Below are 54,152 nucleotides of genomic sequence, written 5' to 3' on the forward strand. Positions count from 1 at the left end.
GTCCCGTCCCGTCCCGTCCCGTCCCAGGAGGACCGATGCCGTCCCGCTCCGCCCGCACCACCGGGATCGTCCTCGCCGCCCTCGGACTCGTCGCCGTCGTCCTCGCGATCGTGCTGCTCGTCCGGCCCGCCGGCGGGGGAGCGCCCGGCGCAGCCACGGCGTCCGCGGGCCCGTCCTCGGCGCCGTCCGGGACCGCTCCGGCGACGTCCGCCGCTCCCGGCTCCGCGGAGGCGGCCGACGGCGCCGCCGCCCCCGCACCGACGGTCTCCGCCGCTCCGTCCGGCACCGAGCCGGGCACCGGATCCGACGCTCCTCCCGCGATCGTCTCCTTCGCCTCCACCCCCGCCTCCGTCGACTGCGAGGGCGACCGCACCGCATCCGTCCCGCTCGCCCTGTCGTGGGAGACGAGCGGAGGCGCCACCGCCCGCCTGGCCGTCGGCACCACCGACGCGAGCGCGGGCGAGCCCGTCGACCTCGCGGCGTCCGGCTCCGCCGCCGTCACCGCCGACTGCCGCGACTCCGAGACCCTGATCACCCTCGCCGTCCTCGCTCCCGACGGCACCACCGCTCAGCGCACCCTCGTCGTCCCCGCCTCCTGAACCGCTCCGCCCGCGCGGAGGCGGTCCCGGAGGCGTCGAGCGGCCCCGGCACGGCAGAATGGGACACGATGACCTCCACACCCCCTCCGCTCGGCCTGCTCCTCGACGTCGACGGGCCCATCGCGAGCCCCGTCACGCGCACGATCTCGATCCCCGAGATCGCCGACGACCTCGTCACCCTGGCCAACGCCGGCATCCCGATCGTGTTCAACACGGGCCGCTCCGACGCGTTCCTGCGCGAGCGGGTCCTGCCCGCGCTCCTCGAGCGCGGCGTCTCGGCCGAGGCCCGCATCGTCTGCGTCTGCGAGAAGGGCGCCGTCTGGTTCACCGTCGACTACCGCGGCACCTCGGAGCCGATCGTCGACGAGTCGCTCGCGATCCCCGAGCCGGTGGCCCGCGACCTCGAGCGGATGATCCGCTCCGACTACGACGACCTGGTCTTCTTCGACGAGACCAAGCGCGCCATGGTCTCGGCCGAGCAGCTGGTCGACCTGCCGAGCGAGGACTACCTCGAGCGCCAGCTCGTCTTCGACGCCGACGCCCTGCAGATCATGACCGCCGCGGGCCTCGGAGTCGAGCGCCGCGGCATCCGGTACCCGAACGAGGAGGGGACGGTCGACTTCCGCATCGACCCGACCGTCATCTCGACCGACATCGAGTCGAACCGGCTCGGCAAGGACCTCGGCGCCCAGCGCGCCGTGGAGCTGCTCGGAGCGACCGGCGCGATCCCGCAGCGCTGGCGCACGGTCGGCGACTCCCGGAGCGACTACGCGATGGCCGACTGGCTGTTCGAGCACGCCTACGACGTCGCCCACGTCGACGTGCGGCCCGCAGAGGGCGTGCCCGAGAAGCCCTACCCGGTCCTCGTCGTCGACGGAGCCGTGAACGACGCGGCCGGCGCCGCCGTGCTCCGCCGCTGGACGGAGCTCGTCGCCGACGAGACGACGCCCGAGGTCGGCGGCGCGATCTCGCTCCATGCCCGGAGCTGATCCGCAACCCTCGTCCCTCGTCGCTCAGGCCCGTTAGCGTTCGAGCATGAGAATCGCAGTCACCGGTGGATCCGGCAAGCTCGGCCGCCACGTCGTCACCCGCCTCCGCGCCTCCGGGCACGAGGTCTTCAATCTGGACCGTGCGGGGGACCGCGGCGCGGGCTTCGTCCGCATCGACATCGCCGACTACGGCCAGGTCGTGGACGCGCTGCAGTCGGTGAACGACCAGTACGAGGGCATCGACGCGCTCGTGCACCTCGCCGCGATCCCCGCGCCGGGCCTCGTGCCCGACGTCGCCACGTTCCACAACAACATGATCGCGACGTTCAACGCGTTCCACGGAGCGATCCGTGCCGGCATCCGCAACGTCGTCTACGCCTCCAGCGAGACCGTGCTGGGCCTGCCCTTCGACGTCCCGCCGCCCTACATCCCGGTCGACGAGCAGTACCCGGCGCGCCCGGAGTCGGTCTACTCGCTCACCAAGCACCTCGAGGAGCAGATGGCGATCGAGCTGTGCCGCTGGCACCCGGACCTGAAGATCACGGGCCTGCGCTTCTCGAACGTCATGGACGAGGCCGACTACGCCGAGTTCCCGTCGTTCGACTCCGACGCGCTGCTGCGCAAGTGGAACCTCTGGGGCTACATCGACGGACGCGACGGAGCGCAGGCGGTCGAGAAGGCGCTGCTCGCCGAGACGACCGGGTTCGACCGCTTCATCATCGCCGCGGCCGACACCGTGATGACGCGCCCCAACGCCGAGCTGGTGGCCGAGGTGTTCCCCGGCGTCGAGCTGCGCGGCGACCTCGGGACCACCGGGACCCTGCTCTCGATCGACCACGCCCGCGAGGTCCTCGGCTACGCCCCCGAGCACTCCTGGCGCGACTCGCAGCAGGGCTGATCCGCGGGCCCGGCGCATCGGGGTCCGCGCTGTTCGTCGGTGGTGGACCTCGATGCGCGGGCTGCACCCGCTCCTCCGATCAGCAGGGGTGCGGTCGGCCCGTGACCGTGCCGGTCGAGGAGCGGCAGCGCGGCGTCTCGAGACCCGCCCTGTTCGTGCGCGGCTCGGCTCGCCGCCCCACGCACGAGCGCGCCCGGTCCGCAGGATGACTGCAGGCCGGGCGCGCTCCGTGGAGCCGAGGATCAGCTCGGGATGTAGTTGAAGGTGTCGGGGTCGGGGCCGGTGCGGTGGCCGCGGTCGAGCGCCGTGATGTCGGTCATCGCCTCGTCGTCGAGCTCGAAGTCGAAGAGGGCGAAGTTCTCCTCCACGCGCTTGCGGGTGACCGACTTCGGGAAGACGATGTCGCCGCGCTGGATGTGCCAGCGGAGCACGACCTGCGCCGGGCTGCGGTCGACGTTGCGCGCGATGCGGGTGATGGTGTCGTCGTCGAGGACGAGGCCCTGCGCGATCGGCGACCAGGCCTCGGTCGCGATGCCGTGCTCGGTGCCGTAGGCGCGGAGCTCCTGCTGCACGAGGTAGGGGTGCACCTCGATCTGGTTCACGGCCGGGACGATGGTCGCCTCGGCGCGGAGCCGGTTGAGGTGGTTGGTCTGGAAGTTGGAGACGCCGATCGCCTTCGCCTTGCCGCTGCGGTAGATCTCCTCCATCGCCTTCCAGGTCTCCAGGTAGTCGCCCACGTTCGGGAGCGGCCAGTGGATGAGGAAGAGGTCGACGTAGTCGAACTGCAGCTCGCCGAGGGTGACGTCGATCGCGGCGAGAGCGTCCTCGCGGGCGTGGAAGCCGTTGTTGAGCTTGCTGGTCACGAAGACCTCGGAGCGGTCGAGGCCGGAGGCGCGGACGGCCTCGCCGACGCCCGCCTCGTTGCCGTACATCTCGGCGGTGTCGATGTGGCGGTAGCCGACCTCGAGGGCCGCCAGGGTCGCGTCCTTGGTCTCGGCCGGGTCGATCTGGAACACGCCGAAGCCCAGCTGCGGGATCTCCACGCCGTTGTTCAGGGTGATCGTGGGGACCGTTGCGGTGTCGTCGCTCATGAGCGAGTACGTCCTTTCGTCGGGGCGAGGGCGCAGTGGAGCCGCGCCGTCGTGCCTCCAGTCCATCGCCTGCGGCTCTCAGCATCAACCCCTTGCGCGCTCGGCGGACATCCAGCTTCCCCCCGGAGGAGGAGTCGGATCCCCTGAGCAGAGGTGCGCCCGCTCCGGGAACGCCGAAGGCCCCCGGCACGGATGCCGGGGGCCTTCGGGGAGCGCGACTTACGCGCGGGACTTGCGGCCGACGATCGCGCCGTAGATGAGGAGGACGACGATCGCACCGACGACGGAGACGATGATGCTCACGATGTTGATGCCGTTGACGGCGTCCTGGATGCCGAACAGCGTGCTGAGGAAGCCGCCGAGCAGCGCGCCCACGATGCCGAGGACGATCGTGATGATCCATCCGCCGCCCTGCTTGCCCGGGAGGATGAGCTTGGCGAGCGCCCCGGCGATGAGGCCGAGGATGATCCAGCTGATGATGCCCATGAGGTTTCTCCTTCAGTTCGTGCTCGATCGGCCGTTCCGATGCGAGCGGAGACACCGGCGGGCCGGTGTCCTGTGAGTCGTGGAAGCGGGGGTCAGCGGAGGCGGCGCTGCACCTTGTCGCGGGCCGTGCTCGCGATGGCGGTGAGCTGCTTGGCCTCGCGCTTGGAGGTCTTCTTGAGCTTCTTGCGGGTCTTCTTCGTGGCCGGGTCGTTCCACACGCCGAGTGCGAGGTGGCGCAGCTCTTCGTAGCGGCCGCGGCCGGCGCGGGAGCCGAACACGTAGGCGGTGAAGGCGACCAGTGCCAGCAGGACGAGGCGGGGATTCATGCGGTGACCCTTCCATCGGAGAGCACCGGGTCGTGCTCGACACCCATTTGACTCTCCTGCGCAATCCATGACAAACCACGGCCCGACCATTGACAGGGACCCCTCGCATCGTGTTCCGCGTGCGCGTGTACCCGATTCAGCCGCAGGCCGGAGACGTCTCGGACGGGAAGCGAGCGTGGAGGTAGTGGCCGTAGCCGCCCTCGACCCGGTTGTCGCGGCGGCCGGAGGTGACCACCTCGCCGCGGTCCGTCGCTCCGACCCGGGCGCCGCTCGCGCGCAGCCGCTCGACGAGCAGGACGTCCTCGTGCAGCGGCTCCCGGCCGAAGCCGCCCGCCGCGAGGTATGCGCTCGCGCGGACGCCGAGGTTCGCGCCGTGGATGCTGCCGATCGACTCCTCCCGCGCGCGGACGTCTCGCCAGCGCGAGTAGGCACCGGGGGAGAGGTCGGCCGGGTCGGGCCGGACCGTGCCGAGCAGCGCGTCGTGCCGTCGGGAGTGCTCGACGTGGGCGGCCAGCCAGTCGCGGGGGACCACGGTGTCGGCGTCGGTGTTGGCGATCCACACCTGCTCGAGCGGAGCGGTGACGGAGGAGAGGGCGTGCGCGATCCCGGCGGAGCGGGCGACGCCGACTCCGCAGCGGGCGAGCTCCAGCACCTCGGCGCCGGCGGCGCGGGCCCGCTCACCGGTCGCGTCGGAGCAGCCGTCCGCGGCGACCACGAGGCGCATCCCGATTCCGGGCGCCCGATGGGCGAGGTGGGTCGCACTGGCCTGGACGGAGGCGATCAGGCCGCCGATCCGCTCCTCCTCGTCGCGCGCGGGCACGACGACCAGCACCTGCGCGAGCCGGCTCACACCAGCCCCGTCCGGCGGGCGACCGAGCGGGAGTCGCGGGCGTGGACCTCGAGCAGGACGTCCTCCTCCTCGTGGCGGGCGAGGCGGTGCAGGCCCAGCTCCGCCACGGCGGACTGCACGGCGTCGCCGTCCAGAGCGAGCCCCTCGATCGGATGCCGCCAGTGCACGGTGACGAGCTCCCCCGCGGGGGCGAGGGCGTCGCGGATGGTGCGCAGCACGCCGGGGAGGGCGTCGCCGAGGTAGTAGCCGACCTCCGAGAGCACGACCAGGTCGAACGGACCCTCCGGCACGCCGCGGGTGATGTCGTGGTGCTCGACCCGCACGTGCTCGAGCGGAGCGAGGCGGCGGGCGGCGCGCTCGACGGCGGCGCTCGACACGTCGATCGCCAGCAGGCGGTCGGCCCGGTCGGCCAGCGCCTCGGCCAGCACGCCGATCGAGGCGCCGATCTCCAGCACGGAGCCGTAGCGCTGCTCCGGCAGGCTCGCGAGGGTCAGGGCGCGCTTGCGCTGCTCGTACCAGCGGCTCGTGTACCCCCACGGGTCCTCGTGGCGGGCGTACAGCTCGTCGAAGTAGCTCATGCGATCCTCACCAGCCGGTCGTCCCCGGTGAAGGTGCGCAGGAAGAGCGGATGGAGCACCGGACCGGTCCCGTCGGGCCCGGGGCGGGTCTGGCTGGGATAGCGGGAGCGGGCACGGCGGGTGCGCTCGAGCAGCTCGTCGTCGAGCGGCAGGCGCACGAGGTCGCCCCACGGCACCTCGGGGTCCTCCGGGACCGCCCAGTGCCACAGCCAGATCGGCGCGGCGAGCAGCGGCTGCCCGAGCTCGCGCGCGACCTCCGCGCAGATCTCGCCGACCACGCGGTGGTCCCGGTGCCCGTCCCCGGTCCAGGTGGAGAGGAGCAGGACGGTCCCGGGGGCGCCGGCCGCCCGCTCGCGCACCTCGCGTGCGATGCGCTCGTGGTGCTCCGGGGTCGCCGAGTCCGGCACGTCGAGGAAGGCGAGCCCGATGCCGGGGCCGAGCTCCGCCAGTGCGTCCGAGGCCTCCCGCCGGCGCTCGGCAGCGAGGTCCGCGTCCCGCTCCCCATGGGCCGCGGCTCCGTCGGTCACGACGACGACGTCGACCGCGATCCCGCGCCGACGCGCGAGCGCGATGGTGCCGCCGCAGCCGAGGGTCTCGTCGTCGGCGTGCGCCACGACCACCAGGACGCGCCGGATCCCGTCGGGCAGGGTCAGCTCCGGGAGGCGGTCGCGGCGGCCGTCCGCGGTCCAGCGCTCGAGAGGAGTGCCCTCGAGGCGCCCGTCGAAGGGCCGGCTCACCAGGAGGCCGCCTCGCCCGAGGCGAGCACGGCGCGGCCGAGAGCGGCGTCGTCGCGCTCGGCGTGGTGCTGGCGGACGTAGAGCGCGAGGTCGGCGACGCGCTTGGCGTGCTCGGCGTCGAGGGCGAGCGGAGCCGGGCCGAGCGCGCGGCCGGCGCGGAGCAGGATCTCCTCGACCGCTCCGGCGACGCTCGCCCGCACGCGCTTGGCGAGCAGTGAGCCGCGGGGGCCGTCGGCCTCGCCCGCGTCGACCGCCGCGGCGGCCTCGTCCAGCGCCCGGCGCGACGCGGAGAGCGCCGTGTCGATCGCTCCGAGGTGGGCCAGGAGGTGCGGGTCCTCGCGTCGGGCTGCCGCTGCCGCGACGGCAGCCGCGACTCCGAGGGCTCCGCCGTGCCAGCAGGCGGCGACGCCGATGCCGCCCCAGGCGAAGCCGGGCCGCGAGAGGTACCAGCCGGCGTCCCCCACGGGGACGGCGCGGGTGCCGGAGAAGCGGACCGGTCCGCTGGGCACCTCCGTCAGGCCCCGCGCGTGCCAGGCGTCCTGCTCCGGCGTCGCCGACCCGTCGCGCAGCGCCACGGCGAAGAGGCGGCGCTCGCCGGAGGCGTCGCCGACGTGGGCGGTGACGAGGGCGGCGTCGAGGCGGTCGGCCAGCGAGCACCAGGGCTTCACTCCGTCGAGCAGCCAGTCGCCGTCGCTCTCGCGCGCGACCAGAGGATCCCCGCCGCCCTCGGCCGCGAAGACCCCCCAGGCGGCGTCGGCGGCGACTCCGAGTCCGGACGGGTCGAGCTCCGCCTCGCCGAGGATCGCGAGAGCGTCGAGGTGCGGCTCCACCGCGCGCGCGACGCCGAGGTCGTGCCGAGCCAGGCGCTCGAGGAGACCGTGCAGCTCGGCGGTGCGACCGGTGCCGGGCCGGGGCGCGTCGGCGCTCAGACCGCGCGCGAAGCCGAGCGCGCCGTCGACGTCGTGGGGGAGGAGAGAGGAGGAGTGCTGGTCCATCGCCTCCGAAACTACGCAGTCGAGCGGGCGGCGTCCGGCGATTGTCCCCGAACGGACGGGGTGCTAAGCGTCAGATGTCGAGGTCGTTGATCCTGTGCAGGAGAGAGGCGAAGAGCTCGACGTCGGCGAGCGCCCAGCTGCGCAGCTCCTCGTGCATCAGCGCCTGGTTCGAGCTGCGGATCTCGCGCAGCCGCGCGGCGGTCGCCGGAGTCACCGAGAGGATCGTGGCGCGGCCGTCCTGCGGGTCGGGGGTGCGCTCGAGGAAGCCGAGGCGGTCGAGCGCCGTGATCTGGCGGCTGAGCGCCGACTTGTCCATCTCGAGGAGCTCGGCCAGCACGCCCGAGTGCACGGGTCCGCGGCGCTCGAGCGCCGAGATCGTCTTGTAGCCCAGTGGCGTCAGCTCCGGGTGGAGACGCTCGGCGTAGGAGCGCATCGCCGCCCGCACACGGTTGAAGAGGGTGCTGAGCTCGCCCTCCACCGAGGCGATCGCGGAGTCGACGTCGCGGGCGGAGTCGGGGGTCGGGCCGGTCATGCCTCCAGCATCCCGCGCGAGGACCCTCCTCCTCGACTTGCGCCCGCGCGCCGCGATGACGTACGCTTCCCGAAGCCAAAGACCGCCGGTTTCCGGTGTGCGCACGAGCAGGGCCCCGGCCCCGCGGATCGCCACCGGACGAAGGATTCGCGAAGCGAATTGCCCGCGCAGGTGCACGAGTTCAGTTCCGCCTCACCGCGATCCCGAAGCTCCGCGCCCCTGTGCCGGAGCTTTTTTCTTTGCCTGCCTTCGGGCTACCGGCACGAGAATTCACAGGAGTAGCCATGGCGAACAAGGAAGCCTCGGTTGCCGAACTCACGGAGAAGTTCCAGAGCTCGACGGCCGTTCTGCTGACCGAGTACCGCGGTCTCACTGTTGCTCAGCTCAAGACGCTGCGCAAGGACATCAGTGAGCACGCAACCTACGCCGTGGTGAAGAACACGCTGACCAAGATCGCGGCGAACAACGCCGGTATCTCGTCCTTCGACGACGAGCTCGCTGGCCCCTCGGCCATCGCGTTCGTGCACGGCGACCCTGTCGCCGTCGCGAAGTCGCTGCGTGCCTTCGCCAAGGCAAACCCTCTCCTCGTGGTCAAGGGCGGTTACTTCGACGGTAACCCGCTGACCGCAGAAGAGGTGGGCAAGCTCGCCGACCTCGAGTCCCGCGAAGTTCTGCTCGGCAAGCTCGCCGGCGCCTTCAAGGCCTCGCTGTTCGGCGCCGCATATCTGTTCAACGCTCCGCTCTCGAAGGCCGTTCGCACGGTCGAGGCGCTGCGCGAGAAGCAGGAGTCCGCGAGCTGACGTCTTCCCCTTCCGGGAAGCAGTGCGCGCGCGGTTCGTAGACAAAGAAAAACAAGGAGAAAAATCATGGCAAAGCTCACGCAGGACGAGCTCATCGAGGCCTTCAAGGAGCTCACGCTCATCGAGCTCTCGGAGTTCGTCAAGAAGTTCGAAGAGGTCTTCGAGGTCACCGCTGCGGCGCCCGTCGCCGCCGCCGGTGTGGCCGGCCCGGCCGCCCCCGCCGAAGAGGTCGAGGAGCAGACCGAGTTCGACGTCGTGCTCGAGGCCGCCGGCGAGAAGAAGATCCAGGTCATCAAGGAGGTGCGCGCCCTCACCAGCCTCGGCCTCGGTGAGGCGAAGGCGCTCGTCGACGGTGCCCCCAAGGCGGTCCTCGAGGCCGTCAACAAGGAGACCGCCGAGAAGGCCAAGGCTCAGCTCGAGGGCGCCGGCGCGACCGTCACCGTCAAGTAATCCCCTTCACCCGTCGCGGGTGCCGGCTCCGGTCGGTCGCTCGTCAGGGTGACGCAGGCACGCCTGCAGACGCAGGGCGTCGTCTCCTCGGAGGCGGCGCCCTTCGTCGTTCCCGGCCGTTGGCGGCGCGCGCCCCTAGGATCGGAGCGTGACTGCTCACGATCTGCTCGCCGGGCTCCCCGCCCGCGACGTCCCGCCCAGCGAGGTCTCGCTCAGCGAGCTCCTGAGCGACTTCGTCTCGGTGACGCACCGGATCACCCGCCTTGCCGCCCAGGCGACCGGCAACCAGGAGTCGCAGGCCGTCTGGCGCACGCTCTCGGTGCTCCTCTCGATGGGCCCGATGCGCCTGGGGGAGCTCGCCTCCCAGAGCCGCGTCTCGCAGCCCACGATGACCAAGATCGTGAAGAACCTCGTCGAGACCGGCTGGCTCGACCGCATCGCCGATCCCCTCGACGCGCGCGCCTGGCAGATCCGCCTGGCTCCCGCCGGCGCGGACGCGCTGAACGCCTGGCGGACCGACCTCGGCGACGCGCTGACGCCGATCTTCGCCGATCTGACTCCGGAGGACCGCCGCGTCCTCGAGCGCGCCGTCGAGATCATGCACGAGCGCCTCGTCGTCGGCCCGCGCGACTGACCCCCTCCCGCACGGTTCCGCCGCGCGGCACACTGGTCGCGTGCAGATGCGACTCGAGCTCGTCCCCCTCCCCGTCAGCGACGTCGACCGCGCGGTCGCCTTCTACACGGAGGTGATGGGCTTCCACCTCGACCACGACGTGCGGCCCTCCGCCGCGATGCGCGTGGTCCAGCTCACCCCGCCCGGCTCGGCCTGCTCGATCGTGGTCGGCAGCGGGATGGGCCCCGGTCCGGAGGAGGGCGTCGTCCGCTCCCTCCACCTCGTCGTCAACGACATCGCCGCCGCTCGCGCGGAGCTCGTCGGCCGCTCGCTCGAGATCAGCGAGGTCCAGGACCTGGGCGGCGTGCAGTACGCGTACTTCGCCGATCCGGACGGCAACACCTGGGCGCTCCAGGAGATCGGGAGCAGGACGCCCCCGGAGTGAGTCAGTCCTCGGGCCAGCGGACCCGGGCGTCGACGTCCGGGTGCTTGCGCAGCCAGGCCGCGACGAAGGGGCAGCGCGGGACGACCGTGCCGCCCGCCTCCGTGATCGCGGTGACCGCGGCCAGCGCGAGGATGCTCCCGAGGCCGTGGCCCTCCCACGCGTCGTCGACGACGGTGTGGGTGAGCGTCACCTCGTCGCCCTGGCGGGTGTACGCGGCGAAGCCGGCCGGGGTGCCGCCGACCTCGATCACGAAGCGGGACCGCTCGGGGACGTCGCGGACGGTGGGGGTGTCGGAGTCGCTCATGCTCCGATTCTCGCTCCCCGCGGCGCCGAGGTGCTGGTGCGGATCACCAGCGAGGCGGGGATCAGCGTGTGGCGGGCCGGGGGAGGGGGCTCGCCGCGACCGAGGGCGGCCAGCGCGTCCAGCACCAGCGCGACCGCGAGCTCGCCCTGCTGACGCGGGTCCTGGCGGATCGAGCTGAGACCGAAGAGCTCGGCGAGGGGGTGGTCGTCGATCCCGATGACGGAGACGTCCTCGGGCACCGAGAGGCCGAGCTCGCGCGCCGCGAGGATGATCCCGATCGCGATCTCGTCGGAGGCGGCGAAGATCGCCGTCGGCCGGGTCCGCGGGTCGCCGAGGACCTGCCGTCCGGCGCTGTGCCCGCCGGGGATGTCGAAGGTGGTGGGCACGATGTCCTGCGCGCCCGGCTCGAGGCCGGCGGCCGCGAGCGCCTGGCGGAAGCCGTCGCGGCGCTGGGTATGGACGTGGAAGTCCATCTCCTCCTCCGCGAGCCCGCCGATGTGGACGACCCGCTCGTGGCCGAGGGAGAGCAGGTGCTCCGTGGCGAGGCGGGAGGCGGCGACGTCGTCGATGCTGAAGGTGGGGATGCCGGGGAGCTCGCCGCCGATGCCGACGATGGGCTTGCCCAGGGCGAGGAGCGCCTCCGTCTCGTGCGGCGATATCTCGAGGGTGACGGCGACGATCGCGTCGACGCGCTTGCGGACGAGGTAGTACTCGAACACGCTCCGGCGGGCGTCGAGGTGCTTGTCGATGTTGTAGAGGAGCAGGTCGTAGCCGGCGGCGAGCAGGGCGCGCTCGATGCCCTCGATGATCCCGGCGAAGAACCACTGGTTGATGATCGGGATGATCACGGCGATGTTGTTGCTGCGGCCGGTGACGAGGCTGGAGGCGTTGGCGGAGACGACGTAGCCCAGGCTCGTCGCGGCGCGCTCGACGCGCTGCTTCGTCCCCGCGGAGACGTAGCCCCGGCCGCTGAGCGCGCGCGAGACCGTCGCCTTCGACACTCCTGCGAGCTCGGCCACCTCTTCGATGCCTGGCACGGCGTTCCTCCCGACCGTCCGGCCTCGATGCTGGAAACGGTTCCAGGAAGTTATACCCCGCCCGGCGGCCGGGCGTCGCGCCGAGATCGACCTCCGCCCGGCCCGGCCGCCGCGATCGCTGTTCTGACGCCGAATCGTTATCTCAGAGAGCGCTCTATCACTGGCGTTGTGCTTTCATCGTTCTTGTGGAAAGGTTTCCCTCCGTGGGAGCCCACCCACACGAATCCGGTGATCCGCTCGGAGTTCCTCCTGGCATCGCCATCACCAGCATCCGAGTCGTCGCGGCACACGCTTCGAGCCGCCACAGCCTCCCGATCCCGATCGGCGAGGAGCGGCCTGCTCGGCTGGTTCCACCACTCAATGAGGAGGAAGAATGCGGTCATCCCTGCACCGCCGTATCACCGTCCCGGTCGCCGTTCTGGCAGCGGCCGGCATCGCACTCGCGGGCTGCTCCAGCAGCAGTGACCCCAACGACCCGAACGCCGGCGGCGGCAGCTCGGCCGGCACGGTCGGCACCGCCGACGGCGTCGTCAACGTCTACGGCACCATCAACGGCGACGAGGCCACCCTTCTCGAGCAGTCCTGGGCGGACTGGGAGAAGGAGAGCGGCATCGAGATCAAGTACACGGGCGACAAGGAGTTCGAGAAGCAGATCGGCATCAAGGTCCAGGGTGGCGACACCCCCGACCTCGCGATCTTCCCGCAGCCGGGTCTGCTCGCCGACACCGTCGCCTCCGGCAAGGTGCAGGAGCTCCCCGAGGGCGCCCTCGCCAACGTCAAGCAGAACTGGTCCGAGGACTGGCAGAAGTACGGCCAGGTCGACGGCACCCAGTACGGCGCGCCGCTGATGGCGTCCGTCAAGGGCTACATCTGGTACTCCCCGGCCAAGTTCAAGGAGTGGGGCGTCTCCGTTCCCACGACGTGGGACGAGATGGAGGCGCTCGGCAAGACGATCGCCGAGAAGACCGGCGGACCGTCCTGGTGCGCGGGCTTCAACTCCGGTGAGGCCTCCGGCTGGCCCGGAACCGACTGGATCGAGGACGCCGTCCTCCGCGAGGCCGGCCCCGACGTCTACGACTCCTGGGTCGCGGGCGACACCCCCTTCACCGACCCGGCCATCAAGTCCGCGTTCGACTCCGTCGGATCGATCCTCCTCGACCCGACCCTCGTCAACGCCGGCTACGGCGATGTGAAGTCGATCAACTCCACCGCCTTCGGCGACGTCGCCCAGAACATGGCGAACGGCACCTGCGCGCTGACCCACCAGGCCTCGTTCTTCGAGGGCTTCCTGACCTCGGCCGGCGCCAACGTGGCCGAGGACGGCGACGTGTGGGCCTTCCTCACCCCGCCGGTCAAGGCCGACGACGCCCAGGCCGTCACCGGTGGTGGCGAGATGGTCGCCGCGTTCTCGAACGACGAGGACACCGCGAAGGTCCAGGAGTACCTGGCCAGCGCCGACTGGGCCAACAGCCGCGTCTCCCTCGGCGGCGTCATCTCCGCGAACACCGGTCTCGACCCGGCCAACGCGGGCAGCGACGTCCTGAAGGACTCCATCGCGATCCTCCAGAACCCGGACACCACGTTCCGCTTCGACGCGTCCGACCTCATGCCGAAGGCAGTGGGCTCGGACAGCTTCTTCAAGGGCATGGTCGACTGGATCGACGGCACGAGCACCGACCAGGCGCTCGAGGAGATCCAGGCCGGCTACACCTCCTAGCAGCGGAGCAGAGCCGCCGCTCCCGAGTGGCGGCTCAGCTGTGACGGCCCGGCCCCCGGATCCACGGATCCCGGGGCCGGGCCCCTCCTGAGTCCAGAGTCGCACTCGAAAGGGCGTCCATGTCCCCCATCACCATCTCGGGGTTCTTCCAATGGCTGGCGGGAATCCCGCCGCTCGCGCAGATCCCGCTCATCCTCCTGGCCTTCGCGGCCGTGGTGGCGCTCATCCTCTTCTTCGTCGAGATCGCGCCCCGCCGCGGCACCGGCTACACGGTCCTCCGGCTCGCGGTGACGGTCGTCCTGCCGGTCGTCCTCCTGCTGGTCTTCGGCCTCTACAACTCCGTCCTCTGGGTCGCGGTGGTGGCCGCCGTCATCGGCGGCGCGCTGTTCCTGCTCGACTTCCGGTCCCGCAAAGGCGCGGGCTACGGACTCCAGCTCATCGCGTTCATGGCACCGGCCGCCTTCTTCATCCTCATCGGCCTGATCTACCCGACGATCACGACGGCCATCAACGCGTTCATGAAGAACGACGGCTCCGGATTCGCCGGCATCGACAACTTCGTCTGGGTCTTCACCAGCCCCGACGGCATCACCGCCTTCCTCAACACGGTGGTCTGGGTGCTCCTGGCCCCGATCACGGCGACCGCGATCGGTCTCGCCTACGCGGTCTTCATCGACAAGAGCCGCGGCGAGAAGTTCTTCAAGCTGCTGGTCTTCATGCCGATGGCGATCTCGTTCGTCGGCGCGTCGATCATCTTCAAGTTCTTCTACGACGTGCGCCAGGGCGAGCAGATCGGCCTCCTCAACGGCATCCTCACCGCCTTCGGCGCCCCGCCGGTCGACTGGCTGGGACTCGAGCCGTGGAACACGCTGTTCCTCGTCGTCGTCCTCATCTGGACCCAGGCCGGATTCGCCATGACGGTGCTCTCCGCCGCCATCAAGGGCGTCCCCTCCGAGCAGCTCGAAGCGGCCTCGCTCGACGGAACCAGCGCGTGGCAGTCCTTCTGGAACGTCACCGTCCCCGGCATCCGCTCCTCGATCGTGGTCGTCCTCACGACGATCTCGATCGCGTCGCTGAAGGTCTTCGACATCGTCTCGGCGATGACCGGTGGCCGCTCCGACACCACGGTCCTCGCGTTCGAGATGGTCCGCCAGTTCCAGCTCGGCGCCCGCAGCGGCTACAGCGCGGCCCTCGCGGTCATCCTGTTCCTGCTCGTGCTCCCGATCGTCGTCTACAACGCCCGCCAGCTCGCCAAGCAGAGGGAGATCCGATGAGCGTCACGCCCACTCCGATCCAGGTTCCGGTCGACCGCAGCACCGAGCGCGCGCTCGCCCGCGGCGAGTCCAGGATCGAGGCGGCCAGCGGCAAGGTCAAGAAGGCGACGACATCGCGCGGCGCCACTCTCGCCGCGCTGATCATCGCCGTCATCTGGACCGTCCCCACCCTCGGCCTGTTCATCTCGTCGTTCCGCCCCGCGAACGACATCAAGACGACCGGCTGGTGGACGATCTTCGCCAACCCCGGCTTCACCCTCGACAACTACGCGAACGCGCTCAACTCGGGCGACAGCCTGACCCTGGGCAAGGCGTTCGTGAACTCGCTGGTCATCACGCTGCCGGCGGCGCTGATCCCGATCACGATCGCCAGCCTCGCCGCCTACGCGTTCGCCTGGATCGACTTCAAGGGCCGCAACACGCTCTTCGTCCTCGTGTTCTCGCTCCAGATCGTCCCCATCCAGATGGCGCTCGTGCCGTTGCTGCAGCTGTTCTCGGACGGCCTGCGCATCGGAGGGCTCTACATCCTCCCCGGCCTCGGGGTGAACGGGTTGGACGGCTCCTACGCGAAGGTGTGGATCGCGCACACGATCTTCGCGCTCCCGCTCGCGATCTTCATGCTCCACAACTTCATCTCCGAGATCCCCGGCGAGGTCATCGAAGCGGCACGAGTGGACGGCGCCGGACACGGCCAGATCTTCTTCCGCATCGTGCTCCCGCTCTCGGTCCCCGCCATCGCCTCCTTCGGCATCTTCCAGTTCCTCTGGGTCTGGAACGACCTGCTGGTCGCGACGGTCTTCACCTCCGGACAGGGGCTGCCGATCACGAAGGCGCTGCAGGACCTCACCGGCTCCTACGGCCAGTCGTGGGAGCTGCTCACGGCCGGCGCGTTCATCTCGATCATCGTGCCGCTCATCGTGTTCTTCTCCCTCCAGAGGTTCTTCGTCCGCGGCCTCCTCGCCGGCGCCACCAAGGGCTGACGACCCGCGGGGGTGCCGTGGGCGGCGTTGTCGTCGTCGGCGGTAGCTCCGCTACAGCTCTCCTCCTCCGCCTTGCCCACGACACCCCCGCGGGCCGTCAGCACTGCTCGTCGGGGGGAATAGGGTGCACGAACGAAGGCCCGGGTCCTGCTGCGCAGGACCCGGGCCTTCGTCGTGCGGTGGCGCCGGGGGCGGCCACCAGGGGAGCACGGCGCCGGGGGCGGCCGACTGAGGCACGGCGCCGGGGGCGGGCGACGGGGAGCGGCGCCTGCGGCGGCCGTCTCGGGCCGGGGGCGGCTAGCGGCGGAGCGGCGTATCGAGACCTGCGGACCGCATGGTGGTCGAGTAGCGGTGGAGCGGCGTGTCGAGACCGGGCACCGGAGAGGTACCCGGCACGGGCATCGGGTGCGGGACGGCGCGTCGGCGCGGCGCGGGCTTGCACGACTTCGCCGTGGGCGGAAGGGCGGGGGTCCGGAGGCGGGCGGGGCTAGGGTCGAGCCGTGAGCAGGATGGGTGACGTCGCGGCAGGCGGCGGGATGCGCGGAGGGGCGCGCGGCGGGAGGATCTCGAGCAGCGATCCGGACAGCCAGCGGGAGATCAACGCGGCGGCTCCGAAGGTCGACGACCTGCTCCGGCGCATCGCGGGACTCTTCCGCGACCACCGCCCCAAGCTCACGCTCACCGTGATCCTCGTGCTCGTCGGCGCCGCCCTCACGGTGGTGCCGCCGCTCCTCACCCAGCTGGCCTTCGACCGCGGGCTCTTCCCGCCCGGCGGACGCCCGAACCTCCCCGTGCTGCTCGAGCTGGTCGGCGTCATGGTGCTGGTCTGGGCGTTCTCGGCGATCCTCGGCGTCTGGCAGACCTACCTCACCGCGACCGTCGGCAACACGGTCATGGGGGAGCTGCGCATCCGCCTCTTCCGCCACCTGCAGGCGATGGAGCTCGGCTTCTTCACCCGCACCCGCACCGGCGTCATCCAGTCGCGCCTCGCCAACGACGTGGGCGGCGTGGCCAACGTGCTCACGAACACCGTCTCGAGCGTGCTCGGCAACACCGTCACCGTGATCGCGGCCGTCGTCGCGATGCTCCTGCTCTCGTGGCAGATGACGATCGTCGCCCTCGTCCTCACTCCGGTGCTCGTCGTGGCCCAGCGCCGCGTCGGCCAGGTGAGGGCGCGCATCGCGACGAAGACGCAGGAGTCGCTGTCCGAGATGACCGCGATCACCCAGGAGACCCTGAGCGTCTCGGGCATCCTCCTGGCCAAGAGCTTCGGCCGCCAGGAGTCGGAGGTGACGCGCTACGCCGACGAGAACGGCCGCCAGATCGAGCTCCAGGTGCGGCAGCAGATGTCTGGCCAGTGGTTCTTCGCGATGGTGCAGATCTTTCTCTCCGTCATCCCCGTGATCGTGTACCTCGTGGCCGCCTGGCTGATCCTCGGCGGCACCACCGTCACCGCCGGGACCGTCGTGGCCTTCACCACCGTGCAGGCGCGCCTGATGTGGCCGCTCCTGGGCCTGATGCGCGTCGCGCTCGACCTGCAGACGGCCGGAGCGCTGTTCGCCCGCATCTTCGAGTACCTGGACCTGCGCCCGGCGATCACGGACAGGGCAGATGCACGCGAGGTCTCGGGCGAGCTCGGCCGGGTCGAGCTCGACGACGTCGTGTTCCGCTACCCCGACCAGGCGGAGGACGCGCGCCCGACGCTCGACCACGTCTCGGTCGCGATCGAGCCGGGCCAGTTCGTCGCCTTCGTCGGTCCCTCCGGCGCGGGCAAGACCACCATCTCGTACCTCGTCCCGCGCCTCTACGACGTGGCCGGGGGAGCGGTGCGCTTCGCCGGCACCGACGTGCGCGAGCTGCGGCAGGAGTCGCTCGTGGCGCACATCGGCATCGTCAGCCAGGAGACCTACCTCTTCCACGCGACGATCGGCGACAACCTCCGCTACGCCCGCCCGGACGCGACGCAGGAGGAGCTGGAGGCGGCCGCCCGCGCCGCGAACATCCACGCGACGATCACGTCGTTCCCCGACGGCTACGACACGCTGGTCGGCGAGCGTGGCTACCGGCTCTCCGGAGGCGAGAAGCAGCGGCTCGCGATCGCGCGCGTCCTGCTGAAGGACCCGGCGGTCCTCATCCTCGACGAGGCGACCAGCGCCCTCGACACCGTCTCGGAGCGGATCGTCCAGACCGCGCTCGACGACGCCGCCCGCGGCCGCACCACCATCGCGATCGCCCACCGGCTCTCGACCATCGTGTCGGCCGACGTCATCCACGTCGTCGAGGGCGGCCGGATCGTCGAATCGGGCACCCACCGCGAGCTGCTCGGCCTCGGCGGCCTCTACGCCTCGCTCTACGCGCAGCAGACGGAGTCGGCCCTCCAGGGCTGAGCCGCGGATCGGCGGCCGGACTCCGCGGGGCTACTCGCAGCCGACGCCGTCTGAGTCGCCGGGCTCCGTGCACGGCGTCGGCGGAGAGCACGTGCCACTCCCCGGTGAGGGAGGCGCACCAGTCTCAGCCGATGTCGTGCGCGCCGGAGGCGGTCACTCCACCGGCCGGTCCTCGAGCATCTGCTCCATCAGCGAGATCTCGGCCTCCTGGGCCTTCACGACGGAGGAGGCGAAGTCGGTGGCGACCGTCACGCGGCTCCGGGCGAGCAGCGCCTCGGCCATGTCGATCGCGCCGCGGTGGTGGGCGATCATCAGCTCGAGGAACATCCGGTCGAAGTCTCGGCCCGACGCGCTGCTGAGGGCGGTGATCTGGTCCGGTGTCGCGAGACCGGGCATGCTCGCCGGCACGACGCCGTCCTCGGTCCCCATCCCCATCGACGAGTGCTCGTCGGCGGCTCCGGCCAGGGTCGGCCGGCCCATCCAGGTCATCGAGGGCTCCGGAGCAGCCTGCGGCAGGCCCCACGAGTTCAGCCAGCCGAAGAGCTGCCCGGCCTGCTGCTGCTGGGTGAGCAGGATGTCCTTCGAGACGGTGAGGACCTCGTCGTCGGCGCTGCGCTCGCGGGCGATCATCGCCAGCTCGGCGCCCTGCAGGTGGTGCACCTGCATGTCGCGCGCGAAGCCCGCTTCGGCGCTGGCGCTCGAGGGCGTCGCGGCGGAGGCGAACGGAGCGAGCGCGCCGAAGAGGTAGCCGCCGGCCGCCCCGAGGAGGAGCGCGACCACGGCGACCGCGGCGACGAGGATCCGGCCCCTACTGCTTGCCGGGCGCATCGATCCCTCCGGTGCAGGGGGCGCCGGGCTCCGGAGCGCTCGAGGACTGCCAGAAGCGCTCGACGAAGGCGTCGATGCGGGGGTCCTCGGGCGAGTCGATCGCGACCTGGGCGTCCCAGGCGCTCAGCACGATGGGCGACTCGAGGCCCTCGTAGGGCGAGACGACGGAGTAGGTGTCGGGCATCGCGGCGATCAGCGCGTCGACCTCGCTCTGCGGGAGCTCGGGGTCGTACGTGGCCCAGACGGCGCCGTGCTCGAGGTCGTGCACCGCGTTCTCGTTCGGGACGGGCTCGTCGTAGACGCCGCAGTTCATCCACACGGCGTTGTGCGGGCCGCCCGCCGGCGGGGTCTGCGGGTAGTCGACGGCGCCGGCGACGTGGGTGGCGTCGTTGTCGAAGGTCTGCAGGCCGTCGATCTCGCGCGCCTCGACGATCTGCTGGTTCCCGAAGACGGTGACCGCGACGATCCCGCCGACCGCGAGGACGGCCAGGGCCGACAGCGACCAGATCCAGATGCGGGAGCCGCGCTTGCGGCGGTCCTGCTCGCGCTTGTAGGCCTCGAGCTTCTCCTGTCGGGCGCGGTTCTTGGCGGACATCGTGTCTTTGGGCACGGCGGCGTCTCTCGTTCTGAGGGCGGAAGGCGCCTGGGGCGGGCGCAGGCGCCTGAGAGGCGCTCTCAGAGGATAACGAGCGAGGCTTCGGATCGGATCAATGCGGCGTCAGGGGGATCTCGATGCGCCCGAGGAGCGGGCCGCTCGATCAGCGGGAGAGGAGGCCGCGGAGGAGTGGGACGGTGCGCCGCCGCTCCGCTCAGGGGGCGAAGGTGAGCCAGAGCAGCAGGCCGTTCAGGACGATGAGGAAGACGGCGGCCAGGGCGGCGGCGAGGGTGGTGAACCAGCGGTTCGTCTGGTCGCCCATCAGGCGGCGGTCGCGGGTCAGGATCACGAGCGGCACGAGCGCGAAGGGGATGCCGAACGACAGGACCACCTGGCTGAGCACCAGCGCGCGCGTCGGGTCGAAGCCGATCGCGAGCACCAGGAGCGCCGGGATCAGCGTGACCAGACGACGGGCGACGAGCGGCACCCGCACCTGGAGCAGACCGTGCATGATCTCGGCCCCCGCGTACGCGCCGACCGAGGTCGAGGCGAGGCCGGAGGCGAGCAGGCCGACGGCGAACAGGGTCGCGACCACCGGTCCGAGTGCCGCCCCGATGGCCGCATGGGCGCCCTCGAGGCTGTCGGTCCCGGCGACTCCCGCGAGGGAGTGCGCGGCGAGGAGCAGGATCGCGAGGTTCACGGTGCCGGCGATGGCGAGCGCGATCGTCACGTCGATCCGGGTGGCGACCAGGATCCTCCGGCGCGCGCCGACGCCCTCGACGTGGCCGAAGCGGTCGCGGGCGAGCGCGGAGTGGGCGTAGATCGCGTGGGGCATGACGGTCGCGCCGAGGATCGAGGCGGCGAGCAGCACCGACTCCGAGCCCTCGAAGCGCGGCACGAGACCGGCGACGGTCGCGCCCGCGTCCGGCGGATCGACGACCACGCCGACCGTGAAGCCGACGGCGATCAGCACCATCAGCGCCGTGATCACCCGCTCGAACGGCTGCGCCCCGCCCCGCGTCTGCACGAGCAGCAGCACCAGCGAGACCGCGCCGGTGACCACGCCGCCGGCCAGCAGCGGCAGTCCGAAGAGCAGGTTCAGCGCGATCGCGCCGCCGATCACCTCGGCCAGGTCGGTCGCCATCGCGACCGTCTCGGCCTGCAGCCAGTAGGCCCGGCGGCCCCAGCGGCCGCGCAGGCGGTCGCCGAGCAGCTCGGGGAGGCTGCGGCCGGTCATCAGGCCGAGCTTCGCCGAGAGGTACTGGATGAGCCAGGCCATCAGGTTGCCGAGCACCACCACCCAGACCAGGAGGTAGCCGAACCGGGCGCCGGCCGTCATGTTGCTGGCGACGTTGCCCGGGTCGAGGTAGGCGACTCCGGCGACCAGCGCCGGGCCGAGCAGGCGGAGGAGGTGGATGTCGGCCGGACGCCGCGGCGGTGCGGCGATCGGTGAGGTCATTCGGGGTCCGTTCCGGGTCGACCGCGGCGCTCGCGGACCCCCACGATAGGGCACCGGCGCGACCGGCGGCACTCCCCTCCCGAGACCGCTCCCTGTGTCTCCGCCCACCCCCGTCACACGCCCGCAGCCGGTTGCTACGCTGGCGGGATGAGCCTGGATCGCGCCCTTCCCGCACGCCCGGAGACCGGGATGGCCTACGCCGATTCGGTGCTCGACCTCATCGGCGACACCCCGCTGGTGAAGCTGGGTCCGGTCGCGGCGGGCGTGCAGGCGACCGTGCTGGTCAAGGTCGAGTACCTGAACCCCGGCGGCTCGTCGAAGGACCGCATCGCGACCCGCATCATCGACGCCGCCGAGCGCGACGGGCTGCTGAAGCCCGGCGGCACCATCGTGGAGCCGACCAGCGGCAACACCGGCATCGGCCTCGCCCTCGTCGCGCAGCAGCGCGGCTACCGCTGCGTGTTCGTGCTGCCGGACAAGGTGGGGGAGGACAAGCGCAACGTCCTCACCGCCTACGGGGCCGAGATCGTCGTGACGCCGACGGCCGTCGCTCCGGAGGACCCCGCCTCCTACTACTCCGTCTCGGACCGCCTCGCCCGCGAGATCCCCGGCGCCTTCAAGCCCAACCAGTACGCGAACCTCAACGGACCGCTCAGCCACTACGAGACCACGGGCCCCGAGATCTGGCGCGACACCGCCGGCCGGCTCACCCACTTCGTCGCGGGAGTCGGCACGGGCGGCACCATCAGCGGCGTCGGCCGCTACCTCAAGGAGGTGTCGGAGGGCCGCGTGCAGATCGTCGGCGCCGACCCCGAGGGCTCCGTCTACTCGGGCGGCGGCGGTCGCCCGTACCTGACCGAGGGCGTCGGCGAGGACTTCTGGCCGAGCGCGTACGACCCGAGCGTGGTCGACCGGATCATCGCCTCCAGCGACGCCGAGTCGTTCGCGATGACCCGCCGCCTCGCCCGCGAGGAGGGGCTGCTCGTCGGCGGATCGAGCGGGCTCGCCGTCTCCGTCGCGCTCAAGGCCGCCGCCGGTCTCGGGCCGGACGACGTGGTCGTCGTGCTCCTGCCGGACGGCGGGCGCGGCTACCTCGGCAAGATCTTCAACGACCGCTGGATGCGCTCCTACGGCTTCCTCGAGATGCGCGACGAGGGTACCGTCCGCGACGTGCTCCGCGCGCGGGCGGCGAGCGGGCAGGCCGACCTCCCGGCGCTCGTGCACGCGCACCCGACCGACACGATCCGCGACGCGATCGGCATCATGACCGAGTACGGCGTCTCGCAGCTCCCGGTGCTGACTGCCGAGCCGCCCGTCGTGATGGGCGAGGTCGTCGGAGCCGTCGACGAGCGAGAGCTGCTCGACCGCGTCTTCGCCGGATCCGCCTCGATGAACGACCCGCTCGGCGACTGCGTGGGCGACGCGCTCGCGCTGATCGGGCTCGGCGAGAGCATCACCGCCGCCCGCGCCGCGCTCACCGAGCACAGCGCCCTCCTCGTCACCGACGAGGGCAAGCCCGTCGCGGTGATCACCCGACAGGACCTCCTCACCTACGCCACGGCCTGACGGCCGCCGCCTCCGCACCTCCGACCCAGGGAGCCCGCACCATGCCCAAGAAGCAGCACTTCGACACCCGCGCCATCCACGCCGGCCAGGAGTTCGATCCGACCACCGGGGCGGTCGTGCCGCCCGTCTACATGACCTCCACGTTCGTCCAGGACGGCATCGGCGGTCTCCGGGGCGGCTACGAGTACGCCCGCTCGGCGAACCCGACGCGCGACTCGCTCCAGGAGCTCATCGCCTCGCTCGAGGGCGCCGACGTCGCCTACTCCTTCTCCTCCGGCCTCGCCGCCGAGGACACCCTGCTGCGCGCCGCCCTCGCGCCCGGCGACCACGTCGTCCTGGGCAACGACGCGTACGGCGGCAGCCACCGCCTGATCGACCGGGTGCACAGCGCCTGGGGCGTGCGCAACACGGCCGTCGACATGTCGAACCTCCGCGAGGTGCAGCGGGCGATCGTCCCCGGCGAGACGAAGATGCTCTGGGTCGAGACCCCGTCGAACCCGCTGATGACCATCAGCGACATCGCCGAGCTCGCCGACCTGGCCCACGCGCACGACCTGATCGTCGTCGTCGACAACACCTTCGCCTCCTCCGCCCTGCAGCAGCCGCTGGCCCTCGGTGCCGACGTGGTCGTGCACTCGACCACGAAGTACCTCGGCGGCCACTCGGACGTCGTCGGCGGCGCGCTCGCCCTGCGCTCGGGGCCGCTGGCCGAGAAGATCGCGTTCCTGCAGTTCGCGGTCGGAGCGATCTCGGGCCCGATGGACGCATGGCTCACGGTCCGCGGCATCAAGACCCTCGGGGTGCGGATGGAGCGCCACTCCGTCAACGCGCAGGCGGTCGCCGAGTTCCTCGTCGAGCACCCGGCGGTGACGGCCGTGCACTACCCGGGCCTGCCCTCGCACCCTGGCCACGAGCTGGCGAAGCGCCAGATGTCGCGGTTCGGCGGGATGCTCTCGCTCGAGCTCGCGACGCCGCGCGCCGCCCGGAAGTTCGCCGAGTCGACCGAGCTGTTCCAGCTCGCGGAGTCGCTGGGCGGCGTCGAGTCGTTGATCGGCTACCCGAGCGAGATGACGCACGCGTCGGTGAAGGGCACGCCGCTGGAGGTCTCGGAGTCGCTGGTGCGCCTCTCGGTGGGCCTCGAGGACTCGTCCGACCTGATCGCGGACCTGTCGGCGGCGCTGCCGAAGAAGTAGAGGCGGGAACGCCGCCCCGCGGGGCGGCATCTCGATGGTGCGCCCGATCCGGCCCCTGCCAGGATCGGGCGCATGACCTCCTCGCGCCGCTTCGTCGATCTCAGCCACACCGTCGCGGACGGGCTGGTGACCTACCCGGGCCTGCCCGCTCCGCGCATCCGGCCGCACCTCACGCGTGAGGCGTCCCGCGCCTCCTACGCGCCCGGCACCGAGTTCGCGATGGACGTCATCGAGATGATCGGGAACACGGGCACCTACCTCGACAGCCCGTTCCACCGCTACGAGGGCGGAGCCGATCTCGCCGCTCTCCGCCTCGAGACGCTGGTCGATCTGCCTGCCGTCGTGGTCGACGCGACCGGAGCCACCGGACGGGGCATCAGTGCGGACGCGGTCGCGGGACTCGACGTCCGCGGCGCCGCCGTCCTTCTCCGCACCGGCTGGGACCCGCACTTCGCCACGCCCGGGTACGGCAGGGGCGCTCCCTTCCTCAGCGGCGAGGCGGCGGAGGCGCTCGTCGCCGCCGGCGCGGTGCTGGTCGGCATCGACTCGGTGAACATCGACGACACGGAGTCGGGCGGATCGCGGCCCGCGCACTCGGCCCTCCTCGCCGCGGGAGTGCACGTCGTCGAGCACCTCACCGGCCTCGGCGGGCTGCCGGCGACAGGGGCGCGCTTCACCGCCGTGCCGCCGAAGGTGCGGGGCTTCGGGACCTTCCCGGTGCGGGCCTTCGCGGTCGTCGACGAGCCCTGACCGGCGCAGGGCCCCCGGGCGCCTCCGGCTAACCTGGACCGATGCATCCCGCTCTCGCCGCCGTCGGCCGGCGCGTCCGGCCCCGCACGCGCCTCGCGGCGCTGGGCCGTCGTGTCCGCCCCCGCACGCGGCTGCGCTCCGCGGCCCGGGTCGTCCGCTCCGCCCCTCAGCGCCTCTCGGAGCGCCGCGCCGCCGTGATCGCCGCCCGGCCGATCGACCACCCCTCGCCCGCGCTCCGGCGCGAGCTGCTGCTGCTCGACCTGGCCAACCGCTTCTCCCGCCGCTCCGCGGTCGATCCGGCGGGCGAGGTCGTGGTGACGATGACCACGCACGGCGAGCGGCTGCAGCGGGTCCACGTGGCGCTCGAGTCGATCGCCCGCGGCGATGCCCGGCCCGCGCGCCTGGTGCTCTGGCTCGACGACCCGGCCCTGCACGCCGACCTGCCCGCGCCGCTGCGCCGCCTCCGCCGCCGCGGCGTCGAGATCCGCCTGGTCGACGGATACCGCGTGCACACGAAGTACTACCCGCACCTGCTCTCGGGCCGGGCGGGGGAGCGCGACCTCGTCACCTCCGACGACGACATCGTGTACCCGCGCACCTGGCTGAGGGGCCTGCTCGACGCCCGCTCGCGCTACCCCCGCGAGACCGTGCTCTGCTACCGCGCCCACCGGGTGGGGATCGTCGACGGCGCCGTCGCTCCGTACACGAGCTGGATGCCGGTCACCGACACGCGCGCGTCGACCGATGTCTTCGGCACCTCCGTCTCCGGGCAGCTGCTGCCCGCCCCGCTCCTCGGCGAGATCGCCGCGCACGGGGACGCGTTCCGCGAGATCGCCCCGGACGCCGACGACATCTGGCTGCACGTGCGCGCGGTCGACGCCGGTTACCGGATCGCGCAGATCGAGCCCCGGGCCCAGCTGTTCCCGTTCGTGCCGCGCACGCAGCAGTCCGGGCTCTACCTCGTCAACTACTGGGACGGCGGCAACGACCGCCAGGCCCGCGCGGCCTACACGCCCGAGGTGACGGCGCGGATCGCGGCGGACGCCTCCGCGAGAGGGGAGGTGCGCTGATGCGCCTGCTGTTCGTGAGCAACCTCTATCCGCCCCAGGTGCTCGGCGGATACGAGATGACCTGTGCGCGCGTCGCGGAGGCGATGGCGGCCCGCGGCCACACCGTGCGCGTGCTGACCACGCCGACCTACCTGCCGCCGGAGCCCTCGGGCGTCGAGGTGCACCGCACGTTGAGCCTGCGCACCTACTTCCCGCTGCCGCAGACGGGCGGCGAGATCGCTCAGCTGCTGCACCACGAGAGCGCCGTCTCGCGGTTCGAGAACACCCGCATCCTGCTCGAGGAGCTGCGCGACTTCGCGCCGACCCACGTGGTGGCCTTCAACCTGCTCGGGATCGGCGGCCTCGCGATGATCGACCTGCTGCGGGCGGTGGAGGCGCCGTGGATGTGGAACCTCGGCGACCGCATCCCGAACGCCCTGGTCGACGGGCTGCCCGAGCGCGTGCTCCGCGTCTACGGCGCCCAGGCCCCCGACCACTTCGACCGCGGCGAGATCGTCGCGGTCAGCCGCTCCCTCGTCGACGCGATCGAGGCCGGCGGGCTGAGCCTGGGCGAGGTCGAGGTGATCGGGCGCGGAGTGTCCGTTCCCCCCGACACCGCGGAGCCGCGGCGCTACCGCGAGGGCGGGACCACCCGGTTCACGTTCGCCGCGTCGCTCGGCGAGCACAAGGGCGTCGGGCTGGTGCTGGAGGCGGCGGCGTCTCTCGCCGAGGAGACCCGCGACTTCCGCGTGGACCTCTACGGCGACGGAGACGTGGACGGCTGGCGCGCCCGGGCGGACGAGGCGGGCCTGGCCGGCCTGGTCGAGTTCCACGGAGCGACGCCGCACGCCGAGGTGCTCGCCGCGCACGGCCGCGCCGACGCGTTCCTCTTCCCGACCTGGGCCGGAGAGGCGTTCGGCGTCGCGCCGGTCGAGGCGGCCGCGGCGGGCGCCGTGCCGATCGTGACGGCGGCCAGCGGAGTAGCGGAGTTCCTCATCGACGGCGTCGACTGCATCAAGATCACCCGCTCCGCCCCGGCGCTCCTCGAGGCGATGCGGGACGTGGCGAGCGGGGCGGTGGACCTTGAGGCGCTCGGTCGGCGGGGCCGGGCCGCGGCGCGCGGACCGCTCTCGTTCGAGCGCTCCGTCGAGCTGATCGAGGCCTCGCTCGAGCGCCGCTCCCGGCCGGGCCTCGCCGACCGCCTCGCCGACACCACCCTCGAGGCCGACATCATGGACAAGGATCTGCGGGCGATGGATGTGCTCCACCGCCGCTTCTCCGGACGGGACCACGACGATGACCACTGACCACGACTTCCTCCAGGACCCCGGCTCCGCGCCCACCCGGCTCGGCCGCGGCGGCGTCGTGCTCCGCGACGCGGTGCACCGGCTGGTCGCCCCCTGGTTCGAGCAGGCGCGGCTGCGCACGGAGGAGCTGCGCGCCGAGACGGCGGCCCTGCGCGACGAGGTGGCCGGGCTCCGCGGCGAGCTGAGCGCGGTGCAGGGCGACGTCTCCGTGCTGCGCGACGAGTCGGCGGGCCTCCGGGAGGCGCTGGACGAGCTCAGCGCGTCGGTCGCGGCCGACCGAGCCTCGTCCGAGGCGGCGGGTGCGGCGGCCGCCGAGCAGGCCGCCGACACCGCGGCGGCTCTCGACGAGCGCGTCCGCGGGGCCGAGCTCGAACTGCGGGCGGTCACCCGGCGCCTCGCGGAGGCGCTCGACCGCTGAGGCGGCGAGGCCCGGTCCTCGCGGCGATCAGGCGGGGACCGCCGTCCGCGCGAGCAGCTCGGCGATACGACCGGTGCAGCCGCCGCAGCCCGTGCCGGCGCGGGTCGCCCGCCCGACGCAGGCGACCGTCCCGTGTCCCGCCGCAGCCGCATCGGTGATCACCGCCGCCGTCACGCCGTTGCACCAGCAGACCGTGGCATCGGGGGCGAACGGATCGCCGGTCGCCGCGGCGCCCGCATCCGGGGCGTCCAGACGCAGGAGGCTCGACCGGTCCGCCGGCAGCTCCGAGCCCCGCTCGAAGAGGAGGCTGAGCTCGGCGCCGACCCGGGGCAGACCCACCGAGACGAACCCGCGCAGCACTCCTCCTGCGGTCACGAGCTTGGCGTAGCCGCCGCGGGCGGGGTCAGCCCACAGCGTCACCTCGAGGTGCTCCTCGCCCGGGCGGTGCGGGTCCCACGGCTCCGGGGCCACGTCGCCTCCTGCCACGAGGTCGACGCCCTCGGCCTTCAGCATCACGACCGCCGGTCGGGCGTCGGGGACGCGCTCCTCGCCGCAGCGGCCCTCCGCCTCCGCCCGGATCCGTGCTGCGAGCCGGTCCGCCTGCTCCCATCCCGGACCGATCAGTCCGCTCGGTCCGCCGGGCACGCGGCCGTCGGGCAGGGCCGAGCCGCGGGGGGCGACGTGCGCGCAGTCGCCGATCGCGAAGACGTCCGGGTCGCTCCAGCTGCGCAGCTGCTCATCGACCAGGATCCCGGTCGAGACGGCGAGCTCCGCGCCCGCGGCCAGCTCGACCCGCGCACCGACACCGCACGAGAGCACCAGCAGATCCCCCTCGATCTGCTTGCCGTCAGCGCAGACGAGCGCCTGGAAGTGCGCACGGCCGCGGTCGTCGTGCGCGAGCAGGACGCTCTCGGACCGGGCGTGCGCCACCATCTCGACGCCGGCCGCGCGGGCGGCCGCGGCCAGCATCCGGCCCCCGCCCGTGTCGAGATTGCGGGCCATCGGGATGTCGCCGTGGAAGACCACCACCACCTGCGCGCCCTGCTCGGCGGCCGCGAGGGCGAACTCGATCCCGAGCACTCCCGCCCCGAGCACGACGAGGCGCGCGCCGGAGCGCACGGACTCGCGGACCACCCGGGCGTCGGCCAGGTCGCGCAGCGCCACCACCCGCTCCGGGAGGGGCCGGGAGCCCGCGTCGAGCGACTCCGGATCGGCGGCGCGCACCGTCCGCTCGCGTCGGGACCGCTCCATCCCGGCGAGGGTCGGCACGTTCGCCCGGGCGCCGGTGGCCAGGACGAGGCGGTCGTAGGGCAGCCGCTCGCCGTCGTGCAGCCGCACGACGTTCCGCGCGCGGTCGATCCCCACGACGGCCGCTCCCAGGCGCAGGACGACGCCCGCCGCCTCCGCCGCCGTCCGGTCGCCGAGGTCGAGGCGCTCGCGGGTCGCCCGGCCGACGGCGTACTCCGCGAGCAGGACACGGTTGTACGGGTCGTCGCTCTCGGCGCCGACCACCGTCAGCGCGACCAGACCGGCCCGCACGGCCGGCAGCAGCTCCTCGACGAAGCGCGAGCCGACGGGGCCATAGCCGATCAGGACGATCCGCTCGGGAGGTGTCTCAGGCATGTGCCGTCCCTTCCGCGCGGACCCAGACCCGCGTGCGCTTGAACTCGGGCATCGACGACACCGGGTCCACGACGGCCTCGGTGAGGAGGTTCGCGCACTGCTCACCCGCGTAGTGGAAGGGCAGGAACACCGTGTCGTGGCGGATGTCCGCGGTGACGCTCGCGCGGGCGCGGACCACGCCGCGCGCGTTCCCGATCGCCACAGGTGCTCCGTCGCGGACGCCGAGCCGGGAGGCGGTCGCCGGGTGGATCTCGAGCCGAGCCTCGGGGCGGGCCGCATCGAGCTCCGCGACCCGCCGGGTCTGGGTGCCCGACTGGTACTGCTGGAGGTAGCGGCCGGTCACGAGGGTCAGCTCCTCGCCGCGGTCCACGACGACGGGGACGGCGGGGATGACGGCGACCAGGCGCGCCCGGCCGTCGGGGTGCCCGAAGCGCTCAGCGAAGAGGCGCGGCGTCCCCGTGCCGCCCGCGGGGTAGGGCCAGTGGGCGGCGATCCCGGTGTCGAGCAGGGCGTGCGAGAGGCCGGAGTAGTCGGCCACGCCTCCCGCGGACGCGCGGGCCAGCTCGTCGAACACCTCCGAGGGGACCGCCGACCAGCTCGAGGGGGCGTCGAGACGGCGCGCCAGCTCGCTCATGATCCAGAGCTCGCTGCGCACTCCTGCCGGCGGGTCGATCGCCCGGCGGCGGCGGAGCACCCGGCCCTCGAGCGAGGTCATCGTGCCCTCCTCCTCCGCCCACTGCGGCACCGGGAGCACCACATCGGCCAGCGCGGCGGTCTCGGAGAGGAAGAAGTCGCAGACGACCAGCGTGTCCAGGGCCTCGAGCCCGGCGCGGACGGCGTCGGCGTCCGGAGCCGAGACGACCACGTTGGAGCCGTGCACCAGCAGGCAGTGCACGGAGCGTCCGAGCTCGGCGAGCAGGGCGGTGGCGGGCAGGCCCGGGCCGGGGATCGATTCGGGCGTCACGCCCCAGACGGCGGCGACGTGGCGCCGCGCCTCCGGATCGCGGATGGAGCGGTACCCCGGGAGCTGATCGGCCTTCTGGCCGTGCTCGCGTCCGCCCTGGCCGTTGCCCTGACCGGTGAGCGTGCCGTACCCCGACCCCTCGCGACCCACCAGGCCGAGCACGAGAGCGAGGTTGATCGCGGCGGTCGCGGTGTCGGTGCCGTCGACGTGCTGCTCGACCCCGCGGCCGGTCAGCACGAACGACCGCCCCGCGGCGAGCCGGCGCGCGAGGGAGCGGAGGAGCGTGGTCGGCACGCCTGTGACCGCGGATGTGCGCTCCGGCCACCACGCCGAGACGCTGCGGCGCACCGCCTCGGCGCCGGTCGTGCGCGCGGCGAGGTAGGCGGTGTCGGCGAGGCCCTCGGCGAAGACCAGGTGGATCAGCCCGAGCAGGAGCGGCAGATCCGTCCCGGGAGCGGGCTGCAGATGCGTGCCGGCGCCGTCCTCCGTCAGCCGCGCGGTGGCCGAGCGGCGCGGGTCGACGACCACCAGGCCGCCCCGCGAGCGGGCACCGGCGAAGTGGGCGAGCAGCGGCGGCATCGTCGCGGCGACGTTCGAGCCCAGGAGCAGGATCGTGTCGGCGTCGTCGAGGTCGGACACCGGGAACGGCAGTCCGCGATCGACGCCGAAGGCGCGGTTGCCGGCCGCCGCGGCCGAGGACATGCAGAAGCGGCCGTTGTAGTCGATCCGGGAGGTGCCGAGAGCGATCCGAGCGAACTTCCCGAGCTGGTAGGCCTTCTCGTTGGTGAGGCCCCCGCCGCCGAAGACGGCCACCGCGTCGGCGCCGTGCCGCTCCCGGACGCCGCGCACCGCCCCGGCGACCGCGTCGAGCGCCTCCTCCCACGACGCCTCCGCGAGGACGCCGTCGGCGCCGCGCAGCAGCGGGGAGACCAGGCGCTGTCCGCTCGCCAGCAGCTCGACGGAGGTCCAGCCCTTGGCGCAGAGCCCGCCCCGGTTCGTCGGGAACTCCCTCCCCTCGACCGCCAGGGGCACGGGGCCCGCCGCGGGTGTCAGCGTCATCGCGCACTGCAGGGCGCAGTACGGGCAGTGGGAGTCGGTCGGGGCGGGTGCGCTCATCGTCAGATCCGGGTCCCCGTCTTCGCGGCGAGGCGGAGGTAGACGCCGGCCGTGATCGCGAGCATCACCGCATAGGCGCCGACGAACCAGCCCAGCGCCGTGGTGTAGTCGCCGAACTCGGTCTTGGAGAAGCCGAGCAGCTGGGGGATCACGAAGCCGCCGTAGGCGCCGATCGCCGAGATCAGGCCGAGCGCCGCGGCGGACGTGCGCTGGGCGCCGATGCCGTCGTCACCGCGCTGGCGGGCGCGGAGGGCGAACACCGTGGGGATCATGCGGTAGGTCGCGCCGTTGCCGATGCCGGCCGCCGAGAAGAGCACGAGGAAGCAGGCGAGGAAGAGCCAGAAGCTGCCGAGCGGCAGTGTCGCGATCACGCCGAGGATCCCGGCGCCCATGGCGACGAAGGCGAGGACCGTGACAGGCGCTCCGCCGAAGCGGTCGGCCAGACGGCCGCCGGAGGGGCGGGACAGCGAGCCCACCAGGGAGCCGAGGAACGCGAGGCCGACCGTCGCCGAGCCGACGGCGAAGCCGGAGAACTCGGGGAAGGTGTCGGCGATGAGCTTCGGGAACACGCCGGCGAATCCGATGAAGGACCCGAAGGTGCCGATGTAGAGCACGGCCAGCAGCCAGAGGTGCGGCTCGCGGAGCGCGGCGAGGGAGGCGGCGACGTCGGACTTCGCGGTCGAGAGGTTGTCCATGCGCTTGGCGGCGCCGATCATCGCCACGACGATCAGGGGGACCCAGAGGAAGCCGGCGATCGGCAGGTTCAGCGTGGCCGCGGCGCCGACGGTGATCGCGATCGGCACGACGAGCTGCGCGACGGAGGCGCCCAGGTTGCCGCCCGCGGCGTTGAGCCCCAGAGCCCAGCCCTTCTGCGCGTGCGGGTAGAAGAAGGTGATGTTCGCCATCGAGCTGGCGAAGTTGCCGCCGCCGAAGCCGGCGAGCGCGGCCACCAGGAGCATGACGCCGAACGGGGTCTCCGGATTCGAGACCGCGATGCCGAGTCCGACGCTCGGGATCAGCAGGAGGCCCGCCGACACGATCGTCCAGTTGCGGCCGCCGAAGCGGGGGACCATGAACGTGTACGGGATCCGCAGGGTGGCGCCGACGAGGCTCGGCATCGAGATGAGCCAGAAGATCTGCCCGGTGTCGAAGGCGAACCCGGCCGCCGGCAGCGAGACGACGACGACCGACCAGAGCTGCCAGACGACGAAGCCGAGGAACTCGGCGAAGATCGACCACCTCAGATTGCGAGCGGCGACGGAGCGTCCCTCCGCCTCCCACTGGGCGGGGTCCTCGGGGTTCCAGCCGTCGATCCAGCGGCCCGGCCGTCGGATGATGCCGGTGGATGTGGCGGCGGTCGTGGGGACGGTGGTCGGGGGTGCAGCAGTCATCGTGGTCCTCCGGAGGGTGGGCGGCGCGCGCGAGGGCGCGCTCGGGACGGGGAGGTGGAGCGGTGGTGGTGCGGGGAGGAGGCGTCAGGCGTTGCGCCCGAACAGCTCCGAGACGATGTCGACCAGCTCGCGGGCGGGCGGATCGACGGCGGTGAGGAGGGGAGCGGAGGCGAGGTCGGCCCCCGCGGAGGCGGCCAGGCCGGCGAAGTAGCCGGGCGCGAGCAGGTAGGTGGCGACCACGACGCGCGCGCCGGGGTGGGCGGCGCGCTCGGCGGCGACCGCCTCCGCGATCCGCGGCTCGGCGGCCGAGATGAACGAGGTGCTCACCTCGCGGCCGAGCTCGGCGGCGAGGAGGCGGCCGGTGGTCCAGCAGTCCGCGACGGCACCGGCGTCGCTCGAGCCGGCAGCGGCGAGCACGACGCGGTCGCCGTCGTCGAGCCCTGCCTCGTGGAGCCGGCGGGCGAGCACGCGCGCCAGGCGGGGATCGGGTCCGAGCGCGCCCGAGACCCGCACCGGCCGCTCCGCCTCCGCCGCGGCCTCGGCGAGGTCGACGTGCACGTGGTAGCCGGCCGAGAGCAGCAGCGGCACGACCACCGCCGGCCGGCCCGGCTCGAGAGAACCCAGGGTCGCGGGGACGTCGGGCTGCTGCACGTCGACGAAGGAGTCGAGCACGTCCAGCGCCGGGTTGGCCCGGCGGACCGCCTCGACCAGCGCGGCGACGGCACGCCTCCCGTCGTCGTCGGAGGTCCCGTGGGACGCGGCGACCAGAGCGGTCCGCTGGGCGACCTCGATCGTGCCGTCGCTCTCGCGCACCTGCCAGGTGGCGAGGTGCAGCTCCGCTCGTGTGAAGCAGGCGCCGGTCTCGAGGTCGAAGACGTCCTTGTGCAGGGGGGAGGCGATCGTGGGCCGCTGCACCCCGTCGACCAGACGCGAGCCGACGATGCCGCGTGAGAGCACGGCGGCGCCGGTCGCGGGGTCGAGGTTCGAGACGGCCCGCACCCGCCCGTCGGGCAGGAGGAACAGGGCGAGCTGCACACCGCCGACCAGGGCGGCCTCGCCCCAGAGCGGCTCGAGGTCGCCGACGGCGCAGACCGGCACCCAGGTGGTGGCGGTCGCGGGGGCGAGCCGATCGAGGAGGGTCATCGCTGCGCCTTCTTCCTGCGGGTGGGCCACCGCATCCGGTCGGACGCGATGAGGCAACGGTAGGGATCGCGCGTTTCGTGCGAGCACGCCTCCGGTGTCACGGGCGTAACGAAGCCCTCACGGCCTGCGGCGCTCGCCGAGAGGCGCGCGTCACACGCTGTTACACAGGGGCAACGGCGGGGAAACGGGCCGTCCCTACGGTGGACGTCATGACTCCTGGAGCGAACCCCGCCGCCCGGCCCCGACGCGTGCTCGTCGTCGGAGCGGGACCCGCCGCGCACCGCCTGGTCGACGCGCTCGTCGCCCGGGCCGGCGACCAGGCGCTGGAGATCACCGTCCTCGGCGAGGAGGTGCACCGTCCCTACGACCGCGTCGCACTCTCGAAGCGCCTCGACGGCGAGCACGACCTGACTCTGGGCGACGGCGCTCTGTGGGAGTCGGCGCGGCTGATCACCTCCTCCCGTGTCGTCGCGATCGATCCCGACCGCCTGCGCGTCGAGCTCGCGGACGGCCGCTCCCTCGAGGGCGACGAGATCGTCCTGGCGACGGGCTCCTCCGCCACGGTCCCGCCGATCGAGGGCGCCGAGCACGGCCGCGTCTACCGCACGCTCGAGGACGTGGACGGGCTCGTCGCCGAGCTCGCCGCGTTCCGCGCCCGGCGCGGACGCCCCGCGATCGTGGTCGTGGTCGGCGGCGGTCTGCTCGGCCTCGAGGCGGCGGGAGGCGCGCACCGGCTCGGTGCGCGCACCGCCCTCGTCCACTCCGGCCGCTGGCTGATGAGCGCGCAGCTCGACGAGGGCGCCGGGCAGGCCCTCGGCCGCATCATCTCGGCGCAGGGGATCGCGCTGCACCTCGGCAACCGGCCCACCGCGATCCTCACCTCGCCGACGGGGACGGTGCTCGGCGTCGCGCTGACCGACGGCAGCAGCATCAGCGCCGATCTCGTGGTCTTCTCCATCGGGATCACGGCGCGCGACGAGCTCGCCCGAGCGGTCGGGATCGAGGTCGCACCGCGCGGAGGCGTGGTCGTCGACGAGGCCTGCCGCACCAGCAGGGCGGGAGTCTGGGCCATCGGCGAGGTCGCCGCGATCGCCGGCCGCACGGTCGGGCTCGTCGCACCCGCCAACGCGATGGCGGAGGTGGTCGCCGACCGGATCCTCGGCGGCGACGCGACCTTCCCGGGGGTCGACGACGCCACCAAGCTCAAGCTCTCGGGCGTGGAGGTCGCCAGCTTCGGCGACGCCCTCGGCACCACGGAGGGAGCGCTCGAGGTCGTCTACGCCGATCCGGCCCGCGGTCTCTACCAGAAGGTCGTCGTCTCGGACGATGCGCGCACGCTGCTCGGCGGGATGTTCGTCGGCGACGCGGGCCCCTACTCCTCCCTCCGCCCGCTGCTGGGGCGCGAGCTGCCGGCCGAGCCCGGCGCCTACCTCGCGGCGGCGGGGGCGGAGGCGCCCTCGGGCGACCTTCCGGACGACGCCCAGGTCTGCTCGTGCAACAACGTCTCGGTCGGCGAGGTCCGCCACGCGATCGGCGAGGGGTGCACCGAGCTGGGGCCGCTCAAGGCCTGCACCCGCGCGGGCACCCAGTGCGGATCGTGCGTGCCCCTGGTGAAGAAGCTGCTCGACACGGAGCTGATCCGTGCGGGCGTCGAGGTCTCCCGCGCCCTCTGCGAGCACGTGGCGCTCAGCCGCAGCGAGCTGTTCGAGTCGGTCCGCATCCTCGGGCTGCACTCGGCCGAGCAGGTGATGGAGCGCTTCGGCTCCGGGCTGGGCTGCGACGTCTGCAAGCCGGTGATCGCCTCCGTCCTCGCCACCCAGACGAACGCCTACATCCTCGACGGCGGCCAGGCGCCGCTGCAGGACACCAACGACCGCGCCCTGGCCAACATGCAGAAGGACGGCACCTACTCCGTCGTCCCGCGGATCCCCGGGGGCGAGATCACGCCGGCGAAGCTCAAGGTGATCGCCGAGGTCGCCGAGCAGTACGGCCTCTACACGAAGATCACCGGCGGGCAGCGGATCGACATGTTCGGCGCCCGCCTCGAGCAGCTGCCCGAGATCTGGCGCCTCCTCGTCGACGCCGGCTTCGAGTCGGGTCAGGCGTACGGCAAGTCGCTGCGCACGGTCAAGTCGTGCGTCGGATCGACCTGGTGCCGCTTCGGAGTCCAGGACGCGGTCGGGATGGCGGTCTTCCTCGAGGAGCGGTACCGGGGTCTCCGCTCGCCGCACAAGTTCAAGCTCGGGGTCAGCGGCTGCGCCCGCGAGTGCGCCGAGGCGCGGGGGAAGGACATCGGCGTCATCGCGAGCGACCTCGGCTGGAACCTCTACGTCGGCGGCAACGGCGGCTACCAGCCGGCGCACGCCCAGTTGCTCGCGCAGGACCTCGACGACGAGACCCTGGTGCGCTACATCGACCGCTACGTCATGTACTACGTGCGCACGGCCGAGCGGCTCCAGCGCACCGCCCGCTGGCAGGAGGAGCTCCCCGGCGGACTCGAGCACGTGCGCGAGGTGGTCTGCGAGGACTCGCTCGGCATCGCCGCCGAGCTGGAGGCCGCCATGGCCACGCACGTCGACACCTACGTCGACGAGTGGGCGGCGACCCTCGCCGATCCCGACCGGCTCCGCCGCTTCCGCTCCTTCGTGAACGCCCCGGACACCGCGGATCCGCGCGTCGCGACCGTGCGCGAGCGCGGGCAGGTCCGGCCCGCCGGCCGGGACGAGAGACCGGACGGACCCGTGCTGGTCGCGGGGCCGAGGATCCCCGTCGGTCCGGCCGGGATCGGATCGGACTCGTGATGCAGCTCTCCCTCGACCTCGCCGGACGCCGTGTGCTCGTGATCGGCACCGCCTCCGGGACCCGCCGCGTGCTCGCCCGCTACCGAGCCGCCGGCGCACTCGTCGAGCGGCACGAGGCGGAGGACGCGCTCACCCCGGCGCCCCCGGCCCTGATCGTGTGGGTGGAGGGGCCGGCGCCGCTCCGAGCAGCGGCGGCCGAGCTCTGCCCCTGGATCGTCGACGAGGCCCCCGCGCCGACCCGGCCGGTCGGGCACGTCAGCATCGTCGGCGGCGGCCCCGGCGATCCGGATCTGATGACCCTCGCCGCCCGCCGCGCCCTCCGCGACGCGGACGTGGTGCTCTACGACCGGCTCGGTCCGCACGAGGGCCTGGCCGAGTGGGCGCCCGGCGCCGAGCTGATCGACGTCGGCAAGACGCCGGGTCATCATGCGGTGCCGCAGCACGAGATCGAGCGGCTGATGATCGAGCGGGCCCTCGCGGGTCTGGACGTCGTGCGCCTGAAGGGCGGCGATCCGTTCGTGTTCGGCCGCGGGTCGGAGGAGGTGCGCGCGTGCCGGCTGGCCGGCGTCGGCTCCACGGTCGTCCCCGGAGTGACCAGCGCGATCTCGGTGCCCGCCGCCGCCGGGATCCCGGTCACCCATCGCGAGGTCAGCAGGGCCTTCACCGTGGTCTCGGGCCATGCGCCGTTCAGCGAGCAGGAGCTCGGCCATCTGGCCGGGCTGGGCGGGACGATCGTGGTGCTGATGGGCGTGAACACCCTCCCGCACCTCGTCGCCGGGCTGCAGCGCGCGGGGATGCGCGCCGACACGCCCCTCGCGATCGTCGAGCGGGGCTGGTCGCGCGACCAGCGCACGACGGTCTCGTCGGTCGGCGGAGTGCTCGGCCTGCTCGCCGAGCTGGCACCGCGCTCGCCCGCCGTGATCGTCATCGGCGAGGTGGTCCGGCAGGCCGCGTGCCATGATGCGGGGGACCCCGAGAGCATCGCCCGAGCGGTCGATGCACTGACCGCGTGAGATCTCGAGGGGGCCGAGCATGACCGGCACCGATCCCGACGCCGCCGTGGGGTTCCGACCCGACCAGCTGGACGGCTTCCGCATCGGGGTCACCTCCGACCGCCGCTCCGAGGACCTGATCGCCGCGTTCGAGCGCCGCGGTGCCGCCGTGACGCACGCCCCCACCATCCGCATGCGCGGCGTCGACACCGAGGGCGCGCTCGAGGAGGAGACCCGCGCCATCGTCGCCGCCCGTCCCGACGTGCTCCTCGCCACCACCTCCTACGGCCTGCGGCGCTGGCTCGAGGCCGCGGACGCCGCGGGGATCGAGTTGGCCGACGCGCTGTCCTCCGCGCGGATCCTCGTCCGAGGACCCAAGGCGCGCGGAGCGATCCGTGCGGCGGGTCTCGACGACCACGGGATGAGCGAGCGCGAGACGACCACCTCCCTCGTCGACCTGGCTCTGCGCGAGGGCGTCGCCGGCCGCACGATCGCGGTGCAGCTGCACGGATTCACCGACCCGGCTCAGCTGCAGCGTCTCCGCGACGCCGGCGCCCGGGTGCTCACGGCCGCGCCCTACCGCTGGAGCGTGCACGAGGACTCCGCCCGGGTGCTGCGGCTGATCGACGCGGTCTGCGGAGGGGGCATCGACGCCGTCACCTTCACCAGCGCGCCGGCGGTGGAGGCGCTCTTCACGGTCGCGGAGGCCGCGGGCCGCCTCGACGACCTCCAGGCGGCCTTCCGCGAGACGGTGGTCGCCGCCGCCGTCGGCCCGGTGACCGCAGCACCCCTGGTCGAGGCAGGGATCCTCCCGGTCGTGCCGGACCGGTTCCGGATGGGCGCGCTCATCCGCCTGACCTGCGAGCACCTCGAGCAGGCGTCGCCCCGCATCGAGACGGCCTTCGGCACTCTCGAGCTCCGAGGCCGGCACGCCGTCCTGGCCGGGACCCGGGTGGCGCTGACCCCGGTCGCGCTTGCGCTGTTCCGGACTCTCGTCGCCGCCGAGGGCGCGACCGTCGCGCGTCACGTCCTCGCGGCCTCCGCGCCGGAGGCTCTCGACGACCACGCGGTCGACGTCGCTGTCAGCCGCCTCCGTCAGGCCCTCCCCGAACCGCGGCTCGTGGCGACGGTGATCAAGCGCGGCTACCGGCTCGCGACCCCGCTCTGAGTGGCGGCGCGGTGCCACACTGAGCGCGTGGGCAGGCTGAGGGTCGTCGTCGCGCCCGACTCCTTCAAGGGGTCGGCGAGCGCGGTCGAGGTCGCACGGGCGATCGCCGAGGGCTGGAGCGCTGCGCGCGCGGGGGACGAGATCGTCCTCGCGCCGATGGCCGACGGGGGAGAGGGCACGGTCGAGGCCTTCGCGCTCGCGGTCCCGGGTTCGCAGCGGCGGCCGGTCGTCGTGCCCGGCCCGGACGACCGGCCGGTCCGCGCCTGGTGGTTGCTGCTCCCCGACGGGACAGCCGTCGTGGAGCTCGCCTCCACGAGCGGCATCACGCTGCTCGACCCGCTCCGACCGCTCACCGCGCACACGCGCGGCTTCGGCCGCGCGATCGCCGCCGCCCTCGACGCGGGGGCGCACGCCCTTCTGCTGGCGATCGGCGGCAGCGCCTCGACCGACGGCGGAGTCGGCGCGCTCCGCGAGCTCGGCGCGCGCTTCTCCACCGCCTCCGGCCGCGACCTCGGCGAGGGAGGCGGTGCGCTGCCCGCGCTCGCCGCCGCCGACCTCCGCGGGCTGCGTCCTCTGCCGCCCGGAGGCGCGGTCGTGCTCAGCGACGTCGCGACCCCGCTGCTCGGCGACTCCGGGGCGGCCCGCGTCTTCGGACCGCAGAAGGGGGCCGGCCCCGAGGACGTCCTCCTCCTCGAGAGCGGCCTCCGCCGTCTCGCTGCGCACCTGGACGCAGATCCCGATGCGCCGGGCTCCGGGGCGGCGGGCGGGACGGGCTTCGGGCTGCTCGCCTGGGGCGCGCGCCCGACCTCCGGCGCCGACGCCGTCGGACGGGCGATCGGGCTCCCGGCGCTCCTCGCGGGCGCGGACGTCGTCATCACGGGGGAGGGGCGCTTCGACGCGCAGTCCGCCGCCGGCAAGGTCCCGGTGTACGTCCTCGCGCTCGCCGAGGCGGCCGGGGCGCGGACGCTCCTCGTCGCCGGGGCGATCGCGGCGCCGACTCCCGGCTTCACCGCGGCGGTGTCGCTGACGGAGGCGGCGGGCTCCTCGTCCGCGGCCCTCGCGGACCCGTTCCCGCACCTGCGCGCCGTCGCCCGGGAGTGGGCCGCGCAGCTCCTCTGACCGTTCGCGGTGTCGGTGGTCGGGCGTACCGTCCGGGCATGCCCCGGGATGCGATCCGACCACCACATCTTGTGGTCGAGCCGCCGCGCGGACCCCACCGGTCGGGCATGCCGACACGCCGTGGCGCGTTGTACACAGTGAACGGGATCCTTCTGTCCACACCTGTGGATGGTTCGTCCGGATCCGCGTCCTTCCGCGATTCCACGGGCTCCGGCCTGTGGATGAACGGGGGAGGAACCGGTGGATAACTACACGGCTGTAACTACTACGTCTAGTGGGCTGACACCGGCCCGCCCCCTATATGTAGTATTGCTGAGCAGGTCGGAGCGAGAGCCCCACCGGCACCCAGAACTCACCCGGACCACCCTCCGACCCCGCCCGCATCGCGAGCCGCCGGTCGGGGAGCGGCACCGGGACACCCCCTCCGAAAGGCGACACCCATGGCTGTGACGGTCTACACCAAGCCCTCCTGCGTCCAGTGCACCGCGACGTACCGCGCCCTCGACAGCAAGGGCATCGACTACGAGGTGTTCGACCTCTCCGTGGACGAGAAGGCCCTCGAGGCCGTCAAGGCCCTCGGCTACCTCCAGGCGCCGGTCGTCATCACGGACGACGACCACTGGTCCGGCTTCCGCCCCGACAAGATCGCGACCCTCTGAGGCGCACGGGCGGCGATCCGCGACGTCGTCGGCGGGCGCCGTAGCGCCGCTGCGGCTTCCTCCTCCGCCTTGCGGCTCACCGCGCAGCCGCCTCGGAGGCGGGACCGAGAACAGCAGCTGACGGGGAGAGGGGCCGAAGGATGAGCGGGCTCGTGTACTTCTCCAGCAGCTCGGGGAACACGCACCGGTTCATCGAGAAGCTCGGACGGCCGGCGCAGCGCATCCCGCTCCACGCCCGTCGCGACGGAGCCGCCCTCGACACGCTCCACGTCCACGAGCCGTACGTGCTCGTCCTCCCCACCTACGGCGGCGGCAACGGCGGAGGAGCGGTCCCCAAGCAGGTCATCCGGTTCCTCAACGATCCGTGCAACCGCTCCCTGATCCGCGGCGTCATCGGCGCCGGCAACACGAACTTCGGCGAGGCGTACTGCCTCGCCGGCGACATCATCGCCCGCAAGTGCGAGGTGCCGCACCTCTATCGATTCGAAGTATTCGGAACACCCGACGACGTCCGCGCCGTCGACGAAGGATTGGACACGTTTTGGACGCAGCAGTGATCGACGCTCCCCGCGACGCCGCACAGATGGACTACCACTCGCTCAACGCGATGCTGAACCTCTACGGCCCGAACGGAGAGATCCAGTTCGACAAGGACCGCGAGGCCGCTCGCGAGTTCTTCCTGCAGCACGTCAACCAGAACACGGTGTTCTTCCACACGCTCAAGGAGCGCCTCGACTACCTGGTCGAGAAGGAGTACTACGAGCAGGCCGTGCTCGACCAGTACTCGTTCGAGTTCATCCAGCAGCTCAACGACCTGGCGTACTCGAAGAAGTTCCGCTTCGCGACCTTCCTCGGCGCGTTCAAGTACTACACCTCGTACACGCTCAAGACGTTCGACGGGAAGCGCTACCTCGAGCGCTTCGAGGACCGCGTCGTGATGACCGCCCTCGGCCTCGCCCAGGGCGACGAGACGCTCGCGACCGCCCTCGTCGAGGAGATCGTCGCCGGCCGCTTCCAGCCCGCGACCCCGACCTTCCTCAACACAGGCAAGGCACAGCGCGGCGAGCTCGTCTCCTGCTTCCTGCTGCGCATCGAGGACAACATGGAGTCGATCGCCCGCGGCATCAACTCCGCGCTCCAGCTCTCCAAGCGCGGCGGCGGCGTCGCCCTCTCGCTCTCGAACATCCGCGAGGCCGGCGCTCCGATCAAGCAGATCGAGAACCAGTCCTCGGGCATCATCCCCGTGATGAAGCTCCTCGAGGACAGCTTCAGCTACGCCAACCAGCTCGGCGCGCGCCAGGGCGCGGGAGCGGTGTACCTCTCGGCGCACCACCCCGACATCCTCCGCTTCCTCGACACCAAGCGCGAGAACGCCGACGAGAAGATCCGCATCAAGACGCTCTCCCTCGGCGTCGTCGTGCCCGACATCACGTTCGAGCTCGCGAAGAACAACGAGGACATGTACCTCTTCTCGCCCTACGACGTCGAGCGCGTCTACGGCATCCCCTTCGGCGACATCTCCCTCTCGGAGAAGTACCGCGAGATGGTCGACGACCCGCGCATCAAGAAGACCAAGATCTCGGCGCGCGAGTTCTTCCAGACCATCGCCGAGATCCAGTTCGAGTCGGGCTACCCCTACATCGTGTTCGAGGACACGGTGAACCAGGCGAACCCGATCAAGGGCCGCATCAACATGTCCAACCTCTGCTCCGAGATCCTCCAGGTCAACACTCCGACGACCTACAACGAGGACCTCTCCTACGCGCAGATCGGCAAGGACATCTCCTGCAACCTCGGATCGCTGAACATCGCGCTGACGATGGACTCGCCCGACTTCGGCCGCACCATCGAGACCGCGATCCGCGGCCTCACCTCGGTGTCCGACCAGTCGCACATCACCTCGGTCCGCTCGATCGAGGACGGCAACGACAAGTCGCACGCCATCGGCCTCGGCCAGATGAACCTGCACGGCTACCTCGCCCGCGAGCGGATCCACTACGGATCCGAGGAGGGCATCGACTTCACCAACATTTACTTCTACTCGGTGCTGTTCCACGCCCTGCGCGCCTCCAACAACCTCTCCATCGAGCGCGGCACCACCTTCGAGGGCTTCGCCGACTCGAAGTACGCCTCGGGCGAGTTCTTCGACACCTACACGGAGAAGGAGTGGGCGCCGGCCACCGAGCGCGTCTCCCGCCTCTTCGCCGACTCGGGCATCGCGGTCCCCACCCGGGACGACTGGCGTGCGCTCAAGGCCTCGGTCATGGAGCACGGCATCTACAACCAGAACCTGCAGGCCGTCCCGCCGACCGGCTCGATCTCGTACATCAACAACTCGACGTCCTCGATCCACCCGATCGCGTCGAAGATCGAGATCCGCAAGGAGGGCAAGCTCGGCCGCGTCTACTACCCGGCGCCGTTCATGACGAACGACAACCTGGAGTACTACCAGGACGCGTACGAGATCGGCTACGAGAAGATCATCGACACCTACGCCGCCGCCACGCAGCACGTCGACCAGGGCCTCTCGCTCACGCTCTTCTTCAAGGACACGGCGACCACCCGCGACGTCAACCGCGCCCAGATCTACGCCTGGCGCAAGGGCATCAAGACGATCTACTACATCCGCATCCGTCAGCTGGCGCTCGAGGGCACCGAGCTCGACCAGTGCGTCTCGTGCATGCTCTAGAGCACGCAGCCCCACCCCCCTCCGCACGACCCATCCGCAGCAGCGAGAAGGAATCATGACTCCCCCCGAGAAGCTCAAGCTCGTCGACTCCGTCCAGGCGATCAACTGGAACCGGATCCAGGACGACAAGGACGTCGAGGTGTGGAACCGCCTCACGAGCAACTTCTGGCTGCCCGAGAAGGTCCCGCTGTCGAACGACATCCAGTCGTGGAACACGCTCACGCACCAGGAGCAGCAGCTCACCATGCGCGTGTTCACCGGGCTCACCCTGCTCGACACCGTGCAGGGCACCGTCGGCGCCGTCTCGCTCATCCCGGACGCGATCACGCCTCACGAGGAGGCCGTCTACACGAACATCGCGTTCATGGAGTCGGTCCACGCCAAGTCGTACTCCTCGGTGTTCTCGACCCTGTCGAACACTCAGGACATCGACGAGGCCTTCCGCTGGTCGATGGAGAACCCGAACCTGCAGAAGAAGGCGTCCATCGTGATGGACTACTACCGCGGCGACGACCCGCTGAAGCGGAAGGTCGCCTCCACGCTGCTGGAGTCGTTCCTCTTCTACTCGGGCTTCTACCTGCCGATGTACTGGTCCTCGCGCGCCAAGCTCACCAACACGGCCGACCTCGTGCGCCTGATCATCCGCGACGAGGCCGTGCACGGCTACTACATCGGCTACAAGTTCCAGAAGGGGCTCGAGCGGGTCGACCAGGCCAAGCGCGACGAGATCAAGGACTACACGTTCTCGCTGCTCTACGAGCTCTACGACAACGAGGCGCAGTACACGCAGGACCTCTACGACCAGCTCGGCCTGACCGAGGACGTCAAGAAGTTCCTGCACTACAACGCCAACAAGGCGCTGATGAACCTCGGCTACGAGCCGATGTTCCCCAAGCAGGTCACCGATGTGAACCCCGCGATCCTGTCGGCCCTCTCGCCCAACGCGGACGAGAACCACGACTTCTTCTCGGGCTCCGGCTCCTCCTACGTGATCGGCAAGGCCGTGAACACCGAGGACGAGGACTGGGACTTCTAGGCGTCGACACCACGTCCCGACCTCCACGGCGAACGGCCCCTCCCCTCGCGGGTGAGGGGCCGTTCCTCATCTCCGGGCGGCGGGCGGGCGCCGGGTCACCGCACCCGGCGAGGCGCCGCCCTGTCGCCGAGGCGCCGTCCTGTCGGCGGCGCCTCGCGCGGTACGTCGGTGTCTCGCGGAGCGGGGCCGGAGCGGCCGTCGTGCGCGCCTCAGAGGGCCAGGCGCATCAGCACCCGGGGGAAGCCGTCGAGCACCGAGGTCGTGTCCGCGGCCTTCTCGAAGCCGGCGCGCTCGAACAGCGAGCGCGTGCCGACGTACGCCATCGTCAGGTCGACCTCCGTGCCGGCGTTGTCGACCGGGTAGCCCTCGATCGCCGGTGCCCCCTGCGATCGGGCGAACTCGACGGCGCCCTCGAGCAGCGGATGCGAGATCCCGCGTCCGCGGAAGCCGGGCCGCACGCGCAGGCACCACACGCTCCACACGTCGAGGGCGTCCACGTGCGGGATGCGCCGGTTCGTCGCGTAGCTCGTGTCGGCCCGGGGGTGCACCGCCGCCCAGCCGACCACCTCCTCGCCGTCGTACGCGAGGACGCCGGGCGGAGGGTCCTCCGCGACGAGCTCCCGCACCCGGGCACCGCGAGCGGGACCGGCGAGAGCCCGGTTCTCGACGGAGGAGCGGAGCCGGTAGCTCAGGCACCAGCACACGCTCGCGTCGGGGCGCTTCGGGCCGACCATCGTCGCCAGGTCGTCGAAGACGGTGGCCGCGCGCACCTCGATCGTCATGGCGGCAGCCTTCCACCGTCCCAGCGGTCGGACAAGCCGTTCACAACTCAGGAAGAACGACGGAGAGCTCCCGTCCTGCCGCGGGATCCTGGCCCGGGCAGCACGTTCTTCCTGCAGGCTGAACACCCTCCGCCGATTGACCACTCCGCCGGATGAATCGCACCAGCACCCCCTGTTGGACGGCGCCCAGGCGGGGCGCCTACCGTGGACGAGGTATCCAACGAAGGAGCACTCCCTGTGAAGCACGTCCCCCTCGGCACCTCCGGTGTCGACTCCCCGAACGTCGTCCTCGGCCTCATGCGCATCCCCGAGATGAGCGACGAGGCGATCCGCGGCCTCGTCGGCGCCGCCCGCGACTCCGGCATCGACTTCTTCGACCACGCCGACGTGTACGGCGGCGAGCTGCACCGCTGCGAGGAGCGCTTCGCCGAGGCGATGGCGCTCACCCCGTCGGAGCGCGAGCAGGTCGTCCTGCAGACCAAGGCGGGCATCGTCCCGGACGGCCCCTACTTCGACTTCTCGTACGAGCATCTGATCGCCTCGGTCGAGGGCTCGCTGAAGGCGCTGCGCACCGACTACGTCGACGTGCTGCTCCTGCACCGGCCCGACGCGCTCGTCGAGCCCGATGAGGTGGCCCGCGCGTTCGACGAGCTGCACGCGTCCGGCAAGGTGAAGCACTTCGGCGTCTCGAACCAGACGCCGTACCAGATCGAGCTGCTGAAGAAGTCGCTGAACCAGCCGATCGTGGCGAACCAGCTGCAGCTCTCGATCACTCATGCGCCGCTGATCGCGCAGGGTGTCGCCTCCAACATGGTCGGCGAGGACCAGTCCGTCATGCGCGACGCCGGCATCCTCGACTACTGCCGCCTGAACGACATCACCGTCCAGGCCTGGTCGCCCTTCCAGGCGGGGTTCTTCACCGGCGTCTTCCTCGACAACCCGGCCTACCCCGAGCTGAACGCCGTCATCGACCGGCTCGCAGCGACCTACGAGGTCCCGGCGATCGCCGTGGCCACCGCCTGGATCACCCGCCATCCGGCGGGCATGCAGGTCGTGCTCGGCACGACCAACGAGCAGCGCGTGCGCGATGCGGCCCTCGGCTCCGATCTGCCGCTCACGCGGCCGGAGTGGTACGAGCTGTTCCGCGCGGCGGGCTACCTCGTCCCCTAGAGCTCCCACCCCGGAGGAAATGCGCGTCGGCGCAGAGAGGCACGGACTCCCCGGAGTCCGTGCCTCTTCCCGTCCCCGCGAGACGCCGGTCGGAACGCCCGCCGCGGTGTGCCGCGGACCGAAGCGGCATCTCGCGGGGGAGGGCTGGGAATAGGAACGGCAATCCTGCGTTGAACTTGAGCGTAACCGACTCAACTTCCTCAGGAGGACAGGTGCCCGACAACTACAGCGAGGCCGGAGCGAGCTCGTTCGACGACTTCCTCGCCCGCTACCTCGACGGTGAGCGCGCCCGCGCGGCGCGGTCGATCGACCTCAGCCGATTCCTCACCGCCCGTACCCGCGACATCCTGCAGTCCGCAGGACGCTTCGCCCTCGAGCGCGGCCAGACCGAGCTCGACGCCCTGCACGTGCTCCGCGTGCTCATCGACGACGAGACCGTCTCGCAGGCCGTGCGCCGCATCGGCGTCGACCCCGCCGCCATCGCCACCGCCGCGGAGGCGCGCCTCCCGCAGGCCGACGAGGCCCACGCCTCGCAGAACGCGGCCACCATCACCCCCAGCGCGCAGCGCGCGCTGTTCCACGCCTACCAGGTCGCCCGCTCCAGCGGCTCGACCTACATCGAGCCCGAGCACCTCTTCTTCGCGCTCGTGCTCGGCCAGGACGCCCCCGCCGGGCAGGTCCTCGCCCGCGCCGGCGTCACCGCCGAGGCCCTCACCCAGGGCATGCGCGAGACCGAGGCCCCGCAGCAGCAGGAGGCGGGACAGCCCGCCTCCGACACTCCGATGCTCGACAAGTTCGGCACCGACCTCACCGCTCTCGCCCGCGAGGGCCGGCTCGACCCGGTCATCGGGCGCGCCGACGAGATCGAGCAGACCGTCGAGATCCTCAGCCGCCGCACCAAGAACAACCCGGTGCTCGTCGGCGAGGCCGGCGTCGGCAAGACCGCGATCGTCGAGGGCCTGGCCCGCGCGATCGTGGCGGAGGAGGTCCCCGAGCAGCTGCGCGGCAAGCGCGTGATCTCGCTCGACCTCCCCGGCATGCTGGCCGGCACCCGCTACCGCGGCGACTTCGAGGAGCGCCTCACCGGCACCATGGACGAGATCGCGGCGCACTCCGGCGAGCTGATCGTCTTCATCGACGAGGTCCACACCGTCGTCGGTGCGGGCGGCGGCGGCGAGGGCGGCATGGACGCGGGCAACATCCTCAAGCCGCGTCTGGCCCGAGGCGAGCTGCACCTCGTCGGCGCCACCACGCTCAAGGAGTACCGCACCATCGAGAAGGACCCGGCACTGGAGCGGCGCTTCCAGCCGGTCCGCGTCGGCGAGCCCGGCATCGAGGACGCGGTCGCCATCCTGCACGGCCTGCGCCCCGCCTACGAGGAGCACCACCGCGTGCGCTTCACGGACGAGGCCCTCCGCGCCTCCGTCGAGCTCTCGGCCCGGTACCTCACCGACCGCGTGCTGCCCGACAAGGCGATCGACCTGATCGACCAGGCCGGCGCGCGCGTCCGCCTCCGCCTCGGAGCCGGCGTCGACACCGGAGCTCTGCTCGAGCGTCTGGCGACCCTGGAGGCCGACAAGAACGCGGCCGTCTCGGCCGAGCACTACGAGGAGGCGTCCCGCGTCCGCGACGAGATCAGCGCCGTGCAGGCGGAGCTCGACGCGGCCACCGGCAGCGCCCCCGCGGAGGCGGTCGTCGGCGAGACCGAGATCGCGGCCGTCATCGCTCGCGCCACCGGCATCCCGGTGTCGCGGCTCACGGAGGGGGAGCGCGAGCGCCTCGCGCACCTCGAGACCGAGCTGCACCAGCGGGTCATCGGCCAGGACGACGCGGTCACCGCGGTCGCCCGGGCCGTCCGCCGCAGCCGCACAGGCCTCGGCGACTCCTCGCGCCCGGTCGGCTCGTTCCTCTTCCTCGGCCCGACCGGTGTCGGCAAGACGGAGCTGGCGCGCACCCTCGCGGGCTCCCTCTTCGCTGATGAGCAGTCGGTCATCCGCTTCGACATGAGCGAGTTCGGCGAGCGTCACACGGTCTCGCGGCTGGTCGGCGCCCCCCCCGGGTACGTCGGCTACGACGAGGCCGGTCAGCTGACCGAGCGCGTGCGCCGGAACCCGTACTCGGTGGTCCTCTTCGACGAGATCGAGAAGGCGCACCCCGACGTGTTCAACCTGCTGCTGCAGGTGCTCGACGACGGGCGTCTGACCGACGGCCAGGGGCGGACGGTCGACTTCCGCAACACGGTGATCATCATGACCTCGAACCTCGGCTCGGAGTTCCTGGCCTCGCGGTCGGGTGCGCTCGGCTTCGTCGCTCAGACCGACGCGTCGGCCGAGGGCTTCGCCTCGGAGAAGGACCTGCGCGATCGCGTCATGGGCCGTCTCCGCGAGGCGATGCGCCCCGAGTTCCTCAACCGGATCGACGAGATCGTCCTGTTCCGCCGCCTCGGCCGCGAGCAGCTGCGGGAGATCGTCGGCATCGTCCTCGACACCACGCGCTCCCGCCTCGCTCCCCGCGAGGTGACGCTCGAGGTGACGGAGGCGGCCGTCGACTGGCTCGCCGAGAACGGCTACGAGCCGCAGTACGGCGCCCGGCCCCTGCGCCGGCTCGTCCAGCGCTCCATCGACGACCGGATCGCCGACCTGTTCGTCAGCGGCGAGGTCTCCGACGGAGGCGCGGTCCGCGTCGACGCCGTCGCCGGCGAGCTGCTGGTGACCTCGGCCGCCGCCCTCCCGCTGGCCGCGTAGCCGGTCCCGCTCCGACCCCCGTCCCTCCTCCTCCCGCGAGACACCGCTCGTGACGACGGCACCGCCCGTCGTCACGAACGGCGCCCGCGGAGAGGGAGGGGCGGGGGTCTTCGCGTCCCCACGGCTTGCCACAGCGGTCCGGGCGGGATAGACACGAGAGCACGAGAACCGGAGGCACGATGTCGAACCCGCGCTACTACGACCCCGTGGGCAAGGCGGTCCGGGCGCTGCTCGTGCTGAGCCTCGTCTGCTTCGCCCTGGCGGTGGGCATGTTCGCCCTCGACATCGTCATGCCCGGCACCATGACGGACGAGCGACGGCCCTGGGCCGAGGCCAGCGGGGCGCTCGCCTCGTTCGGCGTGCTGGCCCTCATCGTCTACTTCGCGACCGTCGCGATCGTCGGCGCGATCCGGGGCCGCGGGCAGTAGCGCCGGCTCCGACGCCGTCGTCCGACAGGAACGCGTCCGGCCCGCGGGATCCGAGGATCCTCGCGGGCCGGACGCGTTCTCGCGAGCCGTCAGGCGCCGGTCAGGGGCACTTCTTCGCGGTGATCGTCACCTTCAGCGTGGCGTCCGGAGCGACGGGGGAGCCGCCGGCCGGCTCCTGCCCGGTGACCTGGCCGGCGTCGGGCGCCTTCGGGTCCTCGGCGCAGGCGAGCGTGATCTTCGTGAAGCCGGCTGCGCCGAAGGCGTTCTTCGCGGCCTCCAGATCCTGGCCCGTCACGTTCGGCACGGTCTTCTGGTTGCCGGAGCTGGTGAACACGGTGATCGCGGTGCCGCGCGGGGCCGAGCCCGACGGGTCGGCGCGGGTGACCGTCCCGACCGCGGCGTCGCTCGCCTCCGTGCCGCCCTGCACGACGCCGAAGCCGGCCGCCTCGAGCTTGGCCTCGGCGTCGGCGGAGGAGAGCCCGACGACATCCGGGATGTCGACCTTCGGGACGACCTGCAGCGAGCCGTCGGCCTCCGGGAACTCCGTCCCGCCGTACGTCGCGTCGGCGGCGCGCATGACGACCGGCCAGATGCGGTGGCGCGCGGTGGCGGCGGATCCGGAGTCGAAGGAGTAGCGGCCGAGGCGCAGGTTCGCGTCGCCCTTCACGTTGAACACGCCGACGGCGGTCGCGACGCGGGTGCTCGCTCCGGTCATCCAGGTGGCCTTCGCGTCGTCGGTGGTGCCGGTCTTGCCGATCAGCGGAACGCCGTCGCCGGTGCGGGAGGCCACGGCCGTCCCTCCGCCGGTGAAGGTCGCCTGCAGCGCGACGGCCGCGGTGGCGGCGACGTTGCGGTCGATCGACTGGCGGCAGTTCGCCGGGGGCACCGGCTGGTCGGCTCCGGCGGAGTCGGTGATGCGGTCGATCGCGACGGGGTCGCAGGTCGTGCCGCCGGAGGCGATGGTGGCGAAGGCGCCGGCCATCGAGAGGGGCGAGACGTAGTTCGTGCCGAGCACCGACGACGGGTTGTGCTCGAGCTCCTCGCCGCTGCCCTGCTTCACGCCCATGTCGACCGCGGTGTCGCGGATGCCGCACAGGTCGAGCTCACGGGCCATGCCGACGAAGCCGGTGTTGAGGGAGGTCTTCGTGAAGGACACCGGGGTGCCGACCTCGCCGGTTCCGCCCTCGTCGTTCTTCGCGCTCGTCTCGTTGCTCGTGTCGGTGCCGCCGGAGACGCAGGAGTCCGTGAAGGTGCCCCAGGTGGACTTGCGCGTCCCGTCGACCGACTCGTTGATGCTGTGGCCCTCCTTCAGCCACTCCACCAGGGTGAAGAGCTTGTAGGTCGAGCCCGGCTGGATCCCGGAGGATCCGCCGTTGGCCCGATCGGTGCTGTAGTTCACGGCGCTGTAGGACGGGTCCGTCGTGAGGACGTCCGGATCCTGCGAGTACTTCTTGTTCTGCGTCATCGCGAGCACGCGCCCGGATCCGACCTCGACGCTGACCGAGACGGCTCCGACGTCGAAGTTCCAGGTCTGCGGGACCTGCGCGTCGACGGCGGCGACGGCCGCGTCCTGCAGGCCGACGTCGAGCGTCGTGTAGACGTCGAGGCCGCCGCGGCGGAAGTTGGTCCAGCGGGTGTCCTCGTCGGCGCCGAAGATCTCGTTGTTCTTCAGGACGTTGGTGACGTAGTCGCAGAAGAAGCCCGCGTTGCCCGCGGTCGAGCAGCCGGTGCTGGGCTGGGTGATGCGGGGCTCGATCGGAGCGGCGACGGCGGCGTCGTGGTCCTCCTGCGAGATCTTCCCCTCCTCGAGCATCTTGCCGATGATGTAGTCGCGGCGGTCCTTGTTGCGGGCGTAGCCGTTCGCGGCGCCGTTGTCCGGGTTGTCGGGCTGGTCGATCCGCAGGACGGCCGGGTTGTTGACGATCGCGATGAGGCTCGCGGCCTGGGCGATCGAGAGGTCCGCGGCCGAGGTCGCGTAGTAGTAGTTCGCGGCGGTCTCGAGGCCGTAGGTGGTGCCTCCGAAGAACGCGATGTTGAGGTAGCCCTGGAGGATCTGGTCCTTCGTGTACTGCTTCTCGAGCCCGATGGCGAGCTTCATCTCGCGGAGCTTCCGCTCGGGGGAGGTCCGGGTGGCCTCGTCGATCGCGGCCGCGCGCTCGGCGTCGTCCGAGATGTTGCGGACGGCCTTCTCGACGAGGACGTTCTTCACGTACTGCTGGGTGATCGAGGATCCGCCCTGCACGTCGTTGCCGAGCACATAGGTCTGCGCGACGGCGCGGAGCGTGCCGGGGAGGTCGACTCCGCCGTGGTCGTAGAAGCGGGGGTCCTCACCCGAGACGGCGGCGTCCTTGGCGGCCTGGGCGATGCGGTCGAGCGGCACCTCGACGCGGTTCTCGACGTAGAAGGAGGCGAGCAGCTGCGGGCCGTCGGAGCCGGTCGCGTAGATGTTGCTCTTCTCGGAGAGCTTGTCGACCTCGAGGTAGTCGGGCAGGCCGTCGAAGACGCCGATCGACTGGTTCGCGGCGACTCCGGCGAGCGCCACAGCCGGGGTGACGGTGGCGGTCACGAGGACTCCGGCCACGACGCTCATGCCCAGGAAGCCCACGATCGCCTTGACCACACCACCGGTGGTCCTTCTGTCGGACGCCAAACCTTCTCCTTCGCGAATCCCCCCGGATGCTGCGACGACCGCGGCCGACGCCCTGCACGCTCCGTGCGGCAGGTCAACCTCGACAGACTAACCCGAGAGCCCCCGAAGACGAAGGCCCGGCCAGAGGCCTGAAAAGACCCTGACCGCCACCCGGGGGACGGTGTTCCCTAGGCTGTCGGCATGGCGAGCCCCTCCTCCGACCCCGGACCGGCCGACGCGACGACCCCGGAGGCCGCTCCGGTCGCGCCCCCGCAGGCCGTCCCCGCACCGCCCACGGGCGCCCTCTCGTACGCTCTCGGCTTCCTCGCGTTCATCGGGATCCCGTTCCTCAGCCTGATCGTGGGCGGCATCGTCATGGCGTCCGTGTACCCCTCCGCCCGGAGAAAGGGCGGGCTCGCCGCCGAGAACGCGCGGAACGCGGCGAACTGGGGTCTGACGGTGATCCTGATCGGGGTCGTGACGCTCGGCGCGCACGTCGTGCTGCTCTTCGCCGCCTCCGACACCCCGCTCGCGAAGGGCTTCTACCCGATCGGCATCCCGATCACGCTGTTCGCCGTGCTCTGGCTGGTGCACTTCGTGCTGATCATCTGCGGACTGGTGAAGGCGAACCAGCGCGAGGTGTTCCGTCCGCGCATCGCGATCCCGTTCCTCCGCCCGCCCGCGGCCTGAGCTCAGGCGCCGACGGGCCAGAGGTAGTCGAGCCCCGGCGGCGTGCCGGGGAACAGCGGGCCGTAGTGGTCCTCGTCCTTGGCCACGAGCTTCGAGCGGTGCGAGAGGTGCAGCCGCTCGTCGCCGAACCACGGCGGGAGCGGGTAGTCGCCGGTCAGGTAGGCGGCGAGATCCTCCGGGGCGGCGGCGAGGGCCTCCTCGGTCTTCACGAGGCACGTGTCGGCGAAGCCGCGCTCCGTCCACTCCGCGCAGGTCTCGCGCTGGTAGGTCATCAGCGCCGGCCGGTAGCCCCGCCACATCCGCGTGACGGGGTGGTTCTGCCAGCCGTACCCCGGGACGGTCAGCGCCCGCATGACCTGCAGCGTCTCGACGCGCTGCTTGCCGAGCCGCTTGCCGTCGAGGGCGCGGACGCTGCGGTGGAAGTCGGGGTAGGGGAGGAAGGTCTGCACGCCTCCCAGTCAACAGCGGCCCGTCTCCCTCCGGCCACCCTCCCGTCACGCCGATGTCGCCTGGCGTGCGTAGCGTCCGGGGCATGACCGGACTCCCCCTCCTCGCCACCGACGACGTGCAGCTGCGCTGGGCGCGGCCCGAGGTCCTCGACTCCGCCCGCCACCGGATGCTGCGCCTGCTCACCCTCGCCGAGCGCCTGCGCTACGAGGCGACGAGTCGGCGCGAGGTCCGGGACGGCTTCCTCCTCGGCCGGGTCCTCGTGCGCGAGCTTGCCGCCGAGACGCTCGGGATCGATCCCCTCGAGGTCGCCGTGGACGCGCGCTGCGAGCGCTGCTCCGGACCGCACGGCCGCCCGGTGCTCGGCGGCGAGCACCCGGCGCTGGAGCGGATGCGGATCAGCATCGCGCACTGCGACGGCGCGGTGGTCGCGGCGCTGGCGACCGGACGCGACATCGGGATCGACGCGGTGCGCGCCCGCACCGTCCGCGACCGCGTGGCCTCCGGGGCGACGACGGCGGAGCAGGTGCTCGCCGATCTGCGCTCGCAGGCGGTCGCGAAGGCCGACGGGCGTGGGACCTCGAGCGACGAGCCCGTCCGCTTCCGCACCAGGGAGGGTGCGACCGAGGCCTGGATCGAGGGCTCGAGCCGCTACTTCGCCGTCTCGGAGCCGACGGTCCACTCCGCGCTCGTCGTGGCGGTCGCGGTCGCTCAGGAGTGACCGCGGGGCGCGGTCCCCGGCCGTTGCGCTGGTCCGCGCCTAGGCGAACAGCGACAGCGTGATCGTCGAGCGGTAGGAGCCGGCCTCGACGTCCGGCTCGGCCAGCAGCCGCAGCTCGGCGTCGGCGCTCCAGGTGCCGGCCCCGCCGGCGGCTCCGAGCAGCAGCGCGTCGCGCAGGCCCGCGCCGCCCTCGAGGGAGGAGGCGACCGGATCGCCCGCGACGGCGCCGGTGCCGGTGATCAGGCGCGGGGTCCAGCCGAGGTGGTCGGCTCCGATCGAGGCGCTCGCGCCGGTGAGGGCGCTCGCCGAGGCGAGGACGTACCAGTCGTTCTGCGCGCCGACGCGCGAGTCGGTGACGGTGACCGTGGGGAGCCCGCCCGTGAACCGGCGCTGGAGGGCGGTGGAGTCCGACTCGGCGAGGTCGACGGCGTCGGCGGCGACGGAGAGCGAGAGGGAGCCGGGCTGCGCCGGAGGGGTGATGTCGACGTCGACGTCCACTCCGTCGAGGTCGTGGAGCAGGGGCGGCGTGCGGACCGGGTCCTCGCCGGTGAGGGGATCGGCGGCGTCGGGCGGGGTGGCGGAGGGGG

General features: G+C 72.1%; 51 protein-coding genes. 30 read left to right on the plus strand and 21 right to left on the minus strand.

Annotated features, from left to right (window positions below; genetic code table 11):
• Positions 1–35: 35 nt before the first annotated feature.
• From C5C57_RS13640 to C5C57_RS13650, 3 genes are all read left to right on the plus strand, one after another.
• A complete protein-coding gene (locus tag C5C57_RS13640; RefSeq protein WP_104224326.1) occupies positions 36–599 on the plus strand; it encodes a hypothetical protein in 564 nt (187 codons plus the stop codon).
• Positions 600–667: 68 nt separating this feature from the next.
• On the plus strand, positions 668–1,588 hold the full coding sequence (locus tag C5C57_RS13645; RefSeq protein ID WP_104234599.1) for a hypothetical protein: 921 nt from the start codon (positions 668–670) through the stop codon (positions 1,586–1,588).
• 46 nt (positions 1,589–1,634) lie between these two features.
• Entirely contained in the window at positions 1,635–2,486 is an 852-nt protein-coding gene (locus C5C57_RS13650; protein WP_104227477.1) for an NAD(P)-dependent oxidoreductase, read from the plus strand.
• A 242-nt stretch (positions 2,487–2,728) separates the two neighbouring features.
• Here C5C57_RS13650 and C5C57_RS13655 read toward each other — a convergent pair whose 3' ends face one another.
• The 8 genes from C5C57_RS13655 to C5C57_RS13690 all read right to left on the minus strand — a co-directional run bounded on the left by C5C57_RS13655 (position 2,729) and on the right by C5C57_RS13690 (position 8,081).
• Positions 2,729–3,577 carry an aldo/keto reductase gene (locus C5C57_RS13655; RefSeq protein WP_104248244.1) on the minus strand — a complete coding sequence of 283 codons (849 nt, stop codon included), beginning with the start codon at positions 3,575–3,577 and terminating at the stop codon, positions 2,729–2,731.
• Between the two features lie 219 nt (positions 3,578–3,796).
• The gene (locus C5C57_RS13660; protein WP_104224330.1) at positions 3,797–4,063 is read right to left on the minus strand and encodes a GlsB/YeaQ/YmgE family stress response membrane protein; all 267 of its coding nucleotides are present in this window, start codon (positions 4,061–4,063) and stop codon (positions 3,797–3,799) included.
• A gap of 92 nt (positions 4,064–4,155) precedes the next feature.
• The gene (locus C5C57_RS13665) at positions 4,156–4,389 is read right to left on the minus strand and encodes a hypothetical protein (protein ID WP_104248243.1); all 234 of its coding nucleotides are present in this window, start codon (positions 4,387–4,389) and stop codon (positions 4,156–4,158) included.
• A 136-nt stretch (positions 4,390–4,525) separates the two neighbouring features.
• Complete coding sequence (locus tag C5C57_RS13670) at positions 4,526–5,239, minus strand: glycosyltransferase family 2 protein (protein ID WP_104248242.1); 714 nt, start codon at positions 5,237–5,239, stop codon at positions 4,526–4,528.
• The gene (locus C5C57_RS13675; protein ID WP_104234596.1) at positions 5,236–5,817 is read right to left on the minus strand and encodes a class I SAM-dependent methyltransferase; all 582 of its coding nucleotides are present in this window, start codon (positions 5,815–5,817) and stop codon (positions 5,236–5,238) included. Before C5C57_RS13675 ends, C5C57_RS13670 begins: the two co-directional genes overlap by 4 nt.
• A complete protein-coding gene (locus C5C57_RS13680; protein WP_181027272.1) occupies positions 5,814–6,554 on the minus strand; it encodes a PIG-L deacetylase family protein in 741 nt (246 codons plus the stop codon). The genes C5C57_RS13675 and C5C57_RS13680 overlap by 4 nt, the downstream gene beginning before the upstream one ends.
• A complete protein-coding gene (locus C5C57_RS13685; RefSeq protein WP_219812390.1) occupies positions 6,551–7,549 on the minus strand; it encodes an acyl-CoA dehydrogenase in 999 nt (332 codons plus the stop codon). The genes C5C57_RS13680 and C5C57_RS13685 overlap by 4 nt, the downstream gene beginning before the upstream one ends.
• Positions 7,550–7,619: 70 nt before the next feature.
• A complete protein-coding gene (locus C5C57_RS13690; protein WP_104224334.1) occupies positions 7,620–8,081 on the minus strand; it encodes a MarR family winged helix-turn-helix transcriptional regulator in 462 nt (153 codons plus the stop codon).
• Positions 8,082–8,365: 284 nt separating this feature from the next.
• On the opposite strand from C5C57_RS13690, the gene rplJ reads away from it, so the two are divergent.
• The 4 genes from rplJ to C5C57_RS13710 all read left to right on the plus strand — a co-directional run bounded on the left by rplJ (position 8,366) and on the right by C5C57_RS13710 (position 10,389).
• The gene (gene rplJ, locus C5C57_RS13695) at positions 8,366–8,881 is read left to right on the plus strand and encodes a 50S ribosomal protein L10 (RefSeq protein WP_055791018.1); all 516 of its coding nucleotides are present in this window, start codon (positions 8,366–8,368) and stop codon (positions 8,879–8,881) included.
• 66 nt (positions 8,882–8,947) lie between these two features.
• The gene (gene rplL, locus C5C57_RS13700; protein WP_104224335.1) at positions 8,948–9,331 is read left to right on the plus strand and encodes a 50S ribosomal protein L7/L12; all 384 of its coding nucleotides are present in this window, start codon (positions 8,948–8,950) and stop codon (positions 9,329–9,331) included.
• Between the two features lie 148 nt (positions 9,332–9,479).
• The gene (locus C5C57_RS13705; protein ID WP_244229591.1) at positions 9,480–9,965 is read left to right on the plus strand and encodes a MarR family winged helix-turn-helix transcriptional regulator; all 486 of its coding nucleotides are present in this window, start codon (positions 9,480–9,482) and stop codon (positions 9,963–9,965) included.
• Positions 9,966–10,005: 40 nt separating this feature from the next.
• A complete protein-coding gene (locus tag C5C57_RS13710; protein WP_181069218.1) occupies positions 10,006–10,389 on the plus strand; it encodes a VOC family protein in 384 nt (127 codons plus the stop codon).
• 1 nt (position 10,390) lies between these two features.
• Here C5C57_RS13710 and C5C57_RS13715 read toward each other — a convergent pair whose 3' ends face one another.
• Positions 10,391–10,693 (minus strand): GNAT family N-acetyltransferase, encoded by a 303-nt coding sequence (locus C5C57_RS13715; protein ID WP_104262982.1) that lies wholly within the window; start codon positions 10,691–10,693, stop codon positions 10,391–10,393.
• Positions 10,690–11,730, minus strand: coding sequence for a LacI family DNA-binding transcriptional regulator (locus C5C57_RS13720; protein WP_104224337.1), 1,041 nt, complete (start codon positions 11,728–11,730; stop codon positions 10,690–10,692). The genes C5C57_RS13715 and C5C57_RS13720 overlap by 4 nt, the downstream gene beginning before the upstream one ends.
• Positions 11,731–12,103: 373 nt before the next feature.
• On the opposite strand from C5C57_RS13720, the gene C5C57_RS13725 reads away from it, so the two are divergent.
• The 4 genes from C5C57_RS13725 (at position 12,104) to C5C57_RS13740 (ending at position 18,088) form a co-directional block, all read left to right on the plus strand.
• The gene (locus C5C57_RS13725) at positions 12,104–13,447 is read left to right on the plus strand and encodes an ABC transporter substrate-binding protein (RefSeq protein ID WP_104227181.1); all 1,344 of its coding nucleotides are present in this window, start codon (positions 12,104–12,106) and stop codon (positions 13,445–13,447) included.
• 119 nt (positions 13,448–13,566) lie between these two features.
• The gene (locus tag C5C57_RS13730) at positions 13,567–14,721 is read left to right on the plus strand and encodes a carbohydrate ABC transporter permease (protein ID WP_181027270.1); all 1,155 of its coding nucleotides are present in this window, start codon (positions 13,567–13,569) and stop codon (positions 14,719–14,721) included.
• On the plus strand, positions 14,718–15,701 hold the full coding sequence (locus C5C57_RS13735; RefSeq protein WP_104224339.1) for a carbohydrate ABC transporter permease: 984 nt from the start codon (positions 14,718–14,720) through the stop codon (positions 15,699–15,701). The genes C5C57_RS13730 and C5C57_RS13735 overlap by 4 nt, the downstream gene beginning before the upstream one ends.
• 509 nt (positions 15,702–16,210) lie before the next feature.
• Positions 16,211–18,088 (plus strand): ABC transporter ATP-binding protein, encoded by a 1,878-nt coding sequence (locus C5C57_RS13740; RefSeq protein ID WP_104297740.1) that lies wholly within the window; start codon positions 16,211–16,213, stop codon positions 18,086–18,088.
• A 153-nt stretch (positions 18,089–18,241) separates the two neighbouring features.
• On the opposite strand, the gene C5C57_RS13745 is transcribed toward C5C57_RS13740, so the two are convergent.
• The 3 genes from C5C57_RS13745 to C5C57_RS13755 form a co-directional block, all read right to left on the minus strand.
• Positions 18,242–18,916, minus strand: a complete 675-nt coding sequence (locus tag C5C57_RS13745; protein WP_104261751.1) for a DUF305 domain-containing protein — start codon at positions 18,914–18,916, stop codon at positions 18,242–18,244.
• On the minus strand, positions 18,897–19,526 hold the full coding sequence (locus tag C5C57_RS13750) for a DUF3105 domain-containing protein (RefSeq protein ID WP_244230507.1): 630 nt from the start codon (positions 19,524–19,526) through the stop codon (positions 18,897–18,899). The genes C5C57_RS13745 and C5C57_RS13750 overlap by 20 nt, the downstream gene beginning before the upstream one ends.
• A 199-nt stretch (positions 19,527–19,725) precedes the next feature.
• Positions 19,726–20,970, minus strand: coding sequence for an Nramp family divalent metal transporter (locus tag C5C57_RS13755; RefSeq protein WP_104227179.1), 1,245 nt, complete (start codon positions 20,968–20,970; stop codon positions 19,726–19,728).
• A 189-nt stretch (positions 20,971–21,159) separates the two neighbouring features.
• Between C5C57_RS13755 and C5C57_RS13760 the strand changes: the two genes are divergently transcribed.
• From C5C57_RS13760 to C5C57_RS13785, 6 genes are all read left to right on the plus strand, one after another.
• Positions 21,160–22,536 carry a cystathionine beta-synthase gene (locus tag C5C57_RS13760; protein WP_104234473.1) on the plus strand — a complete coding sequence of 459 codons (1,377 nt, stop codon included), beginning with the start codon at positions 21,160–21,162 and terminating at the stop codon, positions 22,534–22,536.
• A 41-nt stretch (positions 22,537–22,577) separates the two neighbouring features.
• A complete protein-coding gene (locus C5C57_RS13765; protein ID WP_104224345.1) occupies positions 22,578–23,729 on the plus strand; it encodes a cystathionine gamma-synthase in 1,152 nt (383 codons plus the stop codon).
• Between the two features lie 72 nt (positions 23,730–23,801).
• Positions 23,802–24,479, plus strand: a complete 678-nt coding sequence (locus tag C5C57_RS13770) for a cyclase family protein (protein ID WP_104297741.1) — start codon at positions 23,802–23,804, stop codon at positions 24,477–24,479.
• Between the two features lie 41 nt (positions 24,480–24,520).
• Positions 24,521–25,549, plus strand: a complete 1,029-nt coding sequence (locus C5C57_RS13775; protein ID WP_104297742.1) for a glycosyltransferase — start codon at positions 24,521–24,523, stop codon at positions 25,547–25,549.
• On the plus strand, positions 25,549–26,835 hold the full coding sequence (locus C5C57_RS13780; protein WP_104224348.1) for a glycosyltransferase: 1,287 nt from the start codon (positions 25,549–25,551) through the stop codon (positions 26,833–26,835). Before C5C57_RS13775 ends, C5C57_RS13780 begins: the two co-directional genes overlap by 1 nt.
• Positions 26,825–27,253: a hypothetical protein gene (locus C5C57_RS13785; protein WP_104247711.1), complete on the plus strand. Its 429-nt coding sequence runs from the start codon at positions 26,825–26,827 to the stop codon at positions 27,251–27,253. The genes C5C57_RS13780 and C5C57_RS13785 overlap by 11 nt, the downstream gene beginning before the upstream one ends.
• Positions 27,254–27,280: 27 nt before the next feature.
• Here the strand turns inward: C5C57_RS13785 and C5C57_RS13790 are convergent, their stop codons facing one another.
• From C5C57_RS13790 to nirD, 4 genes are all read right to left on the minus strand, one after another.
• Positions 27,281–28,876 carry an NAD(P)/FAD-dependent oxidoreductase gene (locus tag C5C57_RS13790; RefSeq protein ID WP_104227174.1) on the minus strand — a complete coding sequence of 532 codons (1,596 nt, stop codon included), beginning with the start codon at positions 28,874–28,876 and terminating at the stop codon, positions 27,281–27,283.
• A complete protein-coding gene (locus C5C57_RS13795; RefSeq protein ID WP_104247712.1) occupies positions 28,869–30,956 on the minus strand; it encodes a molybdopterin oxidoreductase family protein in 2,088 nt (695 codons plus the stop codon). The genes C5C57_RS13790 and C5C57_RS13795 overlap by 8 nt, the downstream gene beginning before the upstream one ends.
• A gap of 2 nt (positions 30,957–30,958) precedes the next feature.
• Complete coding sequence (locus tag C5C57_RS13800; RefSeq protein ID WP_104224352.1) at positions 30,959–32,347, minus strand: MFS transporter; 1,389 nt, start codon at positions 32,345–32,347, stop codon at positions 30,959–30,961.
• 84 nt (positions 32,348–32,431) lie between these two features.
• Positions 32,432–33,490, minus strand: a complete 1,059-nt coding sequence (gene nirD / locus C5C57_RS13805) for a nitrite reductase small subunit NirD (RefSeq protein WP_104224353.1) — start codon at positions 33,488–33,490, stop codon at positions 32,432–32,434.
• A gap of 209 nt (positions 33,491–33,699) precedes the next feature.
• Between nirD and nirB the strand changes: the two genes are divergently transcribed.
• From nirB to nrdF, 8 genes are all read left to right on the plus strand, one after another.
• Positions 33,700–36,291 (plus strand): nitrite reductase large subunit NirB, encoded by a 2,592-nt coding sequence (gene nirB / locus C5C57_RS13810; RefSeq protein ID WP_104224354.1) that lies wholly within the window; start codon positions 33,700–33,702, stop codon positions 36,289–36,291.
• A complete protein-coding gene (gene cobA, locus C5C57_RS13815; protein WP_104227191.1) occupies positions 36,291–37,304 on the plus strand; it encodes a uroporphyrinogen-III C-methyltransferase in 1,014 nt (337 codons plus the stop codon). The genes nirB and cobA overlap by 1 nt, the downstream gene beginning before the upstream one ends.
• A 19-nt stretch (positions 37,305–37,323) precedes the next feature.
• A complete protein-coding gene (locus tag C5C57_RS13820; protein ID WP_104238252.1) occupies positions 37,324–38,451 on the plus strand; it encodes a uroporphyrinogen-III synthase in 1,128 nt (375 codons plus the stop codon).
• Positions 38,452–38,487: 36 nt separating this feature from the next.
• Positions 38,488–39,570 (plus strand): glycerate kinase, encoded by a 1,083-nt coding sequence (locus C5C57_RS13825; RefSeq protein WP_219815095.1) that lies wholly within the window; start codon positions 38,488–38,490, stop codon positions 39,568–39,570.
• A gap of 440 nt (positions 39,571–40,010) precedes the next feature.
• On the plus strand, positions 40,011–40,229 hold the full coding sequence (gene nrdH / locus C5C57_RS13830) for a glutaredoxin-like protein NrdH (protein ID WP_068255139.1): 219 nt from the start codon (positions 40,011–40,013) through the stop codon (positions 40,227–40,229).
• Positions 40,230–40,369: 140 nt separating this feature from the next.
• Positions 40,370–40,786, plus strand: coding sequence for a class Ib ribonucleoside-diphosphate reductase assembly flavoprotein NrdI (nrdI, locus tag C5C57_RS13835; RefSeq protein WP_104224357.1), 417 nt, complete (start codon positions 40,370–40,372; stop codon positions 40,784–40,786).
• Between the two features lie 26 nt (positions 40,787–40,812).
• Entirely contained in the window at positions 40,813–42,918 is a 2,106-nt protein-coding gene (gene nrdE / locus C5C57_RS13840; protein ID WP_104250945.1) for a class 1b ribonucleoside-diphosphate reductase subunit alpha, read from the plus strand.
• 55 nt (positions 42,919–42,973) lie between these two features.
• A complete protein-coding gene (gene nrdF / locus C5C57_RS13845) occupies positions 42,974–43,954 on the plus strand; it encodes a class 1b ribonucleoside-diphosphate reductase subunit beta (protein WP_104224358.1) in 981 nt (326 codons plus the stop codon).
• 209 nt (positions 43,955–44,163) lie between these two features.
• Here nrdF and C5C57_RS13850 read toward each other — a convergent pair whose 3' ends face one another.
• Positions 44,164–44,736: a GNAT family N-acetyltransferase gene (locus tag C5C57_RS13850; RefSeq protein ID WP_104297743.1), complete on the minus strand. Its 573-nt coding sequence runs from the start codon at positions 44,734–44,736 to the stop codon at positions 44,164–44,166.
• A gap of 237 nt (positions 44,737–44,973) precedes the next feature.
• Between C5C57_RS13850 and C5C57_RS13855 the strand changes: the two genes are divergently transcribed.
• The 3 genes from C5C57_RS13855 to C5C57_RS13865 all read left to right on the plus strand — a co-directional run bounded on the left by C5C57_RS13855 (position 44,974) and on the right by C5C57_RS13865 (position 49,078).
• The gene (locus C5C57_RS13855; RefSeq protein ID WP_258061406.1) at positions 44,974–45,906 is read left to right on the plus strand and encodes an aldo/keto reductase family oxidoreductase; all 933 of its coding nucleotides are present in this window, start codon (positions 44,974–44,976) and stop codon (positions 45,904–45,906) included.
• Between the two features lie 212 nt (positions 45,907–46,118).
• On the plus strand, positions 46,119–48,650 hold the full coding sequence (locus tag C5C57_RS13860; protein WP_104297744.1) for an ATP-dependent Clp protease ATP-binding subunit: 2,532 nt from the start codon (positions 46,119–46,121) through the stop codon (positions 48,648–48,650).
• Positions 48,651–48,829: 179 nt separating this feature from the next.
• On the plus strand, positions 48,830–49,078 hold the full coding sequence (locus C5C57_RS13865) for a hypothetical protein (RefSeq protein WP_104224361.1): 249 nt from the start codon (positions 48,830–48,832) through the stop codon (positions 49,076–49,078).
• 100 nt (positions 49,079–49,178) lie between these two features.
• Here C5C57_RS13865 and C5C57_RS13870 read toward each other — a convergent pair whose 3' ends face one another.
• Positions 49,179–51,728: a transglycosylase domain-containing protein gene (locus C5C57_RS13870; protein WP_258068718.1), complete on the minus strand. Its 2,550-nt coding sequence runs from the start codon at positions 51,726–51,728 to the stop codon at positions 49,179–49,181.
• Between the two features lie 180 nt (positions 51,729–51,908).
• Here C5C57_RS13870 and C5C57_RS13875 point away from each other — a divergent pair, with 180 nt between their 5' ends.
• Complete coding sequence (locus tag C5C57_RS13875) at positions 51,909–52,397, plus strand: DUF4870 domain-containing protein (RefSeq protein ID WP_104247716.1); 489 nt, start codon at positions 51,909–51,911, stop codon at positions 52,395–52,397.
• Between the two features lie 2 nt (positions 52,398–52,399).
• Here the strand turns inward: C5C57_RS13875 and C5C57_RS13880 are convergent, their stop codons facing one another.
• On the minus strand, positions 52,400–52,846 hold the full coding sequence (locus C5C57_RS13880) for an MSMEG_6728 family protein (protein WP_104224363.1): 447 nt from the start codon (positions 52,844–52,846) through the stop codon (positions 52,400–52,402).
• A gap of 83 nt (positions 52,847–52,929) precedes the next feature.
• Here C5C57_RS13880 and C5C57_RS13885 point away from each other — a divergent pair, with 83 nt between their 5' ends.
• Positions 52,930–53,565, plus strand: a complete 636-nt coding sequence (locus C5C57_RS13885; protein ID WP_104247717.1) for a 4'-phosphopantetheinyl transferase superfamily protein — start codon at positions 52,930–52,932, stop codon at positions 53,563–53,565.
• A gap of 39 nt (positions 53,566–53,604) precedes the next feature.
• On the opposite strand, the gene C5C57_RS18190 is transcribed toward C5C57_RS13885, so the two are convergent.
• A partial coding sequence (locus C5C57_RS18190) for a hypothetical protein (protein ID WP_104297745.1) occupies positions 53,605–54,152 on the minus strand: 548 nt, incomplete at its 5' end.

It is taken from the genome of Rathayibacter sp. AY1C5 (genome assembly GCF_002931705.1).
GTDB lineage: Bacteria > Actinomycetota > Actinomycetes > Actinomycetales > Microbacteriaceae > Rathayibacter.

Coding starts and splice junctions, on each gene's coding strand:
- C5C57_RS13795 (WP_104247712.1), bottom strand. CDS start 30,956: ATGAGCGCACCCGCCCCGACCGACTCCCACTGCCCGTACTGCGCCCTG.
- C5C57_RS13650 (WP_104227477.1), top strand. CDS start 1,635: ATGAGAATCGCAGTCACCGGTGGATCCGGCAAGCTCGGCCGCCACGTC.
- C5C57_RS13740 (WP_104297740.1), top strand. CDS start 16,211: ATGGGTGACGTCGCGGCAGGCGGCGGGATGCGCGGAGGGGCGCGCGGC.
- nirB (WP_104224354.1), top strand. CDS start 33,700: ATGACTCCTGGAGCGAACCCCGCCGCCCGGCCCCGACGCGTGCTCGTC.
- cobA (WP_104227191.1), top strand. CDS start 36,291: ATGCAGCTCTCCCTCGACCTCGCCGGACGCCGTGTGCTCGTGATCGGC.
- C5C57_RS13800 (WP_104224352.1), bottom strand. CDS start 32,347: ATGACTGCTGCACCCCCGACCACCGTCCCCACGACCGCCGCCACATCC.
- rplJ (WP_055791018.1), top strand. CDS start 8,366: ATGGCGAACAAGGAAGCCTCGGTTGCCGAACTCACGGAGAAGTTCCAG.
- C5C57_RS13785 (WP_104247711.1), top strand. CDS start 26,825: ATGACCACTGACCACGACTTCCTCCAGGACCCCGGCTCCGCGCCCACC.
- C5C57_RS13640 (WP_104224326.1), top strand. CDS start 36: ATGCCGTCCCGCTCCGCCCGCACCACCGGGATCGTCCTCGCCGCCCTC.
- C5C57_RS13820 (WP_104238252.1), top strand. CDS start 37,324: ATGACCGGCACCGATCCCGACGCCGCCGTGGGGTTCCGACCCGACCAG.
- nirD (WP_104224353.1), bottom strand. CDS start 33,490: ATGACCCTCCTCGATCGGCTCGCCCCCGCGACCGCCACCACCTGGGTG.
- C5C57_RS13660 (WP_104224330.1), bottom strand. CDS start 4,063: ATGGGCATCATCAGCTGGATCATCCTCGGCCTCATCGCCGGGGCGCTC.
- C5C57_RS13790 (WP_104227174.1), bottom strand. CDS start 28,876: ATGCCTGAGACACCTCCCGAGCGGATCGTCCTGATCGGCTATGGCCCC.
- C5C57_RS13885 (WP_104247717.1), top strand. CDS start 52,930: ATGACCGGACTCCCCCTCCTCGCCACCGACGACGTGCAGCTGCGCTGG.
- C5C57_RS13725 (WP_104227181.1), top strand. CDS start 12,104: ATGCGGTCATCCCTGCACCGCCGTATCACCGTCCCGGTCGCCGTTCTG.
- C5C57_RS13755 (WP_104227179.1), bottom strand. CDS start 20,970: ATGACCTCACCGATCGCCGCACCGCCGCGGCGTCCGGCCGACATCCAC.
- nrdF (WP_104224358.1), top strand. CDS start 42,974: ATGACTCCCCCCGAGAAGCTCAAGCTCGTCGACTCCGTCCAGGCGATC.
- nrdE (WP_104250945.1), top strand. CDS start 40,813: ATGGACTACCACTCGCTCAACGCGATGCTGAACCTCTACGGCCCGAAC.
- C5C57_RS13850 (WP_104297743.1), bottom strand. CDS start 44,736: ATGACGATCGAGGTGCGCGCGGCCACCGTCTTCGACGACCTGGCGACG.
- C5C57_RS13745 (WP_104261751.1), bottom strand. CDS start 18,916: ATGCGCCCGGCAAGCAGTAGGGGCCGGATCCTCGTCGCCGCGGTCGCC.
- C5C57_RS13760 (WP_104234473.1), top strand. CDS start 21,160: ATGGCCTACGCCGATTCGGTGCTCGACCTCATCGGCGACACCCCGCTG.
- C5C57_RS13715 (WP_104262982.1), bottom strand. CDS start 10,693: ATGAGCGACTCCGACACCCCCACCGTCCGCGACGTCCCCGAGCGGTCC.
- rplL (WP_104224335.1), top strand. CDS start 8,948: ATGGCAAAGCTCACGCAGGACGAGCTCATCGAGGCCTTCAAGGAGCTC.
- C5C57_RS13730 (WP_181027270.1), top strand. CDS start 13,567: ATGTCCCCCATCACCATCTCGGGGTTCTTCCAATGGCTGGCGGGAATC.
- nrdH (WP_068255139.1), top strand. CDS start 40,011: ATGGCTGTGACGGTCTACACCAAGCCCTCCTGCGTCCAGTGCACCGCG.
- C5C57_RS13645 (WP_104234599.1), top strand. CDS start 668: ATGACCTCCACACCCCCTCCGCTCGGCCTGCTCCTCGACGTCGACGGG.
- C5C57_RS13655 (WP_104248244.1), bottom strand. CDS start 3,577: ATGAGCGACGACACCGCAACGGTCCCCACGATCACCCTGAACAACGGC.
- C5C57_RS13775 (WP_104297742.1), top strand. CDS start 24,521: ATGCATCCCGCTCTCGCCGCCGTCGGCCGGCGCGTCCGGCCCCGCACG.
- C5C57_RS13765 (WP_104224345.1), top strand. CDS start 22,578: ATGCCCAAGAAGCAGCACTTCGACACCCGCGCCATCCACGCCGGCCAG.
- C5C57_RS13735 (WP_104224339.1), top strand. CDS start 14,718: ATGAGCGTCACGCCCACTCCGATCCAGGTTCCGGTCGACCGCAGCACC.
- C5C57_RS13675 (WP_104234596.1), bottom strand. CDS start 5,817: ATGAGCTACTTCGACGAGCTGTACGCCCGCCACGAGGACCCGTGGGGG.
- C5C57_RS13865 (WP_104224361.1), top strand. CDS start 48,830: ATGTCGAACCCGCGCTACTACGACCCCGTGGGCAAGGCGGTCCGGGCG.
- C5C57_RS13875 (WP_104247716.1), top strand. CDS start 51,909: ATGGCGAGCCCCTCCTCCGACCCCGGACCGGCCGACGCGACGACCCCG.
- C5C57_RS13770 (WP_104297741.1), top strand. CDS start 23,802: ATGACCTCCTCGCGCCGCTTCGTCGATCTCAGCCACACCGTCGCGGAC.
- C5C57_RS13685 (WP_219812390.1), bottom strand. CDS start 7,549: ATGGACCAGCACTCCTCCTCTCTCCTCCCCCACGACGTCGACGGCGCG.
- nrdI (WP_104224357.1), top strand. CDS start 40,370: ATGAGCGGGCTCGTGTACTTCTCCAGCAGCTCGGGGAACACGCACCGG.
- C5C57_RS13780 (WP_104224348.1), top strand. CDS start 25,549: ATGCGCCTGCTGTTCGTGAGCAACCTCTATCCGCCCCAGGTGCTCGGC.
- C5C57_RS13690 (WP_104224334.1), bottom strand. CDS start 8,081: ATGACCGGCCCGACCCCCGACTCCGCCCGCGACGTCGACTCCGCGATC.
- C5C57_RS13665 (WP_104248243.1), bottom strand. CDS start 4,389: ATGAATCCCCGCCTCGTCCTGCTGGCACTGGTCGCCTTCACCGCCTAC.